The organism is Pedobacter sp. D749, assembly GCF_019317285.1.
Classification (GTDB): domain Bacteria; phylum Bacteroidota; class Bacteroidia; order Sphingobacteriales; family Sphingobacteriaceae; genus Pedobacter.
Window position 1 is genome coordinate 5,767,139 of record NZ_CP079218.1, and the last position, 57,671, is coordinate 5,824,809.

The 57,671-nt window shown below is 38.5% G+C and carries 54 protein-coding genes (2 of these 54 running past the window's edge); 39 read left to right on the forward strand and 15 right to left on the reverse strand.

Translation table 11 applies throughout. The features are described from left to right. Positions 1-159, reverse strand: partial view of a lactonase family protein gene (locus KYH19_RS23745; protein WP_219077018.1) — the 5' end (the start) only. It extends 951 nt beyond the left edge of the window; 159 of the gene's 1,110 nt are visible here — the first part of the coding sequence; it begins with the start codon at positions 157-159; its stop codon lies beyond the left edge, outside the window. A gap of 287 nt (positions 160-446) precedes the next feature. Then, positions 447-2,030 carry a pseudouridine synthase gene (locus tag KYH19_RS23750; RefSeq protein ID WP_219077019.1) on the reverse strand — a complete coding sequence of 528 codons (1,584 nt, stop codon included), beginning with the start codon at positions 2,028-2,030 and terminating at the stop codon, positions 447-449. 263 nt (positions 2,031-2,293) lie between these two features. Between KYH19_RS23750 and KYH19_RS23755 the strand changes: the two genes are divergently transcribed. The 8 genes from KYH19_RS23755 to KYH19_RS23790 all read left to right on the forward strand — a co-directional run bounded on the left by KYH19_RS23755 (position 2,294) and on the right by KYH19_RS23790 (position 13,858). Continuing rightward, positions 2,294-3,076: a lytic transglycosylase domain-containing protein gene (locus tag KYH19_RS23755; protein WP_219077020.1), complete on the forward strand. Its 783-nt coding sequence runs from the start codon at positions 2,294-2,296 to the stop codon at positions 3,074-3,076. A gap of 288 nt (positions 3,077-3,364) precedes the next feature. Further along, positions 3,365-4,405 (forward strand): ferredoxin--NADP reductase, encoded by a 1,041-nt coding sequence (locus KYH19_RS23760; RefSeq protein WP_219077021.1) that lies wholly within the window; start codon positions 3,365-3,367, stop codon positions 4,403-4,405. Positions 4,406-4,675: 270 nt separating this feature from the next. Continuing rightward, the gene (locus tag KYH19_RS23765) at positions 4,676-5,635 is read left to right on the forward strand and encodes a hypothetical protein (protein ID WP_219077022.1); all 960 of its coding nucleotides are present in this window, start codon (positions 4,676-4,678) and stop codon (positions 5,633-5,635) included. A 112-nt stretch (positions 5,636-5,747) separates the two neighbouring features. Next, positions 5,748-8,672, forward strand: a complete 2,925-nt coding sequence (gene uvrA, locus KYH19_RS23770; RefSeq protein WP_219077023.1) for an excinuclease ABC subunit UvrA — start codon at positions 5,748-5,750, stop codon at positions 8,670-8,672. 77 nt (positions 8,673-8,749) lie between these two features. Continuing rightward, a complete protein-coding gene (locus KYH19_RS23775; RefSeq protein WP_219077024.1) occupies positions 8,750-9,517 on the forward strand; it encodes a TatD family hydrolase in 768 nt (255 codons plus the stop codon). Positions 9,518-9,929: 412 nt separating this feature from the next. Continuing rightward, a complete protein-coding gene (locus KYH19_RS23780; RefSeq protein WP_219077025.1) occupies positions 9,930-10,949 on the forward strand; it encodes an asparaginase in 1,020 nt (339 codons plus the stop codon). A 372-nt stretch (positions 10,950-11,321) separates the two neighbouring features. Further along, positions 11,322-12,734, forward strand: a complete 1,413-nt coding sequence (locus KYH19_RS23785; protein WP_219077026.1) for a rhodanese-like domain-containing protein — start codon at positions 11,322-11,324, stop codon at positions 12,732-12,734. 158 nt (positions 12,735-12,892) lie between these two features. Beyond that, positions 12,893-13,858 (forward strand): YpdA family putative bacillithiol disulfide reductase, encoded by a 966-nt coding sequence (locus KYH19_RS23790; protein WP_219077027.1) that lies wholly within the window; start codon positions 12,893-12,895, stop codon positions 13,856-13,858. Positions 13,859-14,122: 264 nt separating this feature from the next. Here KYH19_RS23790 and KYH19_RS23795 read toward each other — a convergent pair whose 3' ends face one another. Continuing rightward, a complete protein-coding gene (locus KYH19_RS23795) occupies positions 14,123-15,115 on the reverse strand; it encodes a carboxylesterase (RefSeq protein WP_219077028.1) in 993 nt (330 codons plus the stop codon). A 290-nt stretch (positions 15,116-15,405) separates the two neighbouring features. On the opposite strand from KYH19_RS23795, the gene KYH19_RS23800 reads away from it, so the two are divergent. The 3 genes from KYH19_RS23800 (at position 15,406) to KYH19_RS23810 (ending at position 19,353) form a co-directional block, all read left to right on the forward strand. Then, complete coding sequence (locus tag KYH19_RS23800; protein WP_219077029.1) at positions 15,406-16,377, forward strand: polyprenyl synthetase family protein; 972 nt, start codon at positions 15,406-15,408, stop codon at positions 16,375-16,377. After that, positions 16,377-17,432, forward strand: a complete 1,056-nt coding sequence (locus KYH19_RS23805; protein ID WP_219077030.1) for a TerC family protein — start codon at positions 16,377-16,379, stop codon at positions 17,430-17,432. The genes KYH19_RS23800 and KYH19_RS23805 overlap by 1 nt, the downstream gene beginning before the upstream one ends. A gap of 472 nt (positions 17,433-17,904) precedes the next feature. Beyond that, entirely contained in the window at positions 17,905-19,353 is a 1,449-nt protein-coding gene (locus KYH19_RS23810; protein WP_219077031.1) for a M20/M25/M40 family metallo-hydrolase, read from the forward strand. Between the two features lie 147 nt (positions 19,354-19,500). Here the strand turns inward: KYH19_RS23810 and KYH19_RS23815 are convergent, their stop codons facing one another. Further along, positions 19,501-19,929, reverse strand: coding sequence for a CBS domain-containing protein (locus KYH19_RS23815; RefSeq protein WP_219077032.1), 429 nt, complete (start codon positions 19,927-19,929; stop codon positions 19,501-19,503). Positions 19,930-20,348: 419 nt separating this feature from the next. Between KYH19_RS23815 and ahcY the strand changes: the two genes are divergently transcribed. Together ahcY and KYH19_RS23825 are read left to right on the forward strand one after the other, a co-directional pair. Further along, positions 20,349-21,665, forward strand: coding sequence for an adenosylhomocysteinase (gene ahcY / locus KYH19_RS23820; RefSeq protein WP_132404041.1), 1,317 nt, complete (start codon positions 20,349-20,351; stop codon positions 21,663-21,665). Positions 21,666-21,973: 308 nt separating this feature from the next. Then, positions 21,974-22,315 carry a DUF6370 family protein gene (locus KYH19_RS23825; protein WP_132404038.1) on the forward strand — a complete coding sequence of 114 codons (342 nt, stop codon included), beginning with the start codon at positions 21,974-21,976 and terminating at the stop codon, positions 22,313-22,315. A 170-nt stretch (positions 22,316-22,485) separates the two neighbouring features. On the opposite strand, the gene KYH19_RS23830 is transcribed toward KYH19_RS23825, so the two are convergent. Then, positions 22,486-23,466 carry a polysaccharide deacetylase gene (locus KYH19_RS23830; RefSeq protein ID WP_219077033.1) on the reverse strand — a complete coding sequence of 327 codons (981 nt, stop codon included), beginning with the start codon at positions 23,464-23,466 and terminating at the stop codon, positions 22,486-22,488. A 60-nt stretch (positions 23,467-23,526) separates the two neighbouring features. On the opposite strand from KYH19_RS23830, the gene KYH19_RS24305 reads away from it, so the two are divergent. Further along, positions 23,527-23,649: a hypothetical protein gene (locus tag KYH19_RS24305; RefSeq protein ID WP_255562515.1), complete on the forward strand. Its 123-nt coding sequence runs from the start codon at positions 23,527-23,529 to the stop codon at positions 23,647-23,649. 222 nt (positions 23,650-23,871) lie between these two features. Here the strand turns inward: KYH19_RS24305 and KYH19_RS23835 are convergent, their stop codons facing one another. Further along, positions 23,872-24,252, reverse strand: coding sequence for a GtrA family protein (locus KYH19_RS23835; protein WP_132404032.1), 381 nt, complete (start codon positions 24,250-24,252; stop codon positions 23,872-23,874). 1 nt (position 24,253) lies between these two features. After that, a complete protein-coding gene (locus tag KYH19_RS23840; protein ID WP_219077034.1) occupies positions 24,254-25,894 on the reverse strand; it encodes a glycosyltransferase family 39 protein in 1,641 nt (546 codons plus the stop codon). A gap of 83 nt (positions 25,895-25,977) precedes the next feature. On the opposite strand from KYH19_RS23840, the gene KYH19_RS23845 reads away from it, so the two are divergent. From KYH19_RS23845 to KYH19_RS23855, 3 genes are all read left to right on the forward strand, one after another. Further along, positions 25,978-26,694 carry a pyridoxine 5'-phosphate synthase gene (locus tag KYH19_RS23845; protein WP_219077035.1) on the forward strand — a complete coding sequence of 239 codons (717 nt, stop codon included), beginning with the start codon at positions 25,978-25,980 and terminating at the stop codon, positions 26,692-26,694. A 97-nt stretch (positions 26,695-26,791) separates the two neighbouring features. Continuing rightward, entirely contained in the window at positions 26,792-27,688 is an 897-nt protein-coding gene (locus KYH19_RS23850) for a DMT family transporter (protein ID WP_219077036.1), read from the forward strand. A gap of 115 nt (positions 27,689-27,803) precedes the next feature. Next, complete coding sequence (locus KYH19_RS23855; RefSeq protein ID WP_219077037.1) at positions 27,804-28,367, forward strand: hypothetical protein; 564 nt, start codon at positions 27,804-27,806, stop codon at positions 28,365-28,367. A 233-nt stretch (positions 28,368-28,600) separates the two neighbouring features. Here the strand turns inward: KYH19_RS23855 and KYH19_RS23860 are convergent, their stop codons facing one another. Continuing rightward, positions 28,601-29,452 (reverse strand): hypothetical protein, encoded by an 852-nt coding sequence (locus KYH19_RS23860; protein WP_219077038.1) that lies wholly within the window; start codon positions 29,450-29,452, stop codon positions 28,601-28,603. Between the two features lie 346 nt (positions 29,453-29,798). Here KYH19_RS23860 and gcvP point away from each other — a divergent pair, with 346 nt between their 5' ends. The 3 genes from gcvP (at position 29,799) to KYH19_RS23875 (ending at position 34,279) form a co-directional block, all read left to right on the forward strand. Continuing rightward, entirely contained in the window at positions 29,799-32,675 is a 2,877-nt protein-coding gene (gene gcvP, locus KYH19_RS23865; protein ID WP_219077039.1) for an aminomethyl-transferring glycine dehydrogenase, read from the forward strand. 552 nt (positions 32,676-33,227) lie between these two features. Beyond that, a complete protein-coding gene (locus KYH19_RS23870) occupies positions 33,228-33,440 on the forward strand; it encodes a helix-turn-helix transcriptional regulator (protein WP_121287773.1) in 213 nt (70 codons plus the stop codon). 251 nt (positions 33,441-33,691) lie between these two features. Next, entirely contained in the window at positions 33,692-34,279 is a 588-nt protein-coding gene (locus KYH19_RS23875; protein WP_219077040.1) for a YceI family protein, read from the forward strand. Between the two features lie 1,074 nt (positions 34,280-35,353). On the opposite strand, the gene KYH19_RS23880 is transcribed toward KYH19_RS23875, so the two are convergent. Continuing rightward, on the reverse strand, positions 35,354-36,121 hold the full coding sequence (locus KYH19_RS23880; protein WP_219077041.1) for an MBL fold metallo-hydrolase: 768 nt from the start codon (positions 36,119-36,121) through the stop codon (positions 35,354-35,356). Positions 36,122-36,399: 278 nt separating this feature from the next. Between KYH19_RS23880 and recJ the strand changes: the two genes are divergently transcribed. The 10 genes from recJ (at position 36,400) to KYH19_RS23930 (ending at position 44,630) form a co-directional block, all read left to right on the forward strand. Continuing rightward, entirely contained in the window at positions 36,400-38,100 is a 1,701-nt protein-coding gene (gene recJ / locus KYH19_RS23885) for a single-stranded-DNA-specific exonuclease RecJ (protein WP_219077042.1), read from the forward strand. Between the two features lie 89 nt (positions 38,101-38,189). Beyond that, on the forward strand, positions 38,190-38,930 hold the full coding sequence (lptB, locus tag KYH19_RS23890; protein ID WP_090502159.1) for an LPS export ABC transporter ATP-binding protein: 741 nt from the start codon (positions 38,190-38,192) through the stop codon (positions 38,928-38,930). 168 nt (positions 38,931-39,098) lie between these two features. Further along, a complete protein-coding gene (locus tag KYH19_RS23895; protein WP_219077043.1) occupies positions 39,099-40,616 on the forward strand; it encodes a GH3 auxin-responsive promoter family protein in 1,518 nt (505 codons plus the stop codon). A 315-nt stretch (positions 40,617-40,931) separates the two neighbouring features. Continuing rightward, on the forward strand, positions 40,932-41,336 hold the full coding sequence (locus KYH19_RS23900) for a hypothetical protein (RefSeq protein WP_219077044.1): 405 nt from the start codon (positions 40,932-40,934) through the stop codon (positions 41,334-41,336). After that, the gene (locus KYH19_RS23905; protein ID WP_255562516.1) at positions 41,337-41,963 is read left to right on the forward strand and encodes a DUF2306 domain-containing protein; all 627 of its coding nucleotides are present in this window, start codon (positions 41,337-41,339) and stop codon (positions 41,961-41,963) included. It begins immediately after the preceding gene. Between the two features lie 18 nt (positions 41,964-41,981). Next, positions 41,982-42,866, forward strand: coding sequence for a YARHG domain-containing protein (locus KYH19_RS23910; RefSeq protein WP_219077045.1), 885 nt, complete (start codon positions 41,982-41,984; stop codon positions 42,864-42,866). Positions 42,867-42,883: 17 nt separating this feature from the next. Beyond that, the gene (locus KYH19_RS23915) at positions 42,884-43,312 is read left to right on the forward strand and encodes a YkvA family protein (RefSeq protein ID WP_219077046.1); all 429 of its coding nucleotides are present in this window, start codon (positions 42,884-42,886) and stop codon (positions 43,310-43,312) included. Continuing rightward, positions 43,296-43,616: a DUF2752 domain-containing protein gene (locus KYH19_RS23920; RefSeq protein WP_219077047.1), complete on the forward strand. Its 321-nt coding sequence runs from the start codon at positions 43,296-43,298 to the stop codon at positions 43,614-43,616. Before KYH19_RS23915 ends, KYH19_RS23920 begins: the two co-directional genes overlap by 17 nt. A gap of 8 nt (positions 43,617-43,624) precedes the next feature. Then, on the forward strand, positions 43,625-44,122 hold the full coding sequence (locus KYH19_RS23925; RefSeq protein WP_207908514.1) for a CCC motif membrane protein: 498 nt from the start codon (positions 43,625-43,627) through the stop codon (positions 44,120-44,122). Between the two features lie 97 nt (positions 44,123-44,219). Further along, a complete protein-coding gene (locus tag KYH19_RS23930) occupies positions 44,220-44,630 on the forward strand; it encodes a BrxA/BrxB family bacilliredoxin (RefSeq protein ID WP_025145566.1) in 411 nt (136 codons plus the stop codon). Between the two features lie 277 nt (positions 44,631-44,907). Here KYH19_RS23930 and cdaA read toward each other — a convergent pair whose 3' ends face one another. Next, positions 44,908-45,699, reverse strand: a complete 792-nt coding sequence (gene cdaA, locus KYH19_RS23935; protein ID WP_121287783.1) for a diadenylate cyclase CdaA — start codon at positions 45,697-45,699, stop codon at positions 44,908-44,910. A 119-nt stretch (positions 45,700-45,818) separates the two neighbouring features. After that, positions 45,819-46,670 (reverse strand): dihydropteroate synthase, encoded by an 852-nt coding sequence (gene folP, locus KYH19_RS23940; protein ID WP_219077048.1) that lies wholly within the window; start codon positions 46,668-46,670, stop codon positions 45,819-45,821. Positions 46,671-46,769: 99 nt separating this feature from the next. Between folP and KYH19_RS23945 the strand changes: the two genes are divergently transcribed. From KYH19_RS23945 to KYH19_RS23965, 5 genes are read left to right on the forward strand one after another with little or no spacing between them, the layout of a single operon-like run. Next, positions 46,770-47,315, forward strand: a complete 546-nt coding sequence (locus tag KYH19_RS23945; protein WP_121287840.1) for a DUF1599 domain-containing protein — start codon at positions 46,770-46,772, stop codon at positions 47,313-47,315. 36 nt (positions 47,316-47,351) lie between these two features. Beyond that, complete coding sequence (locus KYH19_RS23950; RefSeq protein ID WP_219077049.1) at positions 47,352-48,503, forward strand: BT_3928 family protein; 1,152 nt, start codon at positions 47,352-47,354, stop codon at positions 48,501-48,503. A 2-nt stretch (positions 48,504-48,505) separates the two neighbouring features. Further along, positions 48,506-49,561: an ABC transporter permease gene (locus KYH19_RS23955; protein ID WP_219077050.1), complete on the forward strand. Its 1,056-nt coding sequence runs from the start codon at positions 48,506-48,508 to the stop codon at positions 49,559-49,561. A 3-nt stretch (positions 49,562-49,564) separates the two neighbouring features. Next, a complete protein-coding gene (locus KYH19_RS23960) occupies positions 49,565-50,011 on the forward strand; it encodes a DinB family protein (protein WP_219077051.1) in 447 nt (148 codons plus the stop codon). A gap of 20 nt (positions 50,012-50,031) precedes the next feature. Further along, positions 50,032-50,535 (forward strand): shikimate kinase, encoded by a 504-nt coding sequence (locus KYH19_RS23965; protein ID WP_219077052.1) that lies wholly within the window; start codon positions 50,032-50,034, stop codon positions 50,533-50,535. 107 nt (positions 50,536-50,642) lie between these two features. Here the strand turns inward: KYH19_RS23965 and crtD are convergent, their stop codons facing one another. Next, complete coding sequence (gene crtD, locus KYH19_RS23970; RefSeq protein ID WP_219077053.1) at positions 50,643-52,130, reverse strand: 1-hydroxycarotenoid 3,4-desaturase CrtD; 1,488 nt, start codon at positions 52,128-52,130, stop codon at positions 50,643-50,645. A gap of 192 nt (positions 52,131-52,322) precedes the next feature. Here crtD and rhuM point away from each other — a divergent pair, with 192 nt between their 5' ends. Next, the gene (rhuM, locus tag KYH19_RS23975; RefSeq protein WP_255562646.1) at positions 52,323-52,565 is read left to right on the forward strand and encodes a RhuM family protein; all 243 of its coding nucleotides are present in this window, start codon (positions 52,323-52,325) and stop codon (positions 52,563-52,565) included. Positions 52,566-52,583: 18 nt separating this feature from the next. Here rhuM and KYH19_RS23980 read toward each other — a convergent pair whose 3' ends face one another. After that, complete coding sequence (locus tag KYH19_RS23980) at positions 52,584-54,287, reverse strand: M28 family peptidase (protein WP_219077055.1); 1,704 nt, start codon at positions 54,285-54,287, stop codon at positions 52,584-52,586. 44 nt (positions 54,288-54,331) lie between these two features. Beyond that, the gene (locus KYH19_RS23985; RefSeq protein WP_219077056.1) at positions 54,332-54,790 is read right to left on the reverse strand and encodes a DoxX family protein; all 459 of its coding nucleotides are present in this window, start codon (positions 54,788-54,790) and stop codon (positions 54,332-54,334) included. Between the two features lie 201 nt (positions 54,791-54,991). On the opposite strand from KYH19_RS23985, the gene KYH19_RS23990 reads away from it, so the two are divergent. The 3 genes from KYH19_RS23990 (at position 54,992) to KYH19_RS24000 (ending at position 57,159) form a co-directional block, all read left to right on the forward strand. Beyond that, positions 54,992-55,102, forward strand: coding sequence for a hypothetical protein (locus KYH19_RS23990; RefSeq protein ID WP_025145553.1), 111 nt, complete (start codon positions 54,992-54,994; stop codon positions 55,100-55,102). 141 nt (positions 55,103-55,243) lie between these two features. Continuing rightward, a complete protein-coding gene (gene rlmD / locus KYH19_RS23995; protein WP_219077057.1) occupies positions 55,244-56,653 on the forward strand; it encodes a 23S rRNA (uracil(1939)-C(5))-methyltransferase RlmD in 1,410 nt (469 codons plus the stop codon). A gap of 92 nt (positions 56,654-56,745) precedes the next feature. Continuing rightward, positions 56,746-57,159 (forward strand): hypothetical protein, encoded by a 414-nt coding sequence (locus KYH19_RS24000; protein WP_219077058.1) that lies wholly within the window; start codon positions 56,746-56,748, stop codon positions 57,157-57,159. 125 nt (positions 57,160-57,284) lie between these two features. Here KYH19_RS24000 and KYH19_RS24005 read toward each other — a convergent pair whose 3' ends face one another. Further along, positions 57,285-57,671, reverse strand: the 3' portion of a protein-coding gene (locus KYH19_RS24005) for a head GIN domain-containing protein (protein ID WP_219077059.1). 318 nt of this gene lie beyond the right edge of the window; the window shows 387 of its 705 coding nt (coding positions 319-705); its start codon lies beyond the right edge, outside the window; the stop codon is at positions 57,285-57,287.

Below are 57,671 nucleotides of genomic sequence, written 5' to 3' on the forward strand. Positions count from 1 at the left end.
CTTGGTAACAGCTGTTAAAGTATTAAAATCGTAAGTGTAAATTCCTTCGCTTTTTCCTGGTGCAGTATAGGTGCCGACAATGAGATTATAGTTGGTTTTTTGAGCGAAACTAAGGGTCGATAGCATAGAAAGAATAAGCAATGAACTGAGTTTTTTCATGAAACGATGATGTTGATTTTAACAAATATAAATAAAGTTGGCCACGGAGGCACAGAAAACACGGAAGATGTTTTTTAGTTATCGTCCTCGTTTGTAACGAGGATGAATGAGAGATGCATTTTTAATGCATGTTCATTGCTGGGCGATACAATCGTCTTTCTCCTGCATCCTCGTTAAAAACGAGGACGATGGAGAAAATCAAACTCTGGAACGCTGTGCTTTCTCTGTGCGCTTTGTGGTAAAAAATAGCAGTATAAAAAAAGGCAGCCAATTGGCTGCCTCATGTATTATTTTATTAAATGTTTAATCTGAATCAATTCATGTTCTTCAAGATAGCGCCATCTGCCACGTGGTAGGTCTTTCTTGGTTAAATTGCCATAAACAACGCGGTCTAATTTTTCTACATTATAACCTAAGTGTTCAAAAATACGGCGAACAATCCTGTTTTTACCACTGTGGATCTGGATACCGATTTCTTTTTTGGTTCCACCTGCAACGTAAGAAATGTTATCTGGTTTAATCAGACCATCTTCTAATTCTAAACCAAAAGCAATTTTGTTCAAATCGCCTTGTGATAAAGATTTATCCAGTTCAACATTGTAAATTTTAGTGATACCGTTTTTAGGGTGTGATAATTTATCAGCCAAATCACCATCGTTTGTCATTAACAACAAACCTGTGGTATTTCTGTCTAAACGTCCAACTGGATAAATGCGCTCGCGGCTGGCTTTATCAACCAACTGCATTACCGTACGGCGTTCCTGTGGATCATCAGTAGTGGTGATGTAATCTTTTGGTTTGTTCAATAAAACGTAAACCTTTTTCTCACGTTTTAATAATTCGCCGTTGTAACGAACCAAATCCTTTGCAGGGTCTACTTTATGTCCGAGTTCAGTAACAGCTTCACCATTTACGGTAATAATGCCGGCAATAATTAACTCATCGGCTTTACGACGAGAGCAGATGCCTGCATTTGAAATATATCTGTTTAGACGGATTAGGCCTTTATCTTCGTTTGTTTTGCGGCCTTGGGCAATAACAGTGCGCTCCGGGCGGTTAAATTCTGTATCTCTTGGCTGTGCATCCTCGCGTTTTCTAAACGGGCGGGTGTCGCCTTCCCTTGGCTCTCTGGGTTTTACATCTCTTGAACTTCCAGCACTTGGCTTGAAATCGTCTGATTTGCCTCTTGATTTGTAATCTTTATATCCGCCCTCTCTTGGTTTGTAATCCCTCGATCCCTCGTCCTTAGATTTGAAATCGCGTTCACCTGTTCTTGGTTTATAATCTCTCGACCCACCTTCTCTTGGTTTAAAGTCGCGGTCGCCAGTTCTCGGTTTAAAATCTCTCGAATCTCCATCCTTAGATTTGAAATCACGCTCTCCTGTTCTTGGCTTATAATCTCTTGCACCACCTTCTCTTGGTTTAAAATCCCTGTCTCCTGTTCTTGGTTTGTAGTCTCTTGATCCGCCTTCTCTCGGTTTGAAATCACGGTCGCCGGTTCTTGGTTTGTAATCTCTCGATTTACCTTCTCTTGGTTTAAAACCACGGTCCTCTCCTGCTGAATCTTTAGATTTAAATTCACGATCGCCGAATTTGAAACTCTGTGGTTCCGAATCTTTAGATTTGAAATCACGTCCGCCTGATCTTGGTTTGAAATCTTTTTTGTCTCCGAAAGATTTTGATTTGAAATCTTTACTGTCTGCGCTTCTAGGTCTGAAGCCTTCTTTTGAATCGGATGATTTTTTGAATTTACTGTCTTTGTTGTCTGATCTTTTTCTGTCAGACCCGGCCGAACTACTTCTGCCTTCTGTTCTCCGACTGTCTGATTTGGACTTGTCATCCCGACTGTTCCTGTTGTTTTTATTTATCATGATACGCTTTTAACCGCATTAAAAATGCGGGCTGCAAATTTATGAAAAAATGATGAACATAACAATTCTGAGAGCTGAAAAATTAGATAAAAAAATAGCCTCTAATATAGGGAAAATTGACTGAAAAACAAAAATTAAAATCCACGTTTAAAGCGCTTTAAAGGTCGATTTCTGCGCTTATTCTTGTAACTATTTGATAATGTGCTTATTATTTTTTACCTTTGCCAGCGTTTTTATATAAGTTCACCAAAAAAAGGAGGAAAATGTTAAAGAAACACATCGTACCATTTGCGGTAGTGGCAACACTATTTATCTTGGCAAAAGTGTTCGCTTACCAAATGCCCTTAGCACAAAAAAGTCTTTTAAAAGAAGAAAAATTAAACACTACAATACCCAAATCTGATAGCCTAAAAGTAGAAAAAGAGGAAGCTCCTCAATCTTTAATGGCACAGTTGAATTTCGCGGAAGAAACCCTGCCATTAGGCGATAAAAAGGTAGAACGCAAAATGAAAAAAATTCTTGCAGCACACACTTACGGAAATACCCAAACCAACCGCCTGCATGCAAAAGCAGCAAAATGGTTTCCTGTAATTGAACCCATTCTCGCTGCTTACGGAATCCCGAACGATTTTAAGTATTTGGCTTTGGTCGAATCTGGAATGGCAGAAGGGGTTTCTCCAAAAGGTGCAGCCGGAATCTGGCAGTTTATGCCCGGCACAGCCCGTACCTATGGATTAAGAGTAAATGGGGATGTTGATGAACGCTATAATTTGCGCAAATCGACCATTGCAGCCTGCAAATACATTAAAGAAATGTATAAAGGTTTAGAAAGCTGGACATTGGTAGCTGCTGCTTACAATGTTGGCGACGGACGCTTACGCAAGCAGATCAATAATCAAAATCAGGATAATTACTACAAAATGAGGCTTAACCGCGAAACCGGTGGCTATGTTTATAAGGTGATTTCTATGAAACAGATTATGGAACATCCGAAACGTTACGGTTACGCAAAACCGCGCGTATTATTGGCCTACAACGCCGAATAATATAATTAAGATAAAGACAAGCATTTGGTAAGGCGTCCCGGTTTTTAATCGGGACGTTTTTTTTGGAAATAATTTTGCAGATTATTGGCTTACACCGATTTGTTTTCTGATAAATATTGTTTTACCACAAAGTCACGAAGACACAAAGTTATTTTTATACATCATGCTAACAAATTAACCAATGGCTAATGAACCAATGAACAGTTTACAGTTGGCAATTTGCAGTTACCAATTAACAAATGACCAATGAACTATTGAACTAATAAACCAATTTCCTTTCTTTGCATTATGTTCAAACTGCGGATCAATAAAATCATCAATCAACCCGGCGATAATATTACTTTTCAATTTGAAGATTTGGATCAGTACCCTACGTATTTAGCGGGACAGTTTTTATCATTAGTTTTTCAGGGAAAGCATAAAGAGGTAAGAAGGTCGTATTCGTTTAACAGTTCGCCTGATGTTAATGAACCTTTAGCAATTACGGTAAAACGTGTGGAGAATGGGGAAATCTCGAGGTTTTTACACCATAAAACTTCTGTAAACGATATTCTTTTGGCTCAGGAGCCGCAGGGACTGTTCAGTTATGTGCCAGATGAAAATTTAGAACGCGATGTTTTTCTTTTTGCTGCAGGGGTTGGCATTACCCCATTGTTTTCGATTATGAAAACGGCATTGGTGCGGGAGAAAAAATCGTTGGTCACATTAATATATAGTAACAGATCAAAAGAGGAAACTTTGTTTTATGATGAACTGACCGAATGGCAACAGCAATATCCTGATAGGTTAAAAATTGTCTGGATTTTTAGCAACAGCAAAAACTTAATGACGGCCAGGCTGAATAAATTCTATATCGAGAATTTAATTAAAGAACATCTGCATTTTGAACGGGATAAAGCACTTTTTTACAGTTGTGGACCGGTTATCTACATGGATCTATGCCGGATTACCTTATTAGGTATGGGTTTCGATATTAAACAGATTAAAAGGGAGACTTTTGTACTGCCGGAAGATGAGGTTGATGAAGACGATAGTTCTGAAAAAGTAGTCGATAAAAATACGTATTCGGTTGTTTTAAATTTTAAAGGGGAATCATATAATCTTGAAGTTCCTTGGCCAAAAAGAATTTTAGATGTAGCACTAGAAAATAAAATTAAACTTCCTTATAGTTGTCGTGGTGGCGTATGCAGCACCTGCGTAGCCAATTGTACGAAAGGTGGCGTAAAGATGGATTACAACGAAGTGCTTACTGATGATGAAATTGAAAGAGGTAGAGTGCTGGTCTGTACGGGTCGCCCAACTGAAAATGGAACGACGATAGAGTGGTAGGTTAGTTCATTGGTCATTTGTTCATTAGTCACTTGTTCACAGGTTCGTTGATTAGCGTAACGTTCATAGTAGTATCGTCATCTCGAGCGGAGAGAAACGGAGCCGAGAAATCTTTTGAATATATTTAATTATTGAAATTTAACGTAATTCTCTGTTGAGGTGGCAAATAACTGTGACCTTTAACCTTTGTAGTTTCTATATCATTTAATTAGCAATCTTTATTTTATCTAAAATACAAAACCGTTCCCTCATAATCAGCGTTTATCTGGTATGACGAAAACTTTTTTTGTGCTTATCATCTGCCTCATCTGTTTACAATCTTTGGCTCAAGATTCAATAGCCTTAAAAAGAGAGTTTGCCAATAAAGAATATATTCATCTGTATAAAGAAAATGCTGATTTAGCTTATACGGCACCGGGCGGGGAATTGGGTGCACCTTCAAAATATGTAATCAACGGTAGGCTTACTACCACTTATATGCTTTTGGGTAGTTATAAATCGCCTATTGCCTTTGCGATTATTCCTGATTTTACGGTCCGTGTGCGGACCGAATTCTCAGCTGCTGTACGAACACCGAGTTACCGTTTAGGCGGAGCGCTTTATGCGAGGTTAAATCCGGATCCCGAACATTATAAATATGCCGAACTTGCTTTTACACACCATTCAAATGGTCAGGATCAGAGCGCATTTAATCCTGACGGTACAATTAATACCCGTACAGGAAATTTTAATGCGAATTATTTAACGCTTTCCTATCGTTTTGGTGATTTAACACCAGTTAACCCAGATGGAAGTTATTATTCATTCAATCATCGGCTTGGTTTGCAGTGGTATAAATTTTTCAGGTATGAGCCTGCACTTAATGAGGGATTTGGATTTACAAGAGTGCTGTATGGTTTCTCCTGGCGCAGGTATGATGAAATCGAAAAAAACGCAAGGAATAAGCAGAAAGTTAAAACCGAAAAAGAGACCTGGCGTTTAAACACTGAGTTATCTTATGCCGTAAATAAAATTCCATCCAAAAATTTTGCCAATATCCAGAAGCGGTTAAATGCCGAAATCAACTTCAATTACAGTTTTCCTTTTATGAATAATGTGTTTTTGATGGCTGCGGTTGGTTATTATGGCGAAGATAATTACAATATCTATTTTCAGGATCATTACGGTTATGTGCGCTTTGGCTTATCATCTGGTTTCCTTAGAAATAGAAGCCGACATTATGACAATTAATAGGTAATACAGATTGGTTTTGACTTTCATTTTGATAAAATTTTTAGCATTTTTGCGGATTGAAATCTGGTCTTTTTTAAGACCCGGTTTCGGCCCCAACTTTAAATAAAATATGAGCAATAAATCTATCGACCTCGGCGAGCAAAAAGATGTAGAAGTATATGGTGCGAGGGTACATAATTTAAAGAATATAGACGTTAGTTTTCCGCGCAATCAACTGGTTGTAATCACTGGTTTAAGTGGCAGCGGTAAATCTTCGTTGGCTTTTGATACCATTTATGCGGAAGGACAGCGCCGTTACATGGAAACATTCAGTGCCTATAGCCGCCAGTTTATGGGCGGTATGGAGCGCCCGGATGTGGATAAAGTTTCGGGACTAAGTCCGGTTATTGCCATTGAGCAAAAAACCACCAGTAAAAATCCACGTTCAACCGTGGGTACAATTACCGAAATTTACGATTTTATGCGTTTGCTTTATGCGCGTGTTGCCGATGCCTATTCGTATAATACCGGTGAGAAAATGGAGCGCATGAGCGAAGACCAGATTCTGCAGAACATCTTCAATAAATTTGATGGTATGGCCGTAAATATCCTTGCCCCGGTAGTTAAAGGCAGAAAGGGGCATTACCGCGAACTTTTTGAGCAGATCCGTAAACAGGGTTATGTGAAAGTGCGTGTAGATGGGGAAATTAAGGATATTGCTGCTAAAATGCAGGTAGACCGTTATAAAATCCATGATATTGAAGTGGTGATCGATCGCCTGATTATTGATGTGAAAGATAAAAAACGCCTGCTCGATTCACTGCAGATTGCAATGAAAATGGGTAAAGGGGTAATCAAAATCAGCGATAAAGATAATAATGTAGCACATTTTAGTAAGTTTTTGATGTGCCCAACTACAGGGATTTCTTATGATGAACCCCAACCCAATAGTTTTTCGTTCAACTCACCTTATGGCGCCTGTGAGCGTTGCGATGGTTTAGGGTATATTTTTGTAGTCGATAAAGATTCGGTTATCCCAAATCCAAAATTGAGTATTTTAAATGGTGGTTTGGCTCCTTTGGGCGAATATCGCGATATCTGGATGTTCCAGGTATTAAAAGCTTTGGCAAAAAAATACAGCTTCTCGCTTTCTACGCCCATTGAAAAATTAAGCGATGAGGTCATTAACATCATTTTAAGCGGTTCACCCGACCTGATTAAGGTTGAGGTAGAATACAATAAATGGAACGTTCAGAATTATAACATCACTTTTGACGGGATAATTAAAATGCTCGAAGAGCAGAACGAAAAAAGAAGCGAATCAGCATCTGACGATATGGACGAGTTCAGGAAACTAAAAACCTGTCCGGAGTGTCACGGTGCACGTTTGAAGAAAGAAAGTCTGAATTTTAAGGTAGATGGCAAAAACATTTTTGAACTGTCATCAATGGATATCAACAACCTTCATCAATGGTTTGAAAAAGTTGATGAACGTTTGTCCGACCGTCAGAATATCATTGCCAAAGAAATTTTAAAGGAAATTAAAGCGAGAATCGGCTTTTTAACCGATGTGGGTTTAACTTATTTAACTTTAGATAGAACTGCCCGTACACTTTCTGGTGGTGAGGCACAACGTATCCGTTTGGCTACGCAGATCGGTTCGCAGCTGATGAACGTCATGTACATTCTAGATGAGCCAAGTATCGGTTTACACCAGCGTGATAACGAACGTTTGATTAATGCACTTAAAAATCTCCGCGATCTTGGAAACACCGTTTTGGTGGTAGAACATGATAAGGATATGATTTTAGAGGCCGATTGGGTAATTGATGTGGGGCCTGGTGCCGGTATTCATGGAGGTACCGTTGTAGCCGAAGGAACAGCCGCACAGATTCTGAAATCGAATACCTTAACCGCTGATTATTTGAATGGCAAAAAGCAGATTGAAACACCAAAAGTCCGCAGGAAAGGTAACGGGCATAAATTGTCGATTGTTAAAGCTACGGGCCATAATTTAAAAGAGGTTTCAGTAGATTTTCCTTTGGGAAAATTTATTGCCGTAACCGGTGTTTCTGGTAGTGGTAAATCAAGTTTAATTACCGAAACTTTATATCCTATTTTAAACCACCATTTTTTCAGGGCCAAAAAAACACCTTTGCCTTACGAAAAAATTAATGGCTTAAAAGAAATAGATAAGGTAATCGAGATTGATCAGGCACCGATTGGCAGAACGCCGCGTTCAAATCCTTCAACCTATACCGGCGTTTTCTCTGATATCAGGAATTTGTTTGTTCAGTTGCCCGAAGCAAAAATTCGGGGTTACAAACCAGGCCGTTTTTCTTTCAACGTAAAAGGTGGTCGTTGCGAAACCTGTCAGGGTGCAGGTTTAAAGGTGATTGAAATGAACTTTTTGCCCGATGTACAAGTTCCTTGTGAAGAGTGCGGCGGAAGAAGATACAACAGGGAGACTTTAGAAGTCCGTTTCCGTGGAAAATCGATCAGTGATGTGTTGGATATGAGTATTGAAGATGCCTGTACTTTCTTCGAAAATATTCCGATCATCTACAGAAAGATCAAAACCTTAAAAGATGTTGGTTTAGGTTATATTACTTTGGGCCAATCGTCGGTTACTTTATCAGGAGGGGAGGCGCAGCGTGTAAAACTGGCCACTGAACTTTCTAAAAAAGATACCGGAAAAACCTTTTATATTTTAGATGAGCCTACAACAGGACTTCACTTTGAAGATATTAACGTGCTTTTGGGCGTATTGCAGGAGCTGGTTGATAAAGGAAATACCATTTTGGTGATCGAACATAATTTAGACGTGGTTAAAGTTGCCGATTGGGTAATTGATTTAGGAGAAGAAGGCGGTGCTGGCGGCGGAAGAATTTTGTTTGAAGGTACACCGGAAGGTTTGATCCAGAACCCGATCAGTTTAACCGGGAAATTTTTGAAAAAGGAAATGGAATGGATTCCGCAGAATGGAAAGTCTGAAGTCGGAAGTCCGGAGTCCAAAGTCAAAGCACCGAAAAAAAGCAAAGCTGAAAAGAAATAGAATTCCTTGTACAGGTATCAAGAATCAGCAAATCCATCTTGATACCTGATACTTATTACTTGATACTATAACAAAACATGATCTTCACCGATACCCATACCCATTTATATTACGAGCAGGATGCCGAGAAAAAGGCCCAGTTAATGGAGCGTTGTTTTGAAAGCGATGTGAACCGTTTGTTCTTGCCCAATGTTGACGTGAAATCGATCGCAATGATTGATGACCTGGTGGCGAAATATCCTGAAAACTGTTTTGCAATGGCCGGTCTCCATCCCTGTGATGTAAAAGAAGATTACCTTGCGCTGTTAGATGAAATTTATAAAAGTATTGCTAGTCGGAAAATTTATGCCATTGGCGAAATAGGGATCGATTTATATTGGGATAAAACCACTTTAGCTATTCAACAAGATGCTTTTCGCAAGCAGATTGGCTGGGCAAAAGAGCTAGGGTTGCCAATTGTAATTCATTGCAGAGAAGCTTTTGACGAAGTTTTTGAAGTATTGGAAAGCGAAAGAGATGAAAAATTACGTGGTATATTCCATTGTTTCACCGGAAATTTGGCTCAGGCAAAACAGGCTATTGACCTTAATTTTTATTTAGGTATTGGTGGTGTGGTTACGTATAAAAAAGCGGGTTTGGATCTGGTATTGGCAGATATTTCTTTAACTGACCTGGTTTTAGAAACCGATTCTCCTTATCTGGCACCGGTTCCTTTCCGTGGTAAACCCAATGAGAGCAGTTACCTGGTTTATATCGCACAAAAACTTGCGGATATTTATGGTGTTTCTATTGAAGAAATAGCGGATGTGACTACGGAGAATTCGAAAAAGATTTTTGGGGTTTAAAGTCGCGTCATTGCGAGAAGGCTTTTTCAGCCGACGAAGCAATCTATTCAGTGGGTTTAACCATAGCGTCATTATAAGTCGAGTGCAACACAGTCGAGAACCCGCAGGCTCAGTGAAGCTAAATCTATTGAGGCAGATTTCTCTTTAAACCTAAGGTCGGTCGTCATTTCGATCCGATAACTATCGGATGAAGTGCAACGTAATGGAGAAATCTGTTTCGCAGGATGCAGTAATTGATTTTTGAGAATCCGTCTTGTGGGAAAATTATCAATTTGACATGTGTTTGATGTTTAAATTATTAAATTGTTAATTTAGCTTTGCTGCTCGGTCTTTTTATTGCTAATTTAAAAATATCGCCCAATCATTTCTAAATTTTTAGTTTCTTTGCGTTGAGCAACCTTCACTAAACCAAATGACCAAAATACTTATAATTTATACCGGTGGCACCATCGGTATGGTTAACGATCCTACAAACGGGATGTTGATTCCGTTTGATTTTCAGCAGATAAAAGAAAATGTTCCGGAACTGGGCCGTTTAGATTACCAGTTAGATGTACACTCTTTCAATCCGGTTTTGGATTCATCAAACATGGATCCTGAAATATGGAAAACATTGGCCGAACTCGTTTACAATGAATATGATCAGTACGATGGCTTTGTGATCCTGCACGGATCGGATACCATGGCTTTTACCGCTTCTGCACTGAGTTTTATGCTCGAAAACCTCGATAAACCTGTTGTTTTAACCGGATCGCAGTTGCCTATCGGAGAAATCAGAACCGATGCCAAAGAAAATTTAATTACTGCGTTAGAAATTGCTGCAACTAAAGAAGATGGCAAAGCATTATTCCCTGAGGTTTGCATTTATTTTGATGCGCAATTGTTCAGGGGTAATCGTTCTATTAAATACAATAGTGAAAAGTTTGAGGCTTTCCGTTCGCCGAATTACCCGGTACTTGCAGAGGCCGGAGTACATTTACAGTTTCACAGAAATTACATTTTAAAAGCTACCGGCGGTGAGTTAAAATTGCATACCAATTTTAATTCGAATATTGGTGTGCTTAAATTATACCCGGGAATTACGCCACAAGCCGTTCAGGCCATCACCGATTCTAAAGTAGATGCCATCATTTTAGAAACTTTTGGCTCTGGTAATACCTCCACCGCACAATGGTTTTTAGATAGTTTGCGCCAGGCCATTTTAAATGGAAAAATCATTATTGATATCTCTCAGTGTAAAAAAGGATCAGTACAACTTGGTCGCTACGAAACCAGTAGGGAATTGTTAAAAATGGGCATTGTAAGCGGCTATGATTTAACTTTCGAAGCTACAGTAACCAAACTGATGTTTGTAATGGGCTTGGGGCTATCTGTTGAAGAAAGCCGTAAATTGATGGATGAATCGTTGCGGGGTGAGTTGACTAAAGATTAATGTCGCAATCCCGAGAGGTGTTGAAAATATCTAGAAAGCGTAAATTTTCAATTGCAAACTGATTTGGGCGTTACCCAAGCTACGCAAGGGTCGGGCTTTTCAGGGCTACGCTCCGCTCCGGTGCCGATGAAGGATCGGCACTGAACCCTTACAATCCCTAACGCAAAACCCACCTTTTCAAAACCTTACGGGCTTCCGAAACCTAAGAGGTCTGTACTAGAATAAGTAAAACTTCTGCAATTATGACTAACATCATTTCGGTTATAAGTATTTAGCCCTATTTTTGCTGAATAGATCCGTCCTGCTGAACTTGTTTCAGCATCTTTTTGGTAAGACCCTGAAATAAATTCAGGGTGACGTTGCGAAGAAAACATGAAAATAGAACAGATATACACAGGTTGCCTAGCAGAAGCCGCTTATTACATCGAAAGTGATGGTGAAGCTGCAATTATTGATCCTTTAAGAGAAGTTGCGACGTATTTAAAGAAAGCAGAAAAAGCTGGTGCTACCATTAAATATATTTTTGAAACGCATTTTCATGCCGATTTTGTTTCCGGTCACGTAGATTTGGCAGAAAAATCGGGTGCTGAAATTATCTATGGTCCAACTGCAAAAACCGAATTTAAATCGCATATCGCCAAAGATGGTGATCAATTTAAAATTGGTAAGCTAACCATAACGGCATTACACACTCCTGGCCATACCTTAGAATCGACCACTTATCTACTAACCGATGAAAATGGAAAAGACCATTGCATTTTTAGTGGCGACACCTTGTTTATCGGTGATGTAGGCCGTCCGGATTTAGCGCAAAAAGGACATTTAACAATGGAAGATTTAGCAGGAATGCTTTACGATTCGTTAAATGAAAAGATAAAACCTTTGGCTGATGATGTAATTGTTTATCCTGCTCATGGCGCAGGTTCTGCCTGTGGAAAAAGCATGAGTAAAGAAACTTTTGATACCTTAGGGCATCAGAGACAAGTTAATTATGCTTTAAAGGCTGAAACAAAAGAACAGTTTATTGCTGAAGTAACGGATGGCATTATGCCTCCGCCCCAATATTTTGCTAAAAATGCCGCCATTAATAAAGGTGGTGTAGAAAGCATTGACGATGTTTACGAGAAAGGCTTAAATGCTTTAACCCCGCAACAATTTGAGGATCTGGCCAACCAAACCGGGGCTATTATGCTCGATACCCGAGATCCGCAGGTTTTTGCAAAAGGTTTTATTCCAAATTCGATCAATATTGGTTTAAATGGTCAGTTTGCACCATGGGTTGGGGCTTTGATTACTGATTTGCAGCAACCTATTTTATTGATTACTGACCAGGGAAAAGAAGAAGAAACGATTACGCGTTTAACCCGCGTGGGTTACGATAGTACCATAGGATATTTGGATGGTGGTTTCGAAAACTGGACTGCAACAGGCAAAGAAATCGATACTATTGAATCTATATCAGCAGAGGCTTTTGAGCTGGCGGCATCAAATGGAGAAATTACTGCGCTTGATGTGCGTAAACCAGGCGAGTACGAATCAGAACATTTGGAATTTACGCTTAGCCGTCCGTTGGATTTTATTAACGAATGGACTGGCGAAATCAATCCGAAAGCGACCTATTATATTCATTGCGCAGGTGGTTACCGATCAATGATTGCGGCTTCTATTTTAAAATCGCGTGGGGTAGAAAACGTGATTGATGTAGCTGGTGGTTATGGTGCGATAAAAAATACCGGTTTAAAAAGAACTGATTTCGCCTGTCCAAGTAAAGCAATGCAAGTATAATTGGTATAAAAAAAGACTGGCTAAGCTTTAACCATTTAAGTGATTTAAGAAAATATAAGCTTATATGCCTCTTATATTTCTTATATGGTCAGCGAAAACGGTAAATACCTAATGTATTTATATTGTTTTATGCCTTAAAAATTTTAATAAATAGTCAATTGGCAAATCAAAATCATTACGACGTATTAATTATAGGTGCTGGCCCAATAGGGATGGCTTGTGCAATTGAAGCCCAAAAAGCAAACTTAAGCTATGTCATTATAGAAAAAGGTGCTTTGGTTAACAGTTTGTTCAACTACCCGGTATTTATGACCTTCTTTTCTACTTCGCAGAAGTTAGAGATCGGGGGCGTACCTTTTGTAACCATCAACCCAAAGCCTAACCGTAACGAAGCCGTAGAATATTACCGCCGAGTTGCCGAAAAGTTTGATTTAAAGATCAATCTTTTCGAGCGGGTGCAACAGGTGGTTAAAAATGAAGCTGATGTTTTCGAAATCAAGACTTCTAAAACAGATTATACGGCTGGAAATGTAATTGTGGCAACTGGTTTTTATGATGTACCTTTATTAATGAATGTACCAGGTGAACACCTGCCAAAAGTAACACATTATTATAAAGACCCACATTTATACACCTTTCAGAATGTAGTGGTGGTTGGTGCCAATAACTCGGGTGTTGATGCTGCTTTAGAAACTTACCGCAAAGGTGCAAATGTAACCATGGTGGTAAGGAGTGGTGAACTTGGTCCGCATGTTAAATATTGGGTTCGCCCCGATATACAGAACAGGATTAAGGAAGGTGAAGTCACTGCCCTTTTCTATTCTGAACTTGTTGAAATAAGGGAAGGCGAAGTGGATATTAAAACACCAGAAGGGATTAAAACGATTCCAAACGATTTCGTAATTGCGATGACGGGTTACCAGCCAGATTTTTCGATGTTGAGAAAATTCGGAATCGATCTGCCCGAAACACTTTGCCCAGCCTATAACGAAGAAACCATGGAAACCAATGTAAAAGGTTTATACCTGGCTGGTGTAGTTTGTGGTGGTTTAGATACCCACAAACTTTTTATCGAAAACTCGAGGGTACACGCCGAAATGATCGTGAAAAATATTTTGGGCTAGTGTCTTACGAAGTTTGGCCTTGGGGTTAGCGATGGAATAACTTCGTAAGTCTATACTAAATTCAGGGTTAATTACAACGATCGTCATCTCGACTGAAGCGCAGCGAAATGGAGAGATCTATTTGGACAGATTTTGCTTCGCAGAGCCTTCAGGTTCTCGACTGTATTGCACTCCGCTCGAAATGACGACTTCTTGCGATTGGACATCTCCACTTCAATATTTTTGGATTAAAAACTGATCTCTCAGCATTAAGTTTCAATTAAATCAATAAACAGGAACCTTCAGCGTACTTTCTACAAAACTTTCAATAGCAGTTTCCACACCCGGCAAATCCTTCGAAGTAATATATGATCCCATTACGTGGTTACCTGCATTGGGTATAGCTACTTTTCTCTTTAAATTATCAGCCGTACCCAGTTCATCGAACATTTTTAGCATGGCATCAACCTTAACCACCGGATCCTGTTCCAGCTCATTTTTATAATAATAAAGCAGTAAAACAGGTTGTTTTACCTTTTTAAAGGTTGGTTTGAGCATGCTGCTTTCAATAAATTCTTCCAGTTCTACCAACGATTCTAGCCGGTAATTGGTGTACCAGTATTTTTTGTATTCGTCGGTGCGGTCGTCCACTTTACGTTCGTCGCCGCCTACTACTTTACGGGCAATCTGCAAACCCCATGGGTTGTTTAAAAGCCAGGCATTTTTATCGTTAATGGCCACATTTGGCGACATTAAAATCAAACTATTAATTTCTGGATAGGTTGCCGCTAATTTTAATGCCACTGTGCCACCGGTAGAGGTACCCACTAAAATTACTTTTTTACCCAGTTTTTTGCCGATGGCATAAGCCTGTTTGCTGGTTTCCCAAAGGCGGTCGGCCGTAAAATATTGCATGGGTGCCAGGGTATCAATTCCGTGATCGGCCAGGCGGGCAAGGTATAAATTGGCGTGTAATTGCTTGGCTAAATTTAAGTGTACCGGGTTGCCTTCTGTTTTTGATGCCGAAAAACCATGTAAATACACAACAGCATATTCGGTTTGCTGGTGAAGGCTATCGGCCCATACAATTTCAGCTTCGTTGCCGGGTTTGATTTTATGCATGGATTCTATGCTGGCTACATAACCGTCCAGGTCTTCCAGATCGGGTACTTTGGTCAGCTCTTCACTAAATACTGGTTTTTTAGGTTTTGGGCCTAACAAATAACCAGCAATAATGAATGCCGAAAGGCCAATAATTACTTTGTAGCGTTTTTTCATGCCGTTAAATATTGGTTTAAATGTAAAATTTGAATTTAAATAAAGCTAATTTTTAGGGGAATTAATTATCGCTTTGAGGGGCCTTTTTACCTGCACTGCCCCATCATATTAAACCTGATAGCGCCAAATAGCCCACAGCCCGAAGCATGAGGGCGAGGACTATGGGCAATAGCAGGAGCAAAGATGTTAAAGATTGCTATCCTTTGCTTTTCAAATCCTTAATAATAAGATTGCAGATTACCTTTTTATGGGAAATTAGCTTAAGTTTGCAATCAAAATTTTTCGACTTAATGCCGGGAATCGAACAGATAAAAACACCTATAGCTGCTGATATTAAAGCGTTTGAAAAGACCTTTAAAGAATCTATGCATAGCGACGCACCGTTGCTGGATAGGATTACCCATTATATTGTAAAGCAAAAAGGCAAACAAATGCGGCCGATGTTCGTATTTTTTGCGGCTAAACTGTGTGGCGGAATTACAGAATCAACCCACCGTGGAGCTGCTTTGGTAGAGCTTTTACATACGGCCACTTTGGTGCATGATGATGTGGTAGACAATGCTTACGAACGCCGTGGCTTTTTCTCCATCAATGCTTTATGGAAAAATAAAATTGCCGTTTTGGTTGGCGATTACTTATTGGCTAAAGGATTATTACTTTCGGTAAACAATAACGAGCACCGATTGTTACAAATTGTATCGGAAGCGGTGAAACAGATGAGTGAAGGAGAGCTACTGCAGGTAGAAAAGGTGCGGAGGATGGACATTTCGGAAGATTTATATTTTGATGTAATCCGACAGAAAACGGCTTCTTTAATTGCTTCTTGTTGTGCTGCGGGTGCTGCTTCTGCAGGTGCGAGTGATGAAATAATAGAAAAAATGCGTCTGTTTGGCGAAAAAGTTGGGATTGCCTTTCAGATTAAAGACGATACCTTCGATTTTGGAACGGATGACGTTGGCAAACCTTTGGGTATTGATATTAAGGAGAAGAAAGTAACCTTGCCTTTAATTTATGCCTTAAATAAAGCTGAAAAGACAGAACGCAAGAAAATGATCAACCTGGTGAAAAACCATCAGGACGATCCGGTTAAAATACAGCAAATTATTGATTTTGTAAATGCGCACCAAGGTGTGTATTATGCCAATGAGAAAATGTTGGAGTACCAGAATCAAGCATTTGATATTCTGCACAGTTTTGATGCAGGTGAAGCCAGAACAGGTTTAGAACAACTTGTACTCTACACCACTGAACGTAAAAAATAATGGGTAACGAATTACTTTTTAGCTTAGGTTTTCTTCTTTTTATTGTACTGATTCTTGCTTTAGACCTTGGTCTTTTTAGCAGGAAAGAGCATGTAGTGAGTTTAAAACAAGCCGGGATAATGAGTTTGATTATGGTTGCCCTGGCCATCGGCTTTTATTTTATCCTGCTAACTGAAGGGCACCAGCTGCATGGAATTAAGGATTTTTCCCACCTGCAAGAGATCGTAACCAAACACCAGCACCATATTAAATTAATTCCGGGCGATTTTGAAGGAAGTTTGGCGGTTTATAAGCAAAACCTCGGACTGGAGTTTTTAACAGGTTACGTAATTGAGTATGCGCTTTCGGTAGATAATATCTTTGTTATCGTACTCATTTTTTCAGCCTTTGCAGTTGAAGAAAAATATTATCACCGGGTATTGTTCTGGGGGATATTGGGTGCAATCATTATGCGTTTCATCTTCATTTTTGTAGGAGCTGCATTAATTACAAAATTTGCCTGGATACTTTATGTTTTTGGTGCTTTCCTGGTGTTTACTGGCGTGAAGATGTTTTTCAGCAAGGAGGAAGATGATAAAATTGATCCGGAAAACCACCCTGTAGTTAAATGGGCTTCGAAAATATTTTCCATTCACCCTAAATACGAGGGTAAAAACTTCTTTGTTAAAATAGACCATAAAAGAATGGTTACGCCATTGTTTTTGGTGTTGTTGATTGTCGAATTTACCGATCTGTTATTTGCTGTGGATTCTATTCCTGCTATTTTTGCGGTAACAAAAGATCCTTATATTGTATTTTTCTCTAATATTTTTGCCATCATGGGCTTGCGTTCCATGTTCTTTTTACTGGTAAATATTATTCATAAATTCCATTATTTAAAAACCGGATTAGCATTTTTACTGGCTTTTATTGGTGTAAAAATGCTAGGACATACTTATCTGGAGAAATGGGGTTTCACCACTGAGCATTCACTGATTGTGATTTTAAGCATCCTGGTGATTAGCATTGTTGCTTCGTTGGTTTTTCCGAAGAAAAAGGTGCATGTAAAACCTTAGTTTACCATCTAAAACATTTTGCTAAAATTATTTTAACCACCTAAGTCACCTGAGTACATTTAAGTTTTTTACTTTGTAAAGTACTAAGTGGGCAGCTGCACTTTGTTATGTGGCCTAGCAGATTTTCGTAGGAAAAAGCACAAAAAACTTTGCAGTTTCACCAATACTTCCACAGACCAAGGCAGTGTTTAAGCGAGTGTGGTGGCAATGAGGTTAGGACAGAGCCTATAGACTGCCGCAATTGAGATTTTTGTAGTTTTTTACAAGAAAGGATGCAAGCCTTGATCTTTTGTTTCTTTTCTATCAAGAGAAAAGAAAGAGCCCATCGGCGGCGGTGAGCCGAGGCAAGGTTGTGCATGGGGAAAAGATTGCTAATTCTTTTCTTGCGGTAAAGAAAACTAAAGCAAAATAAACGTTACAGCTGGCAATCTCTATCTAAAATTTGTACTTTCAGCAGATATAACTAAACCTAATGAAATACCTTTTCTCCACTGCCCTTCTTTGCACCACTTTATTTACCAATGCACAAGATAAATTTGGCGATGTTTTTGCCAAAATCAATACTGATGTACAACAAAACTCAAGAGCTTATCAAACCTTAAAATATGAAACCGAAACCATCGGTCACCGTTTAACGGGCTCTGCAAATGGAGCAAAAGCAGAGCAATATGCCTTCGATTTATTAAAATCTTATGGCTGCGAGGTAAAATTTCAGCCTTTTGAAGTGGAAAGCTGGGCAAGAAAAACGATCAATGTAGAAATTGGTGCTGATAAAAATAGTCTGACCAAAATGAAGGCCGTTACACTGGCGCATTCGCCAGTAAGTGCGGATGTTACAGGTGAAATTGTAGACGCTGGTAACGGATTGGAAGCAGATTATCAGGCCAGTCCTGAAAAATTTAAAGGTAAAATTGCTTTGATTTATCTGGGGGTGTTACCAGGCTCTCCTGCAGGAACGAAATCATTACACCGCTCAGAAAAAACTGCTATTGCCACAAAATATGGTGCCATTGGTGTAATTATTATCAATACGGTAAAAGATGGCGTGCTTTTAACCGGAACCGCTTCGGTAACGGGTAAATTGATTCCAATACCTGCAGTTTGTATCGGTTTGGAAGATGGAATGGCTTTGAAAGAGAAAATTAAATCGCAGCCACAAACAGCGCATATTGCCATGACGAACTTTTCGGGTTTGATTAAAGCCCGCAATGTAGTGGCTACCTTTAAAGGAACTGAATTGCCAAAAGATAAAATTATAGTTGGTGGGCATTTGGATAGCTGGGATTTGGCAACTGGTGCTATCGATAATGGAATCGGCTCTTTCGCGATTATGGATATGGCAAGGACTTTTAAAAAACTGAATTTAAAAACCAAACGTACGGTAGAGTTTGTATTATTTATGGGTGAGGAGCAAGGTTTGTTGGGTTCTAAAGCTTATATCGATCAGGCTAAAAAAGACGGAACCTTAAACCAGGTGAAGTTTATGCTGAACTACGATATGACCAACGATCCGAAAGGTTTCTCTACTTCACGTGCTGAAATGAAAGACCTTTTTACATCCTGGGGAGCTGATATTGTAAAGATTGATACAGGCTTTAAAAACCTGTTTAATGCTGGTGCAGGTTTACACAGCGATCATCAGCCATTTATGTTAGCAGGTATTCCTACCGGAGGTGGTTTCGGAGGTAAATTGCCAAATAATTCCGGACCATTTTACCATTCCGATGGCGATAGCTTTAAACTGGTTGATGAGCAGGAACTTAAAAATACGGTACGCTACAGTGCCATGTTAACTTATGCATTAGCCAATACACCAAAAATCCCGGTAGGTGTTCAAGGCGAAGAAGAGCTAAGGGCTTTTTTAGAATCTCAGAACTTAAAGGAGCCTTTGAGTATTGCTGGTGAGTGGAGATGGAAGTAATGATTGGATAGATTCGCTTCGCGGGTGATTACACAGATTTAGGGATTACACCGATTAGATCAATCCGTCATTTCGACCGTAGTGGAGAAATCTATTTAATTAGTTTTTAAATAGCTAATTCAATACAGATGTAAATTGGAGCATCAATTACCCGCTAATATAGCTTTCCAATTGCGAAATGGTCTGTTTCTGATCAGCAATAATAAACTTTACCACATCGCCGATGGAAACCATTCCTTTTACTTCGTCGTTTTCTACAACTGGTAAATGGCGGATGTGTTTATCCGTCATCAATTCCATACAATGATCAATACTGTCGCTAAACTTGATGGTAATGGGCTTAGCTGTCATGGCTTCTTTGATCAGGGTATCTTTTGATGATTTCCCTTGCAGGATGATTTTTCGGGCATAATCCCGTTCCGTAAAAATACCATGAAGTTGCTGGTCTTCCATCACCAATACGGCGCTGATATTTTTTTCTGTCATTACTTTTAAGGCATCCAGAACAGAAATATTCTCTGATACGGAGATAATGATGACCTGTTTAGTGTCCAGCAAGTGTTTTACGCTTTTCATAAAGTTTAATTTGGTTATAACAATTTAAGAAATAATTAGCTGGATATCAAAGTTTTATTTTGATGTTTTGGGGGTTTTAAAAGAAGTCAAGTTTTTAATATGCACCTTGCCATGCCAAACTTGACTTCTTTAGGAGCATATACCGCGGGACCTGATTAATCTAAACCTGACAGGAATGACAGCCTCCGTCCCGATTTTACATCGGGATTCATCGGAGCTATAATGTATGGCAGGGCCGAAGCTGAGCTAAGAATTACAGGACTTGCTTTCCAAAATAATAAATAAGACATGAAGTTTTCAAATTGGGTATAAAGAATCGCATCACTATTTTACAATCCTCAAACCAGCTTGCTCTTTTAATTATTTGGCTTTCACAAAGGGATGCCGTAACTTTGCATCACATTTAAAAACAAATAATTATGTCATCAGTAGAGACAACCTATATCCCTTACAAAGTTAAGGACATTTCACTGGCAGAATGGGGCCGTAAAGAAATCGGATTAGCCGAAGCAGAAATGCCAGGTTTAATGAGTTTACGTAAAGAATTCGGTCCAACACAACCGTTAAAAGGTGCGCGTATTGCAGGTTGTCTGCACATGACCATCCAAACGGCTGTATTAATCGAAACATTAGTGGCCCTTGGTGCTGAAGTTACCTGGTCATCTTGCAATATTTTCTCCACACAAGATCACGCTGCGGCTGCAATTGCTGCTGCGGGTATTCAGGTTTATGCCTGGAAAGGTTTAAACGAAGAAGAATTCGACTGGTGTATTGAGCAAACTTTACACTTCGGTCCGGAACAACAACCATTAAACATGATTTTGGATGATGGTGGCGATTTAACCAATATGGTTTTTGATAAATACCCTGAGTTGATTGCAGCAATTAAAGGTTTATCAGAAGAAACGACAACTGGTGTTCACCGTTTATACGAAAGAATGAAAAACGGAACATTGCACTTACCTGCAATTAACGTTAACGATTCGGTTACTAAATCTAAATTCGATAACAAATACGGTTGTCGTGAATCATTGGTTGATGCGATCCGTCGTGCTACTGACGTAATGATGGCTGGTAAAGTAGCTGTTGTTTGTGGTTATGGCGATGTGGGTAAAGGTTCAGCAGAATCGTTAAGCTCACAAGGTGTACGTGTTATTGTAACTGAAATTGACCCAATCTGTGCTTTACAGGCTGCAATGGAAGGTTACGAAGTTAAAAAATTAGCTACAGCGATTAAAGAAGCTGATATCGTGGTAACTACTACAGGTAACTGTGATATCGTTCGCGAGCAACATTTCAGGGCATTAAAAGATAAAGCGATTGTTTGTAACATCGGTCACTTCGATAACGAAATCGATATGGCCTGGTTAAACGGTGCTTATGGCGATACCAAAGTTGAAATTAAACCTCAGGTTGATAAATATACCATTGATGGTAAAGACGTAATCGTTCTTGCTGAAGGTCGTTTGGTTAACTTAGGTTGTGCAACTGGTCACCCAAGTTTTGTAATGAGTAACTCGTTTACCAACCAAACTTTGGCTCAGTTAGAGCTTTGGACAAACACTGGTGCTTACGAAAACAAAGTATATACTTTGCCTAAACATTTAGACGAAAAAGTTGCCCGTTTACACTTAGAAAAAATCGGTGTAGAATTAGATGTTTTGGATCAACACCAAGCTGATTATATCGGCGTACCGGTTGAAGGTCCTTTCAAGGCAGATACATACAGGTATTAGTCCTGAGTCTTCAGTATAAAGTCTGAAGTCGATATTACGAAGAGGGATGTGCAGATTTGCATATCCCTTTTTTTATTCCCCTCTCCCAGAGGGGTGCCTGTAAGGCGGGGTGTTTTTAGGTGTTTTTTTGAAAACGTACGTTTAGTGCTCTTGGCAGGCATCAGTCCTGCTATTCATTCCAATCTTTTTGTTGTTCTTCGACTACGCTCAGAATGACAACAAAAAGGATTTTCATTTCTATCAGGTTTATTTTACAAAGTGTGTGGTTCTTTTAACGCTAAAATCCTAAATTTAACAAAACTAAAATAATGAAAAAGTTAATATTTGCCGTTTTACTTGGTGTATTTTCAGTTGCTGTAAATGCCCAAACCACACCTCAAAAAACTGTGGCTGCAAAAGTGGTAACCAAACAAGTGGTCGATATTGCCTGTGGCGAATGTCAGTTTAAAATGAAAGGTAAAGATTGCGAATTGTCAGTTAAAATTGATGGCAAACCTTATTTTGTAGATGGTAAAGGCATTGATGATTTTGGCGATGCCCATGGTAAACATGGTTTTTGCAATGCGGTAAGTAAAGCAGAAGTTACCGGCGAAATCGTAAACAACCGCTTTAAAGCAAAAGAAATAAAGTTATTGCCAGTTAAAAAATAGTGGGTTTACCGCAAAGAAAGCAAAGTTTTCCGCAAAGGGCCGCTAAGTTTGATTTAAAAACGGTCTGAACCCAACCTTGTGTTCTTTGTGCGTTTGTGGTCAATTTATTGTGCGATCTTTGTGAACTCTGCGCCTTTCTTAGCGTCCTTTGCGGTTAAAAATGAGATAAATTATTCAAATTCCTTTTCCAAACCCTCTCTCAAATCGAAAAGCAACCATTGTTTATTCTTCACATCAGCTTGTTTCGTTTTTAGCAACTGGATAAAATCTTTTACACCAATTTCTTCATTCCCGTTGCCATGGATCAGTACAATGCTGCCTGCATTAGGTTGCTGTCCTTTGGCCAGCCAGGCATCGCTTCCAATAGGGATTAATCCATAAGCTTCAATTTTTCCGACTATTGCCTTGTCTGATACCAATCCCGGAAAACGGAAAAATACCGAAGGGGTTAAGCCGTTTTTTAACATTAATTTTTCGTTTTCCAGTACTTCTACATCTAAATTGGTTCCAGGAGCCAACAGAAAATTTTCGGCTAATGGCAGTTTATTTACCTGATGGTTATAAGTATGGTTTACCCAGGTAATATTCAATTCTTTTTTCTCTACTAAACTTTTTAACCAATTCAGGTCATCCTGATGTTTTAGCATCCATTTACCTGAAACGGAAACCGCAAGCGGGGCGGGCAGCTCTATCTTTTTAAATTCGTAGAAAACTGATTGGAAGATAATCCGGTCTAAAGCCTTATGCGAAGGACAAAGATCGATCGTTAAGGTAATTCCCTTTTCGTTCGGAATGGCATGGTCGATCCCCGCATTTTGAAGCTGTAAATCTTTAGCTGCTGCGGCTTCTATTGATTTTATATAAGCCGTATTTTTAAAAATCGCTAATACATTTTGGAACTTTAAGCTGCTTGTGGCATAATTACTGGCCAGATCTACTTTAGTATCTAAAGTTTCAGGATTCACCAGCAATAGATATTTATGGTTATTTGCCGAAAAACTTCTAAGTGCAATCAACTTCTCATTAGTACGTGTTGCCAGAGCATAACTTACCTTGTAGCGTTTAATGTCTTCAAAATTTTGCGCAAAAATTTGAATGCAGAAAAAGCAGCTGCAAAAAATAGTGATGAGCAAACGTTTAGATAATTTCATATTTCCTTATTTAAAATCTTTCTAATTTAACGCAAATCCGTTATCTTTACAAACATCGCCATGAACAAAGAAAAAGCAAAATTATGGTTTAAGCGGGTGGGGCTGGTTGGGTTTTTATTCTTCCTGATTAAAGGATTAATATGGCTTGTTGTGATATATTTTGTTGGTAAAAATGTTTCTTAGGTGGTTTATTGAGTTGTGCGAATTGCATAGATCCTGCAGCAATCATTCTATTTTTTTCTTAGTGTCCTTCATCCCTTAATGGTGATATTTTTTTATCATTAAGAAGTTAAGGTGAGTTCTCCTGCATCATTAAACTTAAATGCTCTCAGGTGACTAAGGTGGTCAAAATAATAACGAAGCTTAATTCATTCGAATTTCTTTAATGCCCTTAATGGTGAAAACCTACCTAAAAGTAAATAACATATTCGCCAAAAAATTCCAAACAAAAACAATTACAATCGCAAAAAACTTCGCCACATAAAAGTTGGTTCCGTTTTTCCTTTGATGGAATAGGTAAATGATGAAGGTGTTTAAACCCAAGCCGATTAAACTCACCACTAAAAATTTACTGAATTCAGTTGCCCAATGGGTGTTGGTACTTTCGAATGTCCATATCCGGTTAATGAGATAATTATTGGTTACGGCTAAAGTAAAACCAATGGCATTAGCAATGTATTTATTGATCTTGATTTTCTCTTTGCACAGCCATGTCGCGCCGAAATCTATCGCCATCCCGAGGAAACCCGTTAATCCAAATTTTAAGATGCGGAAGAATAAATCCATGTTAATGTATTTTAACCAGATAAAAATGTTCTAAAACCTGTGGACGTGTTTTGGCATTTAAAAATTTACCCGTCAGTTTCGTAGTATGAAAGTATTCAAACGATTTTAAAATTTCAGCATTGTACTCGCTTTTTAGTTTTGCTAATTCCTGTTCCGGAATGTATATCACTAAATCTTTTAGATGCTTTGATTTGTCGAGATCACTATAATTATGCAGATATTTTACTTCTCCCGGGGCATAAAAATCAAAAGAAAAGGCATCTATATAATTTAATACTGCAGGTTTAGCGGTAGGATAATTTTGCTTTAACCAATTACCTGCCTGCATCCCCGATTGATATTTTAAAAGGGCAGGGTAGAAAAAAATGAATAGAAATATCATTAATCCCACAGATAAAAATGCACTTCTGGTAATGATGGTTTCCAATAAAATGCCTTTAAATAGTAAGAAAGAGATGGCGAGAATAACAATCAGGACCCCAATAATTAAATATGGGTTTTCAAAACCAAAGAAATAAGCAAGTGCAGAAAGCAGAGCAATAACCAATATGAAAATGATGTTCTGTATAATGAAGAAGATTTTTAAGCCTTTGCTGTCAAGCTTCCTTAGGTACAAGGCAGTTATGATCGAAAACTGGGGAAAGATGATCAGGATGTAATGCGGCAACTGAAATTTAGAAAGAGAAAAGATCAGAAAAGTAACCGCTGCACTTGCCCAGATCATAATGCTTTCAGGAGCTAAAGCAATTCTATTTTTTCTTTTAAACAGATTTACTACGGCCGTATAAAATAGTACAGACCAAGGGAGGAATGCCCAAAGGGTGGTATGCAAGAAGAACGAAATATCCCCTTTGCCTTTAATTGGCCCATTGTTAAAGAAACGCCCAAACTGACTGTCCCAAAAGAAAAACTTTAAACCCGAAACACCAGTCCTTTCGAAAACAATTTTTTCGGGATGCAGATCGAATTGCGTGTAAAGCGAATACAACTCAGGGGTAATAAAAACAAAAATCAAAAGGATGGCGATATACCATTTTGGTTTTAAAAGCTGATGGTACTGTTTTGTAAGCAACCAGTAGATAATAAAGCCTGCAAATACAGGAATCAATACAAAAATTCCTTTGATTAATATTGCACAGGCCGCAAAAAATGAACCTGCTACTAGGTGCCAGAAAGAATTTTGATGTGCCTTATAGTAATGGTAAATAGATGCTAACGTGAAAGTTGTAATGTAAATTTCGGCCCTAACATCAAAAGTAGAGGTGATGATATGTAAGGCACTCAGAAAAATTACCGCACTGATTAACCCGGTTTTTTCATCGTATATATCTTTAGCTAACTTGTATAAATACCATGCACCCAATAAACCGAATAGAAATGATGGTAATTTATAGGCAAAGGACGATATTCCGAAAATTTTAAAGGATGCTGCAGAAATCCAAAAAGTGAGGTGGGGTTTATCCAGCCAGTCGGCTCCACGGCCGTAAAGATTAAACCAATCTTTGAACAGAATAATGTTTTTAGACATGGAAGCATACAATGCGCCATCGGGCTCCATCACGCCGCCAAAAAGTGCTGGTATACTCGCAATTGCAAGTAAAACGATCAGGTATTTATATAATGTTGTATCTTTTAAGTTCATTTACAAGAAGCAAATATGAGCAAAAAAAAGTCAAATTTTTTTAAGGTTTAAGATTAACAAAGGCAAAGCCTTATCTTTGCTTCATGACAAAGTTATCGGTTAATATCAATAAAATTGCTACACTTCGCAACAGTCGCGGAGGTAATAATCCTGATCTGGTTAAGGTTGCATTAGATTGCGAACGTTACGGTGCGCAGGGAATTACCGTGCATCCAAGGCCTGATGAACGCCATATCCGCTATCAGGATGTTTACGATTTAAAGGCTGTTATAACGACAGAATTTAATATTGAAGGAAATTGCAAAGAAGATAAATTTGTTGATCTGGTTTTGGCCAACAAACCTGCCCAGGTTACTTTGGTGCCCGATGCGGAGGGTCAGATTACTTCGAACCATGGTTGGGATACCATCAAGCATAAAGATTACCTGAAAGAAATGGTAGCTGTTTTTCAAAAGGAAGGCATCCGCGTTTCTGTTTTTGTTGATCCGGTTGTAGAAATGGTCGAAGGCGCGGCTGAAACCGGAACAGACCGTATCGAATTATATACCGAAGCCTATGCGCATAATTATTTTGCCGATCGGGAAAAAGCAATTGTAAATTATATCGCGGCTGCCCATCATGCCAATACTTTAGGTTTGGGGATCAATGCCGGTCACGACTTGGATCTGCACAATCTGCATTATTTTGCTCAAAGTATTCCAGGTTTATTAGAAGTTTCAATCGGTCATGCGTTAATTAGCGATGTACTTTATTTAGGTTTAGAAACAACCGTTCATAAATATTTACAACAACTTGCTTAGTTTTTAACCACAAATCACACTAAGAAGTGCACAGAGAAACAGAGCCTCTGCGTACTCGGTGAAAAACTCTTTTTCTCTGTGGTTAGATAATATAAATATGTTAAAAGGAATTCTCCTTGTTTTTTTTGGTGCCTGTAGTTTTGGTATCCTGTCTACTTTTGTAAAACTCGCTTACCATGAAGGCTATACTTTGGGTGATGTTACCGGTGCCCAGGCTTTTTTCGGCGCCTTAATTTTATGGGTGTTGTTTTTCTTTCAAAGTAGAACAGCAGCTAATAAGGCTAAAGTGGTTCCGGCTAAAACACCTTGGTGGAAAATGATAATCGCAGGAACCTGTACGGGCTTGGTGAGTATCTTTTATTATCAGTGTGTAAAGCTGGTACCCAATTCGGTAGCGATTATTTTATTGATGCAGTTTATCTGGATGAGTATTTTAATGGAATACCTCATTTTTAAAAAGAAACCTACTGGCTTACAATTAGCCGCTATTTTATTGGTTCTGGGTGGTACAGTTTTAGCCAGTGGAATGGTAGAAACCAGCATTGGAAGTATGGATTTAAAAGGGATTGGTTTTGGGTTGTTGGCTGCACTTTGTTATGCGGGTTTTTTATTATTAAGTGGTAGAATCGGGAATGAATATGCTCCTCTAAAGAAAAGCGCCCTGATGATTACTGGTGCCTGTATATTGATCTTTATAATTTTTCCACCAGCATTTTTGTTTAACGGTGCTTTAGGTGGAAGCTTATTAAAATGGGGCTTAATTATCTCAGTTTTCGGTACCGTAATCCCGCCTTTATTTTACGCTGAAGGCGTGCCCAGAATTGGTACTGCCATTAGTTCTATCTTAAGCGCTGCAGAATTACCTGTTGCCGTAATGATGGCTGGGTTTGTATTGCAAGAGCAGGTTTCATTTTTAAGGTGGGTTGGTGTTGTGGTAATTTTATCGGCGATGGTTTTACCAAACCTGAAGTACCTTAAAAAAGATAGAAGGTAGGAAGGTTGAAGGTGTAAGGTTGAAATACACGATAAATAATCCTCCGACTTTCGGACCTCGGACACCCGACTTATTGAAAAATTAAATATCTTTAAAAAGCATAAAGCATTTACACATGAAAAAACTTACCATTTATATTTTATCCCTGATCATTATCGGCTTAGCCGGATGTAAAACCAAAACCACCATCAATCAGGATGAGGCAGCTGAAGTGATTACCAGCTACTTAAAAGCCAATCCCGAATATAAAACCACCAGGTTTAAATTTGGGGAGATGAAATTTAACAGTACAAACGATATGTTCGAACTGGGAAAATATAAATCTTTGGCGAGCAAAGGTTTGGTTACTTTAAGCTTAAAAGAGGCCAAAAAGAAATTCCTTTCAAAAGATAGCAGTTACGTTTATCAGATCACTTTAACCGATAAAGCAAGTCCGTTGGTATTGAAACAGGATGCCTACAGGGCCACTGTAAAAGTGGTAGAATATGTTTTATCAGACGAGAAACCAGTCGATTTTGCTCAGGTAAACTCAAGTACAGCAAAGGTTACCGTATCACTTAAAATGACCACTACTGATTTCGAACCTTTTGATAAAGACGCAAACAAAAACAGCAACTTCATTACCAAAACGTATAAATTAAAGTTGAGTAAAGATGAGGGCTGGAAAGTGCAGAAGTAAGAAAAGGACTATAGCTGAAAGATCAAAGATAAAAACGGAATGCCTATTGCGCACTGTAACCTCTGTGTCTTGTAGTGCCTTCGTTTTTAAACCCGACAGAAGTGAAAATCCTTTTTGTTTGCAGCAATCTTGAATAAGCTGATAGGATCTCAAAAAGATTGAAACGAATGGCGGGAGCAGACTTAAATTTTAGCACAGCCACTGCTTTCCAAAATCTTAATGGATATAAAAAGTTAACTGCCCAGACTTTTTTGAATAAAGGTTTTAAGCTTTTTAAACAAATCTTCTTTTTTAGGCCTTTCCTTGCCATTATGGGTTAAATTGTTGTCGTAATGCTTTTGCATCTCTTCAGCATAGTCTTTTTGAGTTTGGCTACCCGACTTTAACACCTCGATAAACCGAACGGCATTGTGATTTAAGGTACTGTTAAATGAAACTGCGTAGTACTCGCTCCGTTCCGATGGATTTCTATTGTTGTTGTTTTCCATCGCGCCGTTTTCTGCAAAATAATCGACATGAAGAATAAGCGGGTTTAATTTTTTCAATCTCTTAGTGCCTTTACGCTCATTCCTCCAGGGATGTTCTTTTTTATAAAGTTGCGCAAGCAGAAAATCCTTTTTCCAAAGGGTAATCTGGTGCGACATTAAATAATTTGACGCCTCGTTATCGATCTCCGCAATATTAAATCCTTCAATAAAATTAATGGTTCCTTTAGTTTTGTAAACGCCAGAACTATGGAGTTTAACCTGTTGCCAATCGTTTTCAATTGCCTGTTCGAACAGTGCTGTAAAGAACTTAGGATTTACAGGTTTGCTTAACCACATATCTTCCTGGAAGTAGAGTATATACTCTTCATCTAAATTGCTTAAAAGCGTTACCAGCCGATCAGCCCATTCGCCTTTGCCCGATTTGATGTTTGCGAAGCCGCTCACATCTGCGGTTCTTTCTTCTGTAGCGAAATAATAATTGCATGGTATTTTAAAATCCCAGTTTTCTGAGAAAGTGTAATCAAAACCTTTATAAAGAAATTCATAACTATCGCAGGCGTGAACTAAAAGTGCGACGTTATTTTTGCAAGTTGACATAAAAGGGCATAGGGTAGGTAAATGCTTTTCAAATTTAAGAAAATGCTTTTTTCGTTTGCTTTGGTAGCTAATATTTTACGTTGCAGCTGCTTATTGATTCGGATCAACTGATGCAAAAAGATTTAAGTTAACCATAGCGACAAAATAAATTTTAGAACAACCACCGCTTTCAAATAATCAAAATATTGGCTTAAAATTGAATAAACGTTTGTCCTGGCTTTTGCTAATAAAATCTATCTATTTTGTAGCTTTTAAGTATAAATAAGACGCCTTTTTTACACTGATTGATAGTGAAATACAGCTTCGTTTTTGCTACCTTTGCACGCAAATTTATTATTCATACCGCATGAGCTTAAATATCCACTACAAGGAAGATTTTCAAAATCGTCATATTGCATCAAATGAGGCAGATACAGTCGAAATGTTGCAAACTGTTGGCGTAAATTCTATTGATGAGCTGATTGAACAAACTGTCCCGACGGCAATTAGGTTAAAACAGCCTTTAAATTTGCCTGCAGCAAAATCAGAAACTGAATATCTTGGTGCTTTAAAACAAACTTCATTGTTGAATAAAGTTTTCAAAAGCTTTATCGGTCAAGGTTATTATGATACCATTACCCCAGGTGTAATTTTACGTAACGTATTCGAAAACCCAGGATGGTACACACAATATACGCCATACCAGGCAGAAATTGCGCAGGGCCGTTTACAGGCTTTGTTAAATTTCCAAACCATGGTTATCGATTTAACCGGAATGGAAATTGCCAATGCATCTTTATTGGATGAAGGTACCGCTGCTGCTGAAGCGATGTTTATGCAATACAGTTTGCGTAAAAATCAGGCAGCTAAAAAATTCTTCGTTTCCGAACTTGTTTTTCCTCAAACGATCGATATTTTAAAAACACGTGCTAATCCTTATGGTATTGAACTGGTTATCGGAAGTCATTTAGATTTCACTGCTACCGAAGAATTTTTCGGCGCAATTGTTCAATATCCGGCAGGAAACGGCGAAGTTTTTGATTATGCTGCTTTCGCATCGGCATTACATAGTCAAAATATTAAATTAACCGTAGTTGCCGATATTTTAAGCTTAACCTTGTTAACGCCTCCAGGCGAGTGGGGAGCTGATGTGGTAGTAGGTACAACACAGCGTTTGGGTATCCCAATGGGTTTTGGTGGACCGCACGCTGCATTTTTTGCAACTAAAGAAGAATATAAACGTAATATCCCGGGTCGTATTATTGGTGTAACCATTGATAGCCATGGCGATTACGCTTTACGTATGGCTTTGCAAACCCGCGAGCAGCACATCCGTAGAGATAAAGCAACATCAAACATCTGTACCGCACAGGCATTATTGGCTATTATGGCTGGATTTTATGCTGCTTACCATGGTCCGAAAGGATTAAAAGCCATTGCAGAACGTACACACGGTTTGGCTATCAGTTTAGCCTCTACTTTAAAAGGTCTAGGTTTTGAGCAGTTAAATTCTGCTTATTTCGACACCATTCGTTTCGATTTAGGCGATTTAAAAGGCGGTATCCATTCAGGATGTATCGATCACGAAATCAACTTAAACTATGTTGGTAACGTAGCAACCATTTCGTTCGACGAAACCAGCACTTTCGAAGATGTAGCTTTAATTGCTAAAATCTTTGCAAAGGTTAAAGCTATCGCAGCAGATCAGGTTGAGGTGGTAGAAAATGTAGAAACTGTTATTCCAGCCGCTTTACAACGTACTTCGGCTTATTTAACACATCCAATTTTTAACTCGCACCACTCAGAACACGAGATGTTGCGTTATATCAAATCATTAGAAGCAAAAGATTTATCGCTTTGCCACTCGATGATTGCTTTGGGTAGCTGTACCATGAAATTAAATGCGACAGCAGAGATGATCCCGGTTACCTGGTCTCACTTTGGCCGCATTCACCCATTTGCCCCTGCTGATCAGGTATTGGGTTACTATTCTGTTTTTAATGAACTGGATAAATGGTTAAGCGAAATTACTGGTTTCGCTGCAATGAGCTTACAGCCAAATGCTGGTGCTCAGGGCGAATATGCAGGTTTAATGGTTATTCGTGCTTATCACCACGATAGAGGCGATTTCCACCGTAACGTGGCCCTAATTCCAGCTTCGGCACACGGAACAAACCCTGCTTCTGCGGCAATGGCCGATATGAAAATTGTGGTGGTTAAATCTTTAGAAAACGGTAACATTGATGTAGAAGATTTAAAAGCTAAAGCCGAATTACATAAAGACAATCTATCGTGTTTAATGGTAACTTATCCATCTACTCACGGGGTATTCGAAGAAAGCATTATTGAAATTTGTGAAACCATCCACGCTAACGGCGGACAGGTTTATATGGATGGTGCAAATATGAATGCACAGGTTGGTTTAACAAGTCCGGCCAATATTGGTGCCGATGTTTGTCACTTAAACTTACACAAAACTTTCTGTATCCCTCACGGTGGTGGTGGTCCTGGTATGGGTCCAATCGGTGTGGCTAAACACCTGGTTCCTTATCTTCCAGGCCATGCGGTGGTTGATATCGACAAAGGAAAATCTATTTCTGCAGTTTCATCTGCACCTTGGGGTTCGGCTTCAATCCTGATTATCTCTCACGCTTATATTGCGATGATGGGTGCTGAAGGGTTAACTAACGCTACCAAATATGCTATTTTAAACGCAAACTATATGAAAGCGCGTTTAGAGCAACACTATCCGGTACTTTATTCAGGTGCTCAGGGCCGTTGCGCACACGAGATGATCTTAGATTGCCGTTCGTTCAAAGCTTTCGGAATCGAAGTGACTGACATTGCAAAACGCTTAATGGATTATGGTTTCCACGCACCAACGGTTTCGTTCCCGGTTGCGGGTACTTTGATGGTTGAGCCAACAGAATCAGAGCCTAAACATGAGTTAGACCGTTTCTGTGATGCTTTGATTGCCATTAAAAACGAAATTACAGCTGTAGAAAACGGTACTTTGGATAAAGTAGATAATCCTTTAAAAAATGCACCACATACCGTTTCGGTAATTACCGCTAACGAATGGGATCATGCTTATAGCCGTCAAACTGCTGCGTTCCCGCTTCCTTATGTGTTAGAGCGTAAGTTCTGGCCATCGGTTGGTCGTGTTAACGATAGTCATGGTGATAGATCATTGATCTGTGCATGCCCTCCTGTTGAGAGTTATTTGGAAGAGATCGTTCCTTAATAAGGTAGAAGGCGGGAAGGTAGAGGGTTTAAGGTTTTCCTTTCCATCGCCTTAATTACTCCCGATCGTCATTGCGAGGAGGAACGACGTGGCAATCTATTTAGAAAAATTTTGAGCCTAGGTTCGTGTCTTCACGAATATATTGATCTGCAAGTTTTATGGATTAGTTTCATAAAGCTTGCAGATTTTTTTTTGGAAATGATTGTTGGTTTTTCATAGGGGAGTGCAGTCCTGCCATTCGCTTCAATCTTTTTGTTTTGTAGATTCCCTATTATCGTCATTGCGAGGAGGGACGACGAAGCAATCTTTTACTGTAAGTGCCAACAAAAAGGATTTCCGCTGCTGTCAGGTTTAGGAATGAAAGGTTGTAAGTAAACCAATATTGCAACTGTTACCTCTTTTGCACCTGTAGATAACTGGCATTTAAAAAATCGATAAGTTGGGTATAAAAGAATAACGTATCTGCATTTGATTTGTCATTAGTAAGGTAATGGGTCTTTTTTATATGTTTTAACCTTATTATAAATATTATATTTGGGTTATCTATCAATTATGACTAAAATCAACTATAATAGAATAAAGGCCGCTCTAGCTGAAAAAGGGATTACCAATAAAGAATTGGCTGATGCATTAAAAATTGCACCGGAGACCGTATCAAGCTGGTGTACGAATACGGCTCAGCCTTCAATTAAAAGACTGTTTGATGTAGCAACATTTTTGGATGTTGAAGCAGGCGAGCTATTGGTTAGCTGGAGAAAGAGATAATATTTAGAGGTTGGAACAACTTTCCATCCTATGCCTTTTTAGGTTTAGCACAAAAACCCTCTACCTTAAACCTTCCGCCTTCTACCTTTCTATTCACATAAAAAAGTAAACAGATTAAACCTTAACACAATCCTGCAGTCAATAGAATGATTTTAAATAAATCAGATTATTTTTGAAAAAACTTAACATAGGTCAACGACAAGAGATTGGTAGTTGATTTATATTTGTATCAAATTTTAAAAAACCAGAAAATGAAATTAAAAATTAGCTCAATTTTTTTATTAGTGGCAGTAGTAGCATTGTCAGCCTTTAAAAACCCAACCAAACCAGTAACTTATACTGTAGATGCAGCAAAATCGACCATCACCTGGATTGGTAAAAAAGTAACAGGTTCTCACAATGGAACAGTAGCTTTACAATCAGGTACATTAGCCGTTAATGGTAAAAGTGTAACTGGTGGTACTTTTGTTATCGATATGACTTCAATTAAAGATGCTGATGGCAGCGCAAAATTAGAAGGACACTTAAAAGCAGACGATTTCTTTGGTACAACTAAATTCCCAACTTCAACTTTCGTAATTACTAAAGTTGCGGGTTCAGGTGCTAATGTAACTGTAACAGGTAATTTAACCATCAAAGGTATCACTAAACCATTAAGCTTCCCTGCAACTGTAACTGTTAATGCAGATGGTACAGCTTCAGCTTTAGCTGGTAAAATCGTTGTAGACAGAACTAAATATGACATCAAATACGGTTCAAAATCATTCTTCGATAGCATTGGCGACAAAGCAATTGACGATAACTTCGAATTGACTGTTAAATTGGTAGCTAAAAAATAATTATTTCCGTCTCGGAAAAAGGAAAGCCTCGACATTTGTTGGGGCTTTTTTTTTAACCGCAAAGTTTTAACCACAGAGTACATTGAGTTTTACACAGAGCAACACAGAGACTCTATAGCTATAAGTACCCAGCTCTGTGACCTTTGTGGTAAAAAAGGTGCTATTTTTTGTTTAACCGCGAAATGGCGCTAAGTTTTTACCACTGAGTGCATTGAGCTTAACACAGAGGAACACAGAGACTTTATAGCTATAGGTACCAAGCTCTGTGAACTTTGTGCCCTTCCTCTGTGACCTTTGTGGTAAAAAAGGTGCTATTTTTTGTTTAACCGCGAAATGGCGCTAAGTTTTTACCACTGAGTGCATTGAGCTTAACACAGAGGAACACAGAGACTTTATAGCTATAGGTACCCAGCTCTGTGAACTTTGTGCCCTTCCTCTGTGACCTTTGTGGTAAAAAAGGTGCTATTTTTTGTTTAAACGCGAAGGGGCGCTAAGTTTTACCACCGAGTGCATTGAGTTTTAAACAGAGCAACACAGAGACTCTATAGTTATAAGCACCCAGCTCTGTGAACTTTGTGCCTTTCTCCGTAGCCTTTGTGGTGAAAAAGGTGCTATTTTTTATTTAAACGCGAAGTGGCGCAAAGTTTTAACCACAGAGTACATTGAGTTTTACACAGAGCAACACAGAGACTCTATAGCTATAAGCACCCAACTCTGTGTACTTTGTGCCCTTCCTCTGTGACCTTTGTGGTAAAAAAGGTGCTATTTTTTATTTAAACGCGAAGTGGCGCAAAGTTTTAACCACAGAGTACATTGAGTTTTACACAGAGCAACACAGAGACTCTATAGCTATAAGTACCCAGCTCTGTGACCTTTGTGGTAAAAAAGGTGCTATTTTTTGTTTAACCGCGAAATGGCGCTAAGTTTTTACCACTAAGTGCATTGAGCTTAACACAGAGGGGTACAGAGTTTAAGTATAGATATGTACCCAGCTCTGTGTACTTTGTGCCTTTCTCCGTGGCCTTTGTGGTAAAAAAGCAACTCTGCGTGCTTTGTGGTAAAAAACGGGTTGGCTTATCTAATCCTGAATCCGCCTTCAACAACATTAACAAAACCAGTTGCGGCGCTTTTGCCATGGTAGAACAAACACTCCCAGTTTTCTTCGGCTGCTCTCTTTCCAAATTCTTTTCTTAATTCCATCGCCTTGCGACCGTCGAAATCGTATTTGGCAATAAAGTTTTTAACAAGTTCTTCAGGTTCAGGCAAAACATCGCCACCAAAAAATACCTTTTGATTACCTTCTGTTAAAAGAAAAACCTGGTGATTTGGACAGTGTGCCCCTGTAAATTCGTAAGCAATAGTTTCATCCAATGCACCATCGCCCTCAACAAACTTCAATTGTGCATTACGTTGTACAAAATCGAAAATATCGGTGTGGTAAGACGATGAAGTGCTGCTAAATGCCGTTTCCCATTCTCCACGGTTAATCACGTACTCTGCATCAGGAAAACTTAATTCAACTTTATCATTTCCTTGCTTGTGGATCATGCCACCAGAATGGTCATAATGTAAGTGAGACATTAAAACTTTAGTTATATCAGTAGGATCGAAACCTGCATTACGGATATTTTTATGTAAAATCAGCTCGCCGTGGTCATCACTAAAACCTAAACCCGTATCAAAAAGTACGAGGTTGTTTTTCAGTTCAACCAAAAAAGGCTGAACATTGATGAATAATGAAGCAGGTCTGTCTTTATAACTATGAATAGCAGGGTCGAAAGGCACAAATTTCTTTGATGCATCAACCGAATAGGTTCCTTCGAAGAGGGTGTGAACTTGCAAAATATGAATCTTTTAATGTTTATACAAAGGTAACAATCTAAACCTGAGTATTTGTTTTGGTAAAAGCCTGGATACTTCCTTTTTTTGTAAAATAGCATATTTAAATTTCTCTCTTGAACCTCTGAATTATAATTTCCCATTCGCTATTCTCATTGCAGAAAGGTATTTCGAAGTAAAACCTAACTTTTTGTATTTAAATGCTTTGTACAATAGCACATTAAAGTTTACCACCAGCGTATTCAATTAAAATGTATATTTACTGTTCGGAGACAGAATAAATGGAAAAAAGATGGGTACTGGCATCAGATTGTAATGATGATACGGTAGCAAAAATAGCAGAACAACTTAACATTGACCGATCACTTGCACAGATCCTCGTGCAGCGGAATATCTGTGATTTTGATCAGGCGAAAGATTTCTTCAGACCAGATCTTCATCACCTTCATGATCCTTTTTTAATGAAGGATATGGATGTTGCAATCGCCCGTATCGAAACTGCATTAGCAACACATGAAAAAATATTGATCTATGGCGATTACGATGTGGATGGTACAACTTCTGTAGCACTGGCCTTCAGTTTCTTTTCGCAGCTCACTAAAAATATAGAATATTATATCCCCGATCGCTACCTGGAAGGTTATGGCATTTCTACTGCTGGAATTGACTACGCTAGCGAAAATGGATTCTCGTTAATTATAGCATTAGATTGTGGAATAAAATCGATCGATAAAATCGATTATGCCAATACTTTAGGCGTCGATTTCATTATCTGCGATCACCATTTACCTGGAGATGAACTGCCTCAGGCTATTGCCGTTTTAGATCCTAAACGTTCAGACTGTCCATATCCTTTTAAAGAACTGGCCGGCTGCGGGATCGGTTTTAAACTGGCACAGGCCTATGCACAAAAACATGGACTAGCAAAAGAAACTTACCTCCAGTATCTTGATTTAGTAATGGTGAGCATCGCGGCCGATATCGTTCCTGTAGTAGGGGAGAACAGAATTTTAGCTTATTATGGGCTTAAAAAACTCAACTCCAATCCTTGCGAAGGCTTACGGGCCTTAATGGAAGTTTCAGGCAAAACGGAAAATTATACCATTACTGATGTGGTTTTCACATTAGGTCCGCGGATTAATGCTGCTGGCAGAATAGACCACGCTAAACATGCCGTTGCTATGCTACTCTGCCAGGTAGATAGTAACTCACTGGAGCAAAGCGAACTCATCAACCTTAAAAATACAGAACGCAAAACCTACGATCAGGACATTACCCGTGAAGCTTTGGCTTTAATTGGCGAAAGTGATATCCTGATTAACAAAAAAACGACTGTCGTTTTTAACGAGAACTGGCATAAAGGGGTTATCGGGATTGTAGCTTCGCGTTTAACTGAAAAGTATTATCGCCCAACGATTGTATTAACAAAGTCTAACGGACATGTAGCAGGTTCTTGCCGGTCGGTAGTTGGTTTTGATTTATACGAGGCCTTAAGTGGTTGCGCTCATTTATTAGATCAGTATGGCGGGCATAAATTTGCTGCAGGCTTAACCATGCAACAACACAATGTAGATGCCTTTGTTGATAAGTTTGAAGAAATTGTGGCAGCAAGCATCACAGAAGAGCTGCTTACACCAATGATCAGGATTGACGCCGAAATTGAACTGGCGCAGATAGATGGCAAGTTTTACAGGGTTTTATCACAGATGGGGCCATTCGGGCCAGAAAATATGGCACCTATATTTGTTACCCATAACGTATATCTCGCACAGCATGCCATGGCAGTTGGCCAAAATCATTTAAAAATTAATATAAAACAACAAAATTCGCCTATTTTTGAAGGCATTGCTTTCGGGCTGGCCGAATTTCAAAACCTTTTACAACCAAAAGTACCTTTTTCGGTTTGTTATACGTTAGAAGAAAACGTATGGAAAGATAAGAAGCGTTTGCAGTTAAATATTAAAGGAATAAAAGTTAATTAACTATAAAATAAATTCGTCATGCTGAACTTGTTTCAGCATCTAATTAGAAAGATCCTGAACTAAATTCAGGATGACGGAGCAATCAATATATGATATTAAAAGCCGAAAATCTGGTCAAAAAATACAAACAGCGTACTGTTGTAAACAACGTTTCCTTTAACGTAAGTCAAGGAGAAATTGTTGGACTTTTAGGCCCGAATGGAGCAGGGAAAACAACTTCCTTTTACATGATCGTAGGTTTGATCAAACCAAATGAAGGCCGCATTTTCTTAGAGGAAGAAGACATTACCGAAGATCCGATGTACCGCAGGGCGCAAAAAGGAATTGGTTATTTAGCTCAGGAAGCATCTGTTTTTAGAAAACTTACTGTAGAAGATAATATCCTGGCCATTTTGGAAATGAGTAAATTGACGAAGGAAGAACAGCGAGATAAACTCGAAGAACTGATCAACGAGTTTAGTTTACACAAAGTGCGTAAAAACCGTGGCGATTTATTGTCAGGAGGTGAACGCCGTCGCACGGAAATTGCCCGTGCTCTGGCCGCAAATCCTAATTTTATTTTATTGGATGAACCATTTGCAGGGGTAGATCCAATTGCTGTAGAAGAAATTCAGAGTATTGTCGCCAAACTGAAACATAAAAATATTGGAATCTTAATTACCGATCACAACGTGCAGGAAACACTGTCGATTACCGATAGGGCATACTTGCTTTTTGAAGGGAAAATTTTAGAACAAGGTGTTCCTGAAGTTTTGGCTGAAAACGAAATGGTTAGAAAAGTGTATTTAGGGTCGAATTTCGTATTGAAACGTAAGAAATTTGATGTTTAATAATATTCAACAAACAATATTTAAATTAGAGTGTTGCCTATTTGCGACGTTAAACCAAAAGCTATAAAATTTTACTGTGTATAAAAATCTCTGTTTATCCCCGTTAAACCAAGGGGCAGATGTGAAAATCTGTGGCAACATGATGCCAGTTAATTCTAACATTTAAAGATGGCATTTGTAAATTCAATTTTTACCTGGTTAATGAAAAAGCGGATCCACCAGATCGAACTTTTTATGAAATATCCCCATGATGTTCAGGAAGAGTGGTTCCATAATTTGATTGATAGTGCCGAAAATACCGAATGGGGCAAGTTGTACGATTATAAATCGATCTTAACTCCACAACAATACCAGGAGCGTGTTCCGATTCAAAACTACGATACCTTAAAGCCTTACATTGAGCGCATGCTTAATGGCGAACAGAACATCCTATGGCCATCTGATGTCAAATGGTTTGCAAAATCATCAGGTACCACGAGTGATAGAAGTAAATTTATCCCGGTTTCTCCGGAATCTTTGGAAGAATGCCATTTTAAAGGTGGCAAGGACATGCTTTCCATTTATTGCAATAACCGCCCGGATAACCAGATGTTTACCGGAAAAGGTTTGGTTTTAGGTGGCAGCCATCAGGTTAACCAGTTAAACGAAGATTGTTTTTATGGCGATTTATCGGCTGTACTGATTAAAAACCTGCCAATTTGGGCTGAATATTACCGTACGCCTGATATGTCTATCGCTTTGATGGACAATTACGAAATCAAGATGGATAGAATGGCTGAAGCCACCATAAATGAAAATGTGACCAGTATTTCGGGCGTACCCACCTGGACTATCGTATTGGCTAAAAAAGTGCTGGAACTTACCGGAAAGCAAAATTTACTGGAGGTTTGGCCAAATTTAGAATTATATATCCACGGAGCAGTAAATTTCGCGCCTTATCGTGAACAGTTTAAACAGCTGATTCCGTCCGCCGACATGTATTATCTGGAAACTTACAATGCGTCCGAAGGATTTTTCGGTATTCAGGACCAGGATAACTCAGAAGAAATGTTGCTGATGCTGGATTACGGTATTTTCTACGAATTTGTTCCGATGGAAAACATTGGAGAAGAGAATCCTAAGGCTTTGTTGCTGGGCGAAGTAGAACTGCATAAAAACTACGCTATTGTGATTTCTACCAATGGTGGCTTATGGCGTTACATGATCGGCGATACCATTCAATTTACTTCTCTTTCTCCCTACCGCATTAAAATTACAGGACGTACCAAACACTTTATCAATGCTTTTGGCGAAGAAGTGATTATTGATAATGCAGAACAGGCCCTAACTAAAGCCTGCCAGGAAACTGGTGCCGAAATAAAAGATTATACCGCCGGACCAATCTATTTTAAAGATGAAAAAGCCGGAGGGCATGAGTGGATCATCGAATTTGATAAACAGCCTAGCGATTTTGAAAAGTTCGTTGATATTATGGACAATACACTCCGCGAAGTAAACTCCGATTATGATGCCAAACGCTTTAAGGATATGGCACTGGCCCGTCCTAAAGTACATAATGCGCCCGCAAATACTTTCTATAATTGGTTAAAAGCAAAAGATAAACTAGGCGGACAGCATAAAGTACCACGTTTAGCTAATGAGCGAAAATATGTTGATGATATTCTGGATATGATGAAATCTTCTTAAATTTTAAAAAAAAACTCATTTAGGCGTGTTGGTCTGAGGGATATTTATTGTATACATTAATATAAACGGCAGATGGATAAAGAAGGTGAATTGGCCCGAAATATCGTCATTTCGACCGCAGTGAAGAAATCTTTTAAATTTGATTTCAATAACCTTTGGTAAATAGATCTCTCCATTTCGCTGCGCTACATCCGATAACTATCGGGTCGAGATGACGACTATCCTGTTGTCTGTAGATGTTAGTTTGTCGAAGACCTTTTAAGTCAATTGTAAGTTTAGTTTGATATTTTTTATATTTATTAACGTTAATCGATCATGAAGAATTTACTCTTTTTTTTTATTCTGACGTCATCAATATACCAATCAAAAGCTCAGGTAAAGGAAAGTCATAAGGCACAGATTGCCTATAAAATTGTAGAAACTTCTCCGCGCTGCAAACAGCTAACTAAAGGCTTGTACGAAAGGATTGTTAAAAATGGTGGCACATCTTATGGTATTATGCTCGAGAGTAGCCCTAACCCTAAAACCGATCCATCGCAGGAATACTCAAAAACCTATAATTTTAACCTTCACGAAAGTTATGCCGATAGGATGCCTATTCTTGCGAGGTTTGTATTTGACCCAAAAAAGCAACAGCTTTACGAAGAAGATGTAGTAAACAATAAACTGATTGCAATCGCTTTCGATAAAAAGTTATTGACGCTTTTTAATCAAAAATAGATGAAAAGTATCAGCTATAAACAGGTGGCCTGGCTATTGTTTTTTGCCTATTTTTTTATGCTGATGGTGCAGATTACTTTGCGTTACATTCCGCTGAGTAGTGAAGTATCTTTTCTGCAAATTAAACAAACCGAAGTATCAAATATCAAAGCTTATCTCCCTATATTTTATGTGCACGTTTACAGTGCTATATTTATATTATTGGCTGGTTTTACGCAGTTTAATCCTGAAATTTTATCCAGGTATCCGAAGATACACAAATGGTTAGGCTATTTATACGCGGGTTTTGTATTGTTCCTTGCTGCACCATCTGGCATTTTTATGGGCTATTTTGCAAATGGAGGCTTAATAGCTAAAACTTCATTTGTTATTTTGGGAGTTTTATGGTTCTGGTTTACATTGAAGGCCATTTTGCTTATCTTGAAAAGAAAAGTAACGGTCCATAAAAAGTTTATGTACCGCAGTTTTGCCCTGGCAGCTTCAGCCATCACTTTAAGGTTGTGGAAAGTTATTTTAGTATATTTATTCCACCCGGCACCGATGGATGTTTATCAGATTATTGCCTGGCTCGGCTGGATCCCCAATTTATTGATCGCCGAATGGCTGATTAAAAAGAAAATTCTTTAATCTATTAAAAAAACATAAATGAAAAAAGTCTTATTATTCGCGCTGATCCCTTTTTTGATGTTATCCTGTAGAGATACTAAGAAAACCAATACCACAAAAAATACTACGGTAGCCCAACAGGAAATACATAAAGAACTTTATGGTTTTTGGGTCGGCGATTTTTACACTAAAGAAGAGTTGGAATATGATGGCGATATGCAGGGTTCTTTAGATAAACTGAATATCAACATTAAAAAAATTACTAAGGATACCGTAATTGCACAGAGCGTTGTGGCGGGGAACAGCCGGCCATTATTGGGTAAACTATCAGAAGATGGAAGTAAAATCACTTTTATTTTAGATGAACCCGGTAGCCATAAGTACGATGGGAAGTTTGAAATTACCCTGGTTGGCGATACCCTAATCGGCAAATGGAATGCCTATAATAAAGAGCTTAAATGGCCTGAAAAAGAATTTAAATTATTAAAAAAGAAATTCGAATACAATGCAAGTTTGATGTTGCCCACAGAAGCGAGCTACGTAGATTGGAGCGAGCATAAAATGATAAAAAGAGTGGATACAGCAGAAGATGGAAGAGTAGATACGCTCGAGGCTAATCCTTTTTACAGAAGTGCATCCGATCAGATTTTTAAATTAAATGCTTCTACCAATCTGCTTAAAGAAGACGATGTAAAGAATTTAAGGAAATTAGACTTACAGATTATTAAAAATACCATTTTCGCCAGACATGGTTACGTCTTTAAAAAACCAACTTTCAGAAATTTTTTCGATCCTGTAGAATGGTATGTCCCTGTTAAAAACAACGTTGATGATGATTTAACGTCGATAGAAAATAAAAATATCAAGTTATTAGATCGCTTTACCAAATATGCGGAAGACAATTATGATGCTTTTGGCCGTTAATTTGTAAAGTATTAATTATGAAACTGAATAGGGATAAAATACTCGGATTTTTTAAGAAATCGCAAAGCAAAGCCTCTGTAATCTTAAGTGATAAAACCAAAGCCAGCAATACCATTAAAGATGCGCTTGGTAAGGCGGTAACCAATAAAGGTGATTTGGAAGGAGTTTGGACCAAACTGGTATTGTTGTTTGCGGTATCTAAAGATTATGTGAATGGCGATTATACCGAAATTCCTAAAAGATCAATTATTGCCATTTTAGGAGGACTGATTTATTTCTTATCTCCTATTGATGTGATTCCGGATTTTGTACCTGTTTTAGGTTTCATTGATGACATCTATATCTTAAATCTGGTATACAGGCAGGTGCTCAAAGACCTGGAAAAATATAAAGTCTGGAAAGATGCCCAGGGAAAAATAATAGATTTAGATGGCTCAACCACATAAAAGTTTTTTAGACTGGTTGGGCGAGCATCTTTTCAGTTGTCCGTTTAAAACCCATTTCGGGATCGATTGTCCGGGTTGTGGCTTGCAACGCTCAGTTTTAGCATTATTTCGTGGCGATTTAATCGCATCATTCAAGTTTTACCCTGCAACAATCCCGCTTATCTTTGTTATAATATTCACCATTGTGCATCTTAAGGTTGATTTTAAGTTTGGTGCACAGCTAATAAAAATCGTTTTTGCAGGGGTTGCAGTAATTATTTTAATCAATTACATTTACAAAATATACACTCACCAATTTATCTAAATATACCTATGTCAGAAGAACAGGAAAATCCTCAAGAAAATAGACCTATAGATCTTTCAAAGAATCAAAATCCCGAACCAGCCCCTTTTCAGCCACTTGATCAGGGACCTGCAACGCCACCACCTTTCCAACAACCGCCGCCATTTCAGCAGCCACCACCGTTTGGCCAGTTTGGAGGGGGAGGTTTTGGTCAGCAGAACTTACCAAATGCTACAGCTTCTCTCGTATTGGGTATTTTAGCGATCCCAGCTTGTTGTTTCTACGGGATATTTGGAGTGATATTTGGTGTAATTGCATGGATATTAGGTGCTGGTGATATGAAAAAATATCAGCTTAACCCGGGTTTATACACAGAATCATCATATAAAAATGCAAAAGCAGGTAAAATCTGCGGAATGATTGCGACTATTTTAAGTGTGTTATTTATCGTGATCGTTGTATTAATGATAGCTGGAGCAATTACTAATCCTCAAATGTTTGATAACTTTATCAAAGGTTTGAAATAGATCATTAATTTTACCTTAAAAATATAAATCGGATGGCGCATGCCATTCGATTTTCTTATTTTTGTACTATTGATATTGTAAAATAAAAACTAAGATAATGTATCCAGAATATTTAGTAGAGCCAATGCGTAAGGAATTAACTAACGTTGGTTTTCAAGAGTTAAAAAATGCAGCAGACGTAGATCAGGCTATTAAAGGCGAAGGAACTGTGTTGGTTGTGGTGAACTCAGTTTGTGGTTGCGCAGCAGCAAATGCGCGTCCGGCAGCTCGCGCAGCAGCCGCACACGAAAAACATCCTGATAAATTGGTTACTGTTTTTGCAGGCATGGAAAAAGAAGCTGTAGATCAGGCTAGAAATTATATGATGCCTTTTCCTCCATCATCTCCGGCAATGGCTTTGTTTAAAGATGGTAAATTGGTTCATATGATCGAGCGCCACCAGATTGAAGGCAGACCAGCACAGATGATTGCGGATAACCTGATCGGTGCTTTTGAACAATATTGCTAACATTTAATCACAGCTTGTTGGCTTACACCGATAGGTGATTCTTAAAATTATATTGAAAAGGTGAATGGAAACATTCGCCTTTTTATATTTATGAGTTTCGTTAATTTGTCATCCTGAATGCAATGAAGGATCTAAATAGAGACAATATATACGTAAATAATTAGATCTGTATTATTATATTTTAAGGTTCCGTGTATTCAGTTAGAGATTCTTCACTGCGTTCAGAATGACAACACTCTTATCTGTGTAATCATTTAAAATCACCTTAATCGGTGCATTAAAAATCCTTATTCAGCAACTTCTCCAGTTCTCCGAAAGAAACATTCATTCTTACCCTTCCTTGTTTGGCATATGATATTTCTCCGGTTTCTTCTGATATAATTACCGCAACAGCATCAGTTGTTTCTGAAACACCAATACCTGCACGGTGCCTTAATCCAAATTGGGAAGGTAACTGGTCGTTATCAGTTAAAGGCAAAATACAGCTGGCACTTTTAATTCTGTTTTCTGAGATCACTACGGCACCATCGTGTAGTGGACTGTTTTTCTGGAAGATACTTTCCAGCAAACGTTTCGATATTTTGGAGTCAACAAATTCGCAGCTATTGGCAAAAAATTGTTCGTCGTAAAATTTAACGAATACGATTAATGCCCCTGTACGTGTTTTCTTCATGCTTTTACAGGCGTCGATAATTGGTTTTATTCGCGTTAAATTATTCCTTTCAATTTCTTTCCGGCCAAATAAATAACCCCACCACGCTTTATTTTTTTGTAAAAAAGCATTTTTCCCGATCAGTAAAAGGAAGCGCCTGATCTCCGGGTGGAAAATTACGATCAATGCAATAATCCCCACGCTCATAAACTTTTCTATGATTGCGGTCAATAACTCCATGTGTAAAGCCTTTACTATCCAGTAAAAAACTGTAATAATAAACATTCCAACAAGCAGGTTAACAGCTAGTGTATTGCGGATTAGGGTATAAACGTAGTAAATTAATAAGGCCACCAAAATAATATCAACGATATCAGTTGGCGATACTTTAAGGAAGTCAAAATCAAAACCTTTCATTAGTGGCAAGATAGCAAAACGGATTTCAGTTTACAATATTAGGTTAATTGTTTAAAGCTGTTAATTGTAGATAAAATATTATAGATGTACAGAAACGCTAACCGCTATGCGCCAGCCGCTCAACCTAACCTCTCCACCAACCGCACACACTCTACCGCTTCCTTAACATCATGTACCCTTAAAATACCTGCGCCTTTTTGCAGCGCAATGGTATTAAGTACAGAAGTTCCGTTCAGGGCCTCTGCTGCTGAAGTTCCAAGCGTTTTATAAATCATTCCTTTACGTGAAAAACCGACTAAAATGGGCAATTTGAAAATTTTAAAAGCCTCCATTTGCCTGAGCAACTCGTAATTATGTTCGGTCGTTTTTCCGAAGCCAAAACCAGGATCTATGATTATATCATGGACGCGCAGGGCCTTAAGTGCCGCAACTTTTTTCGCCAGGTAATCGATTACTTCCAGCAATACATTATTATAAACAGGATTTTGATGCATATTTTGAGGAGTTCCCTGCATGTGCATCATCATGTAAGGCACCTGTAGCTTAGCTACTGTCTCGAACATCTGCTCATCCATATCGCCTGCGGCAATGTCGTTAATGATGTGTGCGCCGGCAGAAATGGTTTCCTGAGCAACTTTTGCCCTGAAAGTATCGATAGAAATGACTGCTTCCGGAAATGTTTTTACCAAACTTTCTACCACAGGTACCACACGGTCTATTTCTTCATTGATTGAAATGTCCTTTGCGCCTGGTCTCGATGAGTATCCTCCTATATCAATAAATGTAGCACCTTCATAAAGAAACCGGGCTGCTTTGATTAAAGCCTCGTCTATTGATTTTGTGCGGCTATTGTCGTAAAAAGAATCGGGGGTTATATTTAAAATACCCATCACTTTTGGGCTGCTTAAATCGATCAGTCTACCCTTAATATTTAAGCTTTTTTTGGGCTCAAAAAAGTTTTTTTCTGCCATAATAAACCCTTTCGGGATTTGGGTTTCGCTTTAAAAATGTATCTTTAGCTTTTGTTTTTTCAGAACAAAAATACACTAAAAACTAAATAATTATTGGCTTTGACACAAACAAATACCTCTACCGAGTTTGATGAAGTGATTGCAGTTTGCAGATCATTATTTTTAAAAAAAACTAAAGATTATGGCACTGCTTGGCGGATTTTAAGACCAAGTTCGATTACTGACCAGATTTTTATCAAAGCACAACGCATCCGTACCCTGGAAGAAAAAAAAGTAAGTAAGGTGGGAGAGGGTGTGATTTCTGAATACATTGGGATTATTAATTATTGTGTTATTGCCATGATGCAGCTGGAATTGACCGAAAGCGACCCCAATGAAATGCCCTATGATGAAGTTGAAAAAAGGTTTGTAGAAAAGGTAACAGAAACTAAAGATTTAATGTTTGCTAAAAACCACGATTATGGTGAGGCCTGGCGCGATATGCGCATTAGCTCGTTAACCGACCTGATTTTGATGAAAATATTTAGGGTTAAACAGATAGAAGATAACGAAGGACAGACGCTGGCTTCAGAGGGTGTTAATGCGAATTATCAGGATATGCTGAACTATTCGGTTTTCGCGCTGATCAAACTCGGCGTTAAATAAATAGCATTATAAGCCTTTAAAAAAATAAATATATAGATGCGAAATATACTTTTAAGATTCTCCAGGATTTTTGTCGGTGCTTTATTCATATTTTCAGGATTAATCAAAGCTAACGATCCGCTTGGCTTTGGTTATAAGCTGCAGGAATATTTTGAAGTTTTTCATATGAATTTCCTCAGCGGTATGGCCACAGGTATTGCCATTTTGCTCTGTACTTTGGAAATTGTGCTGGGTGCGTTATTGTTATTGGGTTTCTGGAGTAAAAAAATAGCCTGGGGCTTGTTGTTGCTGATAATCTTTTTTACGCTGTTAACATTTATTTCTGCCGCATTTAAAGTGGTTACCAGCTGCGGTTGTTTTGGCGATGCCATTCCACTAACGCCTTGGCAATCGTTCAGTAAAGACCTGATTCTTTTGGCACTGATTATTGTAGTTTTCTTAAACAAAAACCTCATTCAGCCATTATTTAAAAAAGAAACTACACAAAGAAATATTGCCATCATAGTAACGCTTGTATCCTTAGGTTTTGGGTTATATACTTACAATGTTTTGCCGGTTATTGACTTCCTGCCTTATAAAGTTGGGGCACATCTTCCCTCGTTAATGGTAATCCCTCCGGGAGAAAAGCCTGATGAATTCGAAATCATGTACCACCTCAAGAATAAAAAGACCAAAGAGGAGAAAGATATGAGCGATAAGGCCTATCTTAAAACTGAGATCTGGAAAGATGACAATTGGGAAATTATTGGTGAACCGGCAAAAAGACTGCTTAAAAAAGGCTTTGAGCCTAAAATCAAAGATTTGAACATTACTGATGCTTCAGGCACTGATTATACCAAGGAACTAATTGAAAATCCATACTATAATCTGATTTTTGTGGCTTACGATCTTCATAATACAAATGAGGCAGCTATTGGTAAATTAAATGCACTTGCCATTAATGCTACACAGCAGTTTAATATCCGTACGGTTTTGCTTACTTCCAATTCAGCACAGGATGCTCAGGCGTTTATCAAAAAGAACAACTTGTTTTCTGAAGTGTTTTATGCAGATGCAGTGCCTTTAAAAAGCATGGTAAGGGCAAATCCTGGTGTTTTGTTAATGAAGAATGGTGTGGTGATTAATAAATGGCATTTTCATAATGTGCCGACTTTTGACCAGTTAAGCAGAAAATATTTCGATAAATAAATATGATCGGATACGCACTGAAAAAACTGATGTATGGACTACTGGTAATGGGTGGTGTAATATTGGTTGTTTTTGTGCTGTTTAATATTTTGCCCGGCGATCCTGCAAGGATGACAATGGGGCAGCGAGCCGATGTTCAGTCACTTGAAGCAGTTCGCAAAGAATTTGGTTTAGACCGATCAAAGCCTGTGCAGTTTATTTTATATATTAACGATTTATCTCCAATCAGCATTGTGGATAACAATAGTACCAGTCAGCAGAAATATCATTATGCAAAACTGATTGCTTTTGATAAAAAAGTACTGGCGTTAAAATGGCCCTATCTGCGGAGCTCGTACCAAACCAAACGCGATGTAACTGCAATCCTTTCTGAAACCGTACCAAATACCTTCATCCTTGCTTTAACTGCAATGATTTTTGCAACCATCATTGGTGTGTTTTTGGGTGTGCTATCAGCGGTTTATAAAGATTCATGGATTGATAAATCAGCAAATGCATTTGCCATTTTAGGAATATCTGCACCTTCTTTTTTTGCGGGAATTATTATTGCCTGGCTTTTCGGATTTGTGCTGAGCAACTATACAGGTTTAAAAATGAGTGGCAGCTTATATTCTTACGATCCGTTTAATGGTGAGGTATTGACCCTGAGAAATTTATGGTTACCAATGATAACGCTAGGTTTAAGGCCTTTGGCCATTATAGTGCAGCTTACCAGAAGTGCCATGCTGGATGTTCTGGCGCAGGATTACATCAGGACTGCAAGGGCTAAAGGCTTAAGTAGAAATGCCATAATTTATAAACACGCTTTAAAAAACGCCATGAACCCGGTTATTACCGCTATCTCAGGATGGTTTGCCTCTTTATTGGCGGGTTCTTTTTTTGTAGAGTACATTTTCGGCTATAACGGCTTAGGAAGAACAACGGTAACCGCTTTAGAAATGTCCGATTTTCCCGTTGTAATGGGTTCAATTCTTTTTATCGCTTTCGTATTTGTAGTCATTAATATCCTGGTTGATATTTTATATGCTTATGTCGATCCAAGAGTTAAATTAAGTTAGGTTATGCGAGAGGAAGAAATTATAAATTATACCCAGCTTGCCGATGCCCGCATCATCGAAATATTTAAATTGGCAACCATTGACTTGCCTGATGCAGCACGTTTGTTCAGTCATGTGCTTAATGCACAGCATATTTGGGCACAACGGATTTCTGGCAAAACACCGCTCTATGGGGTTTGGGATATCCACTCAACAGAAGGTTTTGAAAGCCTTTCTTTAGAAAATTTCAGGCTGATCAGGGAAGCATTGAATAATCATCCTTTAGATAAACGGATTTTATATGCTAATACAAGAGGCGATCAATATGAAAACCGCATAGACGAAATTTTATTTCATTTATTTAATCACTCTACTTATCATCGCGGACAGGTTGTAACTTTATTAAAAAAGGCAGGTTTTACTCCACCTGTAACCGATTATATTATGTTAAAACGCGACCATTTGTTATAGGTCGGCTATAAGAACTTTAGATGAAAATTTTCCTTATCGGATATATGGGCTGCGGCAAAAGTACCAAAGCAAAACAATTGGCACAACGCTTAGATTGTCCTGTAATTGACCTGGATGCCGAAATTGTTTCAAAAACTGGTAAAACCATTGCCGAATATTTTGCAGAATTTGGAGAAAGCGGTTTTAGGGATTATGAAAGTGAAATGCTTAAAACCTTTGATTATCCCGAAACCTGTGTGGTGGCTACCGGAGGTGGATTGCCTTGTTTCTTCGATAATATGGAATGGATGAATGCACATGGCGAAACGGTTTACCTGCAAATGGATCCTGCGGCTTTGGTTTCACGTTTACATAACCGCCAGAAGCGTCCGTTGATTAAAGATTTGGATGATGAACAACTCTTGGTATTCATTAAAGAAAAACTTCAGGAGCGCGATCCTTTTTATACTAAAGCGAAAATAATTGTAGATGCATTTGATCTTGATGGAGAGAAGTTAGAGGAAGCGATTAGGGGAAGTCGTTAGGCTGCAGTCCTTAGTCCCGAGTCTTAAATCTGTAGTAGGTTAATCGCTTTAATATAGTTATAGTTCATGAGCTATCGACCATGAACCATTAAACTATTGACCAATGACTAATGAACAACTGAACTAATATCATCATCAATGATCTTGGCCGACAACAATGCCAAAGGAATTCCTCCGCCCGGATGTACACTTCCTCCACAGAAGTATAAATTTTTAACCTTAGAACTGAAGTTGGGGTGTCGTAAAAAAGCAGAAAACTGATTGTTGGAACTGTTGCCATACAAAGAACCCTGATACGATCCGGTTTTGCTTTCGATACTCCGGGGATCCAGGATCTGTTCGCAAATGATATCCTTCTCAATATTCCTGTTCAGAATCCGGCTGATTTTTTTGATAATATTTGTCCTTGACTCCTTAATCAACTGATCCCAGTTTTGTCCCGTATTAGCAGGTACATTAATCATCACAAACCAATTTTCAGCATTTGCAGGCGCATCGCCTCTGAGGTGTTTAGCGCTGATATTTATGTAAACAGTTGGGTCATCGCAAATGGTTTTATCTTTCCAGATGGCATTAAATTCATTTTGGTAGTCTTCACTGAAGAAAATATTATGTAAGCCTAAATCACTGTAGTTCCCATCCATACCCCAGTAAAAAATCAATGCTGAACTGCTGCGTTCCTGGGTTAATGTTTTTTTAGGTTCAGCTATGCCTTTAAGTAAGTTTTTGTAAGTAAACCAGATATCAAGATTAGAGATCACTACCTCTGCTTTGTAGGTTTTATCGTTAACTTTTACCCCGTTTATTTTAGGTTTGTTTTCATTGGTGTATAATATTTCTTCGACTTTTTGGCTGTAATGAAACCTGATGCCCAGTTCTTCAGCCAGCTTAATCAAAGCCTTAACAATACCATACATGCCATCTTTTGGAATAAAAGCGCCAAAATGATATTCAAAATGTGGAATTACATTCAATGTAGCCGGTGCCTGATATGGATTTGATCCATTATAGGTGGCGTAGCGGTTAAAAAGCTGCGTGATCCGCTCATCTTTGAAAAATGATTGATTAGCCCTGGCTTGTGTTCTAAAGGCATCAATCTGGCCAAAATGGAATATTGATTTTAAAGTATCCCAATGCAGGTAACTTTTAAGTTTATGCAAACTCCTTTCTAAAAATACACGATGAGTAACCTCGTAGATGGTCTCGCTCTTTTTAAAAAAATGCCCGACTTCTGCTGCGGTCGAATTGGTTTTTTCTTCTATATCCCTGGCAAATTTATCAAGATCGGAGGTAGCGTTTAACCTTAAACCATCTTCGTAAAAGTAACGGCAAACTTCTTTTAGTTTAATGTACTTAAAATAATCTTCAGGATTTTTTCCAGCCAGTTTAAAAAGTTCAGCCACATATTGCGGCATGGTAAAGAGACTTGGGCCAGCATCGAACCTGAAACCATTTATTTTTATTTCCCCTAGCTTGCCTCCGGGTTTCGAATTGGCTTCAAAAACTTCAACATCATACCCCTTTACAGAGAGGCGAATAGCAGATGCAATTCCTGCAATTCCGGCACCGATAATTATGGCTTTTGGTTTAGGCATAATGCGAAAATAGAATAAATATTTTACTAACTTAAGGCAATGACTAAGGATGAAATTATAATTTACAAAACTGAAGAAGATTTACCTGCAATAAAAGTGGTTTTCGGTAATGATACTCTTTGGCTTACTCAATAGCAGATACAATAGCTTTTTAATAAAACTAAACAGGATATAAGTCTCCACATTAAGAATATATTTAGTGAAAATGAACTTGTAAAAGATTCAGTTGTCAAGGAATCCTTGACAACTGCTTTAGATGGTAAACGTTATAATACATTCTACTATTCACTTGATGTAGTTATTTCTGTAGGCTATCGGGTAAAATCGGTTGAGGGAACGAAATTCAGGATATGGGCCAATCAGATTTTAAAAGATCATCTATTAAATGGATATGCCTTAAATTATAAAAAATTAAAAGAGCAAAGATTAATTTAATCAACTATAAAAATTAACCTACTTCAATTCCGCTAAATACACTTTGGTTTGCTTTTCGATCTCGTTGGTCGCAAATTTAATGGCCGAACCTACTTTTGTGGTTTCTGCTTTTACTGGCATTTTATTGATGGTTGTCAATGCATCAACATACCATTTGCACCAAACCTCAATAATATGCTTCTCGTCATTAGCCGCTTTTCCATCAGCAATTGCTTTCTTGCTGAGCTCAAATTCAGTTTTTAAGCGTGTCAAAGCATCTGCTTTAACTTGCGAAACAGTAACTATAGCCGTGTTTTCATCGGCAGAAATTAAAGTGTAAGCTGCAGTTAAACCACTTATCCCAACGTTTTTCATTTCAGTTGACGAAACTTTGTCAATCCGGTCGTTATCCGTATGGTAAAACACATCGGTAAAGTGCCACATCAGTAGTCCTGGGATTTTATTTTGCAAAAATGGAGTATGGTCGCTGCCGCCTTCAAAAGGATTATAGTTAACCGTCCAGTTTGCATATTTACCTTGGGCCTTGCAGATATCAAAGATGAAGTCATTGAAATAATGTGGGAAAAGATCTTTCTCCGTAACATCGCCGGCGCCCCATTCGGTGTGTTTATCTGTTCCCCTTGTCCAGATGGCAGATGGATCGGGCATCTTTTCAATCAGAAAAGAACCTCCTGTTTTTTTTGTGTCTTCGCCGACCATATCCAAACTCATTCCCCATAAAATGCCTTTGGCACGCGAAGTATCTTCTGTAATATACCTTCTGGTCGATACAATTTCATCACCCCATAAAAAAGTGAGGGTGCGTTTCGGACTGATTTTTTTTGCCTGGTATAATTCAGCAGTTCGTCTCGCCATTTCTGCCAATGTACCTACACCGCTCGCATTATCATTTGCCCCGGGTTCCTGTACGTGTGCGCTAAATACAAAACGTTCAGTAGGATTTACACTACCCCTAACATTTGCTACAATGGTTAATTCTTCTGAAGGATATATTTTGGTCTGGATATTTACTTTCAGCTTCGTTTCACCCTTTAAACAAGCTGATTTTAGTTTTTCTTTAGCAGCATAAGATAGGAGCAGCGTCCATAATTCACTATTGGCTTTCATGCTACCAAACTGGATAGAAGTTTGATGAATCTCTGGTTGGGTATATTTTGGCATTGAATAGCCTAAAACGCCAATGGCTCCGGCTTTGGTTGCGATTTGAAGTAAGCGTGACGGATTATTTTCCGAAAACAGGATTTTTCCTTTTAAATCCATCTTTTCTATCTCTGCCGGAACAAATTTTTCGATGTAAACCACATTTGCCGTAATGCCATCAGCAGGAGTTGAGCTGCAGTTGATGGGAATCATGTTGCGGTTGGTTTTGTAAGAAATGAGTGGTTTCGACTCGCCAACAATATCAATATTGGCATCAACAGGTTCCCAGGTGCTGTTTTTCATCGTCCTTTTTTCGATGCGGTAGGTTAAAGGAGCTTCAAACTCATTCTGTTTCTGTTCAACAAAACCAGCTTTTTTAAGAATGTTTTCTACATAATGGATACTGGCATTAAAACCTGTGTTGCCGGGTACACGGAAATATTTCTCTACAAAAGCAGTGGTTTCGTAGGCATTTTTTTCTATGAAACCAGCCCGCGTCAGCTTGAAATATTCATCTGTTGGGTTTTGTGCGTAACATGCCACTCCCGCAAAAAGCAGTACAAAAAGTATCTTTGTTTTCATGATCGTTGGTAAAAGCGAAAGATACTAAGAATATTTAATGTTGCTTACGCGTAACGCTTGCCCGTTTTACGTTTTAACCCTTCATCAACGGATAACGGGCCTGAACCTACTACCCAAAACATAATCAGCAGAAATAGCACCAATACCGAAAACCACAATTCAGAATTCGGTGTAGAAAAACCCGGGGTAAGGTTAACAAAAAACACGGCAAACAGTAAGATTGGGATCTGGATGACGACGGCAAAGCGGGTAACCAGGCCTAGCGTAATCAAAATACCGCCAACCAAATGCGCAAAGGCTACAACGTGAATGGCTACACTGATCAGTACGCCTGAAAAACCGAATACGTTATTTTGTGTGATCATATTCTGGAGTACGGATGTGTCGCTAACGAAAGAAACACCTTTTCCAAAAATGATCAGGCCAAGTACAATCCTAAGATAATCCAGCCATTTTGAGTGATGAACATCTCCCCAATGTTCAATTTTACGGATAACGTTCATAATGAACCTCCATTTTTATGTGAATGATAGTTTAAGTTACGGATTTATGTTAGATTATCAAATAAGAGTTTGAAAATCAATGTAATGACGGAAATTTGCAGTTTTAACCGTTTGATGTAAAATTAACATAAAATTAATCTATACCGTTTTGGTTTTTGGTATGAATTTAGTATTATTGCTTAAATAGATAGGTTTTTTATCATGAGCAAAGAAATATTAGAGTTTTCTGTACAGGTAGATGAAAAATTTGACCTAAAATTTAATTGGTTAGATGGCTTTTGGGGCGCTGCATTTAAATTTTTTGGAAAATAATTTTGAAATATAATTTTTCTTAACGAACAATCCTCGTTCGAACAAGACAGTATTGCCTAATCTTTCTTGATTAACCTGGTTTTAAACCCTCCACCTTTCTGCCTTCTACCTTTAACCTCTTTTTTCTATCTTTGCAAAATAATGAGTAGAAGAAAACCCGGTACGGTAACAATAGTTCCAAACGTACATATAATTGATATTGCTGAAGAAGGAAAAGGTGTTGGCAAGGCCGACGAATTAGTCATTTTTGTTGACAAAGCCGTTCCTGGCGATGTGGTAGATGTGCGTTTGACCAAAAAGAAAAAGAATTTTGCAGAAGCAATCATCGAGCAACTGCACGAAAAATCGGAACTTCGTACAGATCCTTTTTGTCCTCATTTCGGAACCTGTGGTGGTTGCAAATGGCAACACATGGGCTACGATGCACAATTAAAGTTTAAGCAGAAAAATGTTGAGGCTGCGTTACAACGTTTGGGTAAAATAGATACCTCAGGAACTGAACCTATTCTTGGTTCGGCAAAAAACAGGTATTACCGTAATAAACTTGAGTTTACTTTTTCGAATAAACGTTGGTTAGAAAAAACCGATATGGAACGCGAAGAGGATTTTGATATGAATGCACTGGGCTTTCACGTACCCTTGCGTTTTGATAAAATTTTAGACATTGAGCACTGTTACCTGCAGGATGAGCCTTCTAATTCGATCAGGAATTCAGTGCGTAAATATGCTTCTGATCATGGTTTGTCGTTTTACGATCTGCGTAACCATGAAGGCGCTTTACGTAACCTAATTATCCGCACTTCAACTACCGGAGAGGTAATGGTAGCGGTCGTTTTTGCTTATCTGGAGCAAGAGCAGGTTGATGGTTTAATGGGTTTTCTTCAAAATGAATTTCCACAGATAACTTCATTGTTATATATCGTTAACCAAAAGAAAAACGATACCATTTTTGATCAGGATGTGGTGGTTTTCTCCGGTCGTGATCATATTTTCGAAGAAATGAACGGCATCCGTTTTAAAATCGGGGTGAAATCTTTTTACCAGACTAATTCTGAACAAGCTTTTGAGTTATATAAAATCACCAGGGATTTCGCCGGTTTTAAAGGCGATGAACTGGTTTATGATTTATATACCGGTGCGGGTACAATTGCGAATTTTATTGCAAAAAACGTGAAGCAGGTAGTAGGCGTAGAATATGTGCCAACCGCAATTGAAGATGCAAAGTTTAACTCCGAATTAAACGGAATCGATAATACTATTTTTTATGCTGGCGATATGAAAGATATCCTGACTTCAGAATTTATATTGGCACATGGTAAACCAGATGTGGTCATTACCGATCCGCCACGCGCTGGTATGCACGCAGATGTAGTACAAAGGTTACTGGAAATGGAATCTGAAAAAATTGTTTATGTAAGCTGTAATGCGGCTACGCAAGCAAGAGATTTAGAGTTACTGAAAGAGAAATACGATGTGGTGCGCATTAAACCTGTGGATATGTTTCCGCATACGCAGCATGTAGAAAATGTAGTATTGTTAATGTTAAAGTAATAGAATTGATTGAATGAGTGAAGGATTGAATGAGGCAATTGGGCTTTAACATTCAACAATTCAATCAATCAAAATTCAATTAGTAGTTAGGTATGGATAGAGAAGAATTATTAGGCGCAACGCCCGAGGAGAACGGAGCAACACAAAAGAAGCAGGAAAGTCCGCTGGTAAGCTTAGAAAAAGACCTTGAGTTTTATGCTGATGCGATTAAAGAAGTAGCCATCGAAATTATGGTTGAAGGCATTTCAGCCCACCCGATTTTTATTGCGCACCAACATGAGGTGAACATCGGAGAACTTATCTTAAACAAAGAAGAACTTAATACCGATTGGACGATACAAGCATCTACTTTAGAGGAGTTTGTAGAAAAAGGGATCATCAGCAAGGAGAAAAAAGAATCCTTCTTAAAAGTGTATAAAAAACCGGAAGATTTTATGTGCGTATTCGTAATTGTTCCTGAAGGCGCCAACTTTATTTATTATCCGTATAAAAAAGGTAGAGGGTAGAAAGGCTGAGGGTTTAAGGTTTTCTCTATAGCCTTTAATGACCATAATTTGTGCAATCACCTATATTAAAAAAAGCGCCGCTTTGCATCCACAAAGCAGCGCATATTATTAACTAAACTAAACTTTTAATTTACGTGGTGTACATCTCCACTTTTTGAGCTTGATGTTTTTTTAAGTGAAGCATTTCCTTTATAACTCACGTCGCCACCACCACTCGCACTGGCCTCCAGGCCTTTATTTACATAAAGACTTACATCAGAACCACCAGAAGCCTGCACCTTTGCATAATCAGTAATCAATTCATAAGCGTCTATATCACTACCGCCACTTGATTGAATGGTCATATTTTCTGCTTTGCCTTTTAAATCGATATCACTACCGCCGCTTGACTGGATGGATAAGTCGTTACAAACCACCGTTAATTTTAAGTCTGACCCACCAGATGAGCGAATAGCAAGTTTATCGGTTTTGATCTGATTTTGTGTAAAAACATCCGACCCTCCGGATGCTGC

What these genes read in the sequence shown, in the direction of transcription:
- KYH19_RS23750 (WP_219077019.1), bottom strand. Translation starts at nt 2,030, where the DNA reads ATGATAAATAAAAACAACAGGAACAGTCGGGATGACAAGTCCAAATCA.
- KYH19_RS23755 (WP_219077020.1), top strand. Translation starts at nt 2,294, where the DNA reads ATGTTAAAGAAACACATCGTACCATTTGCGGTAGTGGCAACACTATTT.
- KYH19_RS23760 (WP_219077021.1), top strand. Translation starts at nt 3,365, where the DNA reads ATGTTCAAACTGCGGATCAATAAAATCATCAATCAACCCGGCGATAAT.
- KYH19_RS23765 (WP_219077022.1), top strand. Translation starts at nt 4,676, where the DNA reads ATGACGAAAACTTTTTTTGTGCTTATCATCTGCCTCATCTGTTTACAA.
- uvrA (WP_219077023.1), top strand. Translation starts at nt 5,748, where the DNA reads ATGAGCAATAAATCTATCGACCTCGGCGAGCAAAAAGATGTAGAAGTA.
- KYH19_RS23775 (WP_219077024.1), top strand. Translation starts at nt 8,750, where the DNA reads ATGATCTTCACCGATACCCATACCCATTTATATTACGAGCAGGATGCC.
- KYH19_RS23780 (WP_219077025.1), top strand. Translation starts at nt 9,930, where the DNA reads ATGACCAAAATACTTATAATTTATACCGGTGGCACCATCGGTATGGTT.
- KYH19_RS23785 (WP_219077026.1), top strand. Translation starts at nt 11,322, where the DNA reads ATGAAAATAGAACAGATATACACAGGTTGCCTAGCAGAAGCCGCTTAT.
- KYH19_RS23795 (WP_219077028.1), bottom strand. Translation starts at nt 15,115, where the DNA reads ATGAAAAAACGCTACAAAGTAATTATTGGCCTTTCGGCATTCATTATT.
- KYH19_RS23800 (WP_219077029.1), top strand. Translation starts at nt 15,406, where the DNA reads ATGCCGGGAATCGAACAGATAAAAACACCTATAGCTGCTGATATTAAA.
- KYH19_RS23805 (WP_219077030.1), top strand. Translation starts at nt 16,377, where the DNA reads ATGGGTAACGAATTACTTTTTAGCTTAGGTTTTCTTCTTTTTATTGTA.
- KYH19_RS23810 (WP_219077031.1), top strand. Translation starts at nt 17,905, where the DNA reads ATGAAATACCTTTTCTCCACTGCCCTTCTTTGCACCACTTTATTTACC.
- KYH19_RS23815 (WP_219077032.1), bottom strand. Translation starts at nt 19,929, where the DNA reads ATGAAAAGCGTAAAACACTTGCTGGACACTAAACAGGTCATCATTATC.
- ahcY (WP_132404041.1), top strand. Translation starts at nt 20,349, where the DNA reads ATGTCATCAGTAGAGACAACCTATATCCCTTACAAAGTTAAGGACATT.
- KYH19_RS23825 (WP_132404038.1), top strand. Translation starts at nt 21,974, where the DNA reads ATGAAAAAGTTAATATTTGCCGTTTTACTTGGTGTATTTTCAGTTGCT.
- KYH19_RS23830 (WP_219077033.1), bottom strand. Translation starts at nt 23,466, where the DNA reads ATGAAATTATCTAAACGTTTGCTCATCACTATTTTTTGCAGCTGCTTT.
- KYH19_RS24305 (WP_255562515.1), top strand. Translation starts at nt 23,527, where the DNA reads ATGAACAAAGAAAAAGCAAAATTATGGTTTAAGCGGGTGGGGCTGGTT.
- KYH19_RS23835 (WP_132404032.1), bottom strand. Translation starts at nt 24,252, where the DNA reads ATGGATTTATTCTTCCGCATCTTAAAATTTGGATTAACGGGTTTCCTC.
- KYH19_RS23840 (WP_219077034.1), bottom strand. Translation starts at nt 25,894, where the DNA reads ATGAACTTAAAAGATACAACATTATATAAATACCTGATCGTTTTACTT.
- KYH19_RS23845 (WP_219077035.1), top strand. Translation starts at nt 25,978, where the DNA reads ATGACAAAGTTATCGGTTAATATCAATAAAATTGCTACACTTCGCAAC.
- KYH19_RS23850 (WP_219077036.1), top strand. Translation starts at nt 26,792, where the DNA reads ATGTTAAAAGGAATTCTCCTTGTTTTTTTTGGTGCCTGTAGTTTTGGT.
- KYH19_RS23855 (WP_219077037.1), top strand. Translation starts at nt 27,804, where the DNA reads ATGAAAAAACTTACCATTTATATTTTATCCCTGATCATTATCGGCTTA.
- KYH19_RS23860 (WP_219077038.1), bottom strand. Translation starts at nt 29,452, where the DNA reads ATGTCAACTTGCAAAAATAACGTCGCACTTTTAGTTCACGCCTGCGAT.
- gcvP (WP_219077039.1), top strand. Translation starts at nt 29,799, where the DNA reads ATGAGCTTAAATATCCACTACAAGGAAGATTTTCAAAATCGTCATATT.
- KYH19_RS23870 (WP_121287773.1), top strand. Translation starts at nt 33,228, where the DNA reads ATGACTAAAATCAACTATAATAGAATAAAGGCCGCTCTAGCTGAAAAA.
- KYH19_RS23875 (WP_219077040.1), top strand. Translation starts at nt 33,692, where the DNA reads ATGAAATTAAAAATTAGCTCAATTTTTTTATTAGTGGCAGTAGTAGCA.
- recJ (WP_219077042.1), top strand. Translation starts at nt 36,400, where the DNA reads ATGGAAAAAAGATGGGTACTGGCATCAGATTGTAATGATGATACGGTA.
- lptB (WP_090502159.1), top strand. Translation starts at nt 38,190, where the DNA reads ATGATATTAAAAGCCGAAAATCTGGTCAAAAAATACAAACAGCGTACT.
- KYH19_RS23895 (WP_219077043.1), top strand. Translation starts at nt 39,099, where the DNA reads ATGGCATTTGTAAATTCAATTTTTACCTGGTTAATGAAAAAGCGGATC.
- KYH19_RS23900 (WP_219077044.1), top strand. Translation starts at nt 40,932, where the DNA reads ATGAAGAATTTACTCTTTTTTTTTATTCTGACGTCATCAATATACCAA.
- KYH19_RS23905 (WP_255562516.1), top strand. Translation starts at nt 41,337, where the DNA reads ATGAAAAGTATCAGCTATAAACAGGTGGCCTGGCTATTGTTTTTTGCC.
- KYH19_RS23910 (WP_219077045.1), top strand. Translation starts at nt 41,982, where the DNA reads ATGAAAAAAGTCTTATTATTCGCGCTGATCCCTTTTTTGATGTTATCC.
- KYH19_RS23915 (WP_219077046.1), top strand. Translation starts at nt 42,884, where the DNA reads ATGAAACTGAATAGGGATAAAATACTCGGATTTTTTAAGAAATCGCAA.
- KYH19_RS23920 (WP_219077047.1), top strand. Translation starts at nt 43,296, where the DNA reads ATGGCTCAACCACATAAAAGTTTTTTAGACTGGTTGGGCGAGCATCTT.
- KYH19_RS23925 (WP_207908514.1), top strand. Translation starts at nt 43,625, where the DNA reads ATGTCAGAAGAACAGGAAAATCCTCAAGAAAATAGACCTATAGATCTT.
- KYH19_RS23930 (WP_025145566.1), top strand. Translation starts at nt 44,220, where the DNA reads ATGTATCCAGAATATTTAGTAGAGCCAATGCGTAAGGAATTAACTAAC.
- cdaA (WP_121287783.1), bottom strand. Translation starts at nt 45,699, where the DNA reads ATGAAAGGTTTTGATTTTGACTTCCTTAAAGTATCGCCAACTGATATC.
- folP (WP_219077048.1), bottom strand. Translation starts at nt 46,670, where the DNA reads ATGGCAGAAAAAAACTTTTTTGAGCCCAAAAAAAGCTTAAATATTAAG.
- KYH19_RS23950 (WP_219077049.1), top strand. Translation starts at nt 47,352, where the DNA reads ATGCGAAATATACTTTTAAGATTCTCCAGGATTTTTGTCGGTGCTTTA.
- KYH19_RS23955 (WP_219077050.1), top strand. Translation starts at nt 48,506, where the DNA reads ATGATCGGATACGCACTGAAAAAACTGATGTATGGACTACTGGTAATG.
- KYH19_RS23960 (WP_219077051.1), top strand. Translation starts at nt 49,565, where the DNA reads ATGCGAGAGGAAGAAATTATAAATTATACCCAGCTTGCCGATGCCCGC.
- KYH19_RS23965 (WP_219077052.1), top strand. Translation starts at nt 50,032, where the DNA reads ATGAAAATTTTCCTTATCGGATATATGGGCTGCGGCAAAAGTACCAAA.
- crtD (WP_219077053.1), bottom strand. Translation starts at nt 52,130, where the DNA reads ATGCCTAAACCAAAAGCCATAATTATCGGTGCCGGAATTGCAGGAATT.
- KYH19_RS23980 (WP_219077055.1), bottom strand. Translation starts at nt 54,287, where the DNA reads ATGAAAACAAAGATACTTTTTGTACTGCTTTTTGCGGGAGTGGCATGT.
- KYH19_RS23985 (WP_219077056.1), bottom strand. Translation starts at nt 54,790, where the DNA reads ATGAACGTTATCCGTAAAATTGAACATTGGGGAGATGTTCATCACTCA.
- KYH19_RS23990 (WP_025145553.1), top strand. Translation starts at nt 54,992, where the DNA reads ATGAGCAAAGAAATATTAGAGTTTTCTGTACAGGTAGATGAAAAATTT.
- rlmD (WP_219077057.1), top strand. Translation starts at nt 55,244, where the DNA reads ATGAGTAGAAGAAAACCCGGTACGGTAACAATAGTTCCAAACGTACAT.
- KYH19_RS24000 (WP_219077058.1), top strand. Translation starts at nt 56,746, where the DNA reads ATGGATAGAGAAGAATTATTAGGCGCAACGCCCGAGGAGAACGGAGCA.